General features: G+C 73.3%; 56 protein-coding genes (2 of these 56 only partly in view). 17 read left to right on the top strand and 39 right to left on the bottom strand.

What is annotated here, in order from left to right; genetic code table 11:
* The 7 genes from CCO04_RS24650 to CCO04_RS24680 form a co-directional block, all read right to left on the bottom strand.
* Nucleotides 1-931 carry the 5' portion of a class I SAM-dependent methyltransferase gene (locus tag CCO04_RS24650; protein WP_215816833.1) on the bottom strand. It extends 365 nt beyond the left edge of the window, so the window shows 931 of its 1,296 coding nt (coding positions 1-931); its start codon is at nt 929-931; its stop codon lies beyond the left edge, outside the window.
* On the bottom strand, nt 928-2,307 hold the full coding sequence (locus tag CCO04_RS24655) for an FAD-binding oxidoreductase (protein WP_215816834.1): 1,380 nt from the start codon (nt 2,305-2,307) through the stop codon (nt 928-930). Before CCO04_RS24655 ends, CCO04_RS24650 begins: the two co-directional genes overlap by 4 nt.
* Before the next feature lie 65 nt (nt 2,308-2,372).
* On the bottom strand, nt 2,373-2,990 hold the full coding sequence (locus CCO04_RS24660) for a response regulator transcription factor (RefSeq protein WP_215816835.1): 618 nt from the start codon (nt 2,988-2,990) through the stop codon (nt 2,373-2,375).
* Nucleotides 2,987-4,096, bottom strand: coding sequence for a sensor histidine kinase (locus CCO04_RS24665; protein ID WP_215816836.1), 1,110 nt, complete (start codon nt 4,094-4,096; stop codon nt 2,987-2,989). The genes CCO04_RS24660 and CCO04_RS24665 overlap by 4 nt, the downstream gene beginning before the upstream one ends.
* Before the next feature lie 17 nt (nt 4,097-4,113).
* Nucleotides 4,114-4,899 carry an ABC transporter permease gene (locus CCO04_RS24670; RefSeq protein ID WP_215816837.1) on the bottom strand — a complete coding sequence of 262 codons (786 nt, stop codon included), beginning with the start codon at nt 4,897-4,899 and terminating at the stop codon, nt 4,114-4,116.
* On the bottom strand, nt 4,896-5,798 hold the full coding sequence (locus CCO04_RS24675) for an ABC transporter ATP-binding protein (RefSeq protein ID WP_215816838.1): 903 nt from the start codon (nt 5,796-5,798) through the stop codon (nt 4,896-4,898). Before CCO04_RS24675 ends, CCO04_RS24670 begins: the two co-directional genes overlap by 4 nt.
* 68 nt (nt 5,799-5,866) lie before the next feature.
* Nucleotides 5,867-6,214, bottom strand: coding sequence for a cytidine deaminase (locus tag CCO04_RS24680; RefSeq protein ID WP_215816839.1), 348 nt, complete (start codon nt 6,212-6,214; stop codon nt 5,867-5,869).
* A 41-nt stretch (nt 6,215-6,255) separates the two neighbouring features.
* Between CCO04_RS24680 and CCO04_RS24685 the strand changes: the two genes are divergently transcribed.
* Nucleotides 6,256-6,543 (top strand): DUF1330 domain-containing protein, encoded by a 288-nt coding sequence (locus CCO04_RS24685; protein ID WP_215816840.1) that lies wholly within the window; start codon nt 6,256-6,258, stop codon nt 6,541-6,543.
* Here CCO04_RS24685 and CCO04_RS24690 read toward each other — a convergent pair.
* The 6 genes from CCO04_RS24690 to CCO04_RS24715 form a co-directional block, all read right to left on the bottom strand.
* Nucleotides 6,540-7,421, bottom strand: coding sequence for a hypothetical protein (locus tag CCO04_RS24690; RefSeq protein ID WP_215816841.1), 882 nt, complete (start codon nt 7,419-7,421; stop codon nt 6,540-6,542). The two genes, CCO04_RS24685 and CCO04_RS24690, sit on opposite strands and share 4 nt — an antisense overlap.
* Before the next feature lie 37 nt (nt 7,422-7,458).
* On the bottom strand, nt 7,459-8,763 hold the full coding sequence (locus tag CCO04_RS24695; protein WP_215816842.1) for a hemolysin family protein: 1,305 nt from the start codon (nt 8,761-8,763) through the stop codon (nt 7,459-7,461).
* On the bottom strand, nt 8,760-9,218 hold the full coding sequence (gene ybeY, locus CCO04_RS24700; protein WP_215816843.1) for an rRNA maturation RNase YbeY: 459 nt from the start codon (nt 9,216-9,218) through the stop codon (nt 8,760-8,762). The genes CCO04_RS24695 and ybeY overlap by 4 nt, the downstream gene beginning before the upstream one ends.
* Nucleotides 9,215-10,264, bottom strand: coding sequence for a PhoH family protein (locus tag CCO04_RS24705; protein WP_215816844.1), 1,050 nt, complete (start codon nt 10,262-10,264; stop codon nt 9,215-9,217). The genes ybeY and CCO04_RS24705 overlap by 4 nt, the downstream gene beginning before the upstream one ends.
* Nucleotides 10,265-10,364: 100 nt before the next feature.
* Nucleotides 10,365-10,712: an HIT domain-containing protein gene (locus CCO04_RS24710; RefSeq protein ID WP_215816845.1), complete on the bottom strand. Its 348-nt coding sequence runs from the start codon at nt 10,710-10,712 to the stop codon at nt 10,365-10,367.
* Nucleotides 10,713-10,737: 25 nt separating this feature from the next.
* Nucleotides 10,738-11,598: a hypothetical protein gene (locus tag CCO04_RS24715; RefSeq protein WP_215816846.1), complete on the bottom strand. Its 861-nt coding sequence runs from the start codon at nt 11,596-11,598 to the stop codon at nt 10,738-10,740.
* 120 nt (nt 11,599-11,718) lie between these two features.
* On the opposite strand from CCO04_RS24715, the gene CCO04_RS24720 reads away from it, so the two are divergent.
* The 5 genes from CCO04_RS24720 to CCO04_RS24740 are packed head-to-tail and all read left to right on the top strand — an operon-like array spanning nt 11,719 to nt 15,887.
* Nucleotides 11,719-12,300, top strand: coding sequence for an RNA polymerase sigma factor (locus CCO04_RS24720; RefSeq protein ID WP_215816847.1), 582 nt, complete (start codon nt 11,719-11,721; stop codon nt 12,298-12,300).
* A gap of 60 nt (nt 12,301-12,360) precedes the next feature.
* Nucleotides 12,361-12,939, top strand: a complete 579-nt coding sequence (locus tag CCO04_RS24725; protein ID WP_308281512.1) for a SigE family RNA polymerase sigma factor — start codon at nt 12,361-12,363, stop codon at nt 12,937-12,939.
* A complete protein-coding gene (locus CCO04_RS24730) occupies nt 12,936-13,898 on the top strand; it encodes a hypothetical protein (protein WP_215816848.1) in 963 nt (320 codons plus the stop codon). The genes CCO04_RS24725 and CCO04_RS24730 overlap by 4 nt, the downstream gene beginning before the upstream one ends.
* A 31-nt stretch (nt 13,899-13,929) precedes the next feature.
* Nucleotides 13,930-14,838, top strand: coding sequence for a Gmad2 immunoglobulin-like domain-containing protein (locus CCO04_RS24735; RefSeq protein WP_215816849.1), 909 nt, complete (start codon nt 13,930-13,932; stop codon nt 14,836-14,838).
* Nucleotides 14,835-15,887 carry a winged helix DNA-binding domain-containing protein gene (locus CCO04_RS24740; protein ID WP_215816850.1) on the top strand — a complete coding sequence of 351 codons (1,053 nt, stop codon included), beginning with the start codon at nt 14,835-14,837 and terminating at the stop codon, nt 15,885-15,887. The genes CCO04_RS24735 and CCO04_RS24740 overlap by 4 nt, the downstream gene beginning before the upstream one ends.
* A 5-nt stretch (nt 15,888-15,892) precedes the next feature.
* Here CCO04_RS24740 and CCO04_RS24745 read toward each other — a convergent pair whose 3' ends face one another.
* From CCO04_RS24745 to hrcA, 3 genes are read right to left on the bottom strand one after another with little or no spacing between them, the layout of a single operon-like run.
* Nucleotides 15,893-16,636 (bottom strand): 16S rRNA (uracil(1498)-N(3))-methyltransferase, encoded by a 744-nt coding sequence (locus tag CCO04_RS24745; RefSeq protein WP_215816851.1) that lies wholly within the window; start codon nt 16,634-16,636, stop codon nt 15,893-15,895.
* Nucleotides 16,637-16,638: 2 nt separating this feature from the next.
* Complete coding sequence (gene dnaJ / locus CCO04_RS24750) at nt 16,639-17,808, bottom strand: molecular chaperone DnaJ (protein WP_215816852.1); 1,170 nt, start codon at nt 17,806-17,808, stop codon at nt 16,639-16,641.
* Nucleotides 17,809-17,821: 13 nt separating this feature from the next.
* Nucleotides 17,822-18,853, bottom strand: coding sequence for a heat-inducible transcriptional repressor HrcA (gene hrcA, locus CCO04_RS24755; RefSeq protein ID WP_215816853.1), 1,032 nt, complete (start codon nt 18,851-18,853; stop codon nt 17,822-17,824).
* A 160-nt stretch (nt 18,854-19,013) separates the two neighbouring features.
* Between hrcA and CCO04_RS24760 the strand changes: the two genes are divergently transcribed.
* Genes CCO04_RS24760 through CCO04_RS24775 form a run of 4 tightly spaced genes read left to right on the top strand, consistent with a single transcriptional unit; the run spans nt 19,014 to nt 22,046 of the window.
* Complete coding sequence (locus tag CCO04_RS24760; RefSeq protein ID WP_215816854.1) at nt 19,014-19,778, top strand: hypothetical protein; 765 nt, start codon at nt 19,014-19,016, stop codon at nt 19,776-19,778.
* A gap of 55 nt (nt 19,779-19,833) precedes the next feature.
* On the top strand, nt 19,834-20,613 hold the full coding sequence (locus CCO04_RS24765; RefSeq protein ID WP_215816855.1) for an MBL fold metallo-hydrolase: 780 nt from the start codon (nt 19,834-19,836) through the stop codon (nt 20,611-20,613).
* 60 nt (nt 20,614-20,673) lie between these two features.
* Nucleotides 20,674-21,192, top strand: a complete 519-nt coding sequence (locus CCO04_RS24770; protein ID WP_215816856.1) for a hypothetical protein — start codon at nt 20,674-20,676, stop codon at nt 21,190-21,192.
* Between the two features lie 11 nt (nt 21,193-21,203).
* Entirely contained in the window at nt 21,204-22,046 is an 843-nt protein-coding gene (locus tag CCO04_RS24775; protein ID WP_308281514.1) for a DUF3097 domain-containing protein, read from the top strand.
* 88 nt (nt 22,047-22,134) lie between these two features.
* Here the strand turns inward: CCO04_RS24775 and CCO04_RS24780 are convergent, their stop codons facing one another.
* Genes CCO04_RS24780 through CCO04_RS24790 form a run of 3 tightly spaced genes read right to left on the bottom strand, consistent with a single transcriptional unit; the run spans nt 22,135 to nt 24,331 of the window.
* The gene (locus CCO04_RS24780) at nt 22,135-22,359 is read right to left on the bottom strand and encodes a DUF6752 domain-containing protein (RefSeq protein ID WP_252373854.1); all 225 of its coding nucleotides are present in this window, start codon (nt 22,357-22,359) and stop codon (nt 22,135-22,137) included.
* Nucleotides 22,356-23,900, bottom strand: a complete 1,545-nt coding sequence (locus CCO04_RS24785) for a methyltransferase domain-containing protein (protein WP_215816857.1) — start codon at nt 23,898-23,900, stop codon at nt 22,356-22,358. The genes CCO04_RS24780 and CCO04_RS24785 overlap by 4 nt, the downstream gene beginning before the upstream one ends.
* Nucleotides 23,897-24,331, bottom strand: a complete 435-nt coding sequence (locus CCO04_RS24790; RefSeq protein WP_215816858.1) for an adenylyltransferase/cytidyltransferase family protein — start codon at nt 24,329-24,331, stop codon at nt 23,897-23,899. The genes CCO04_RS24785 and CCO04_RS24790 overlap by 4 nt, the downstream gene beginning before the upstream one ends.
* 74 nt (nt 24,332-24,405) lie before the next feature.
* Here CCO04_RS24790 and CCO04_RS24795 point away from each other — a divergent pair, with 74 nt between their 5' ends.
* Nucleotides 24,406-24,993, top strand: coding sequence for an AAA family ATPase (locus CCO04_RS24795; protein ID WP_215816859.1), 588 nt, complete (start codon nt 24,406-24,408; stop codon nt 24,991-24,993).
* Here CCO04_RS24795 and hemW read toward each other — a convergent pair.
* From hemW to CCO04_RS24825, 6 genes are all read right to left on the bottom strand, one after another.
* Nucleotides 24,938-26,149 carry a radical SAM family heme chaperone HemW gene (gene hemW, locus CCO04_RS24800; protein WP_215816860.1) on the bottom strand — a complete coding sequence of 404 codons (1,212 nt, stop codon included), beginning with the start codon at nt 26,147-26,149 and terminating at the stop codon, nt 24,938-24,940. The two genes, CCO04_RS24795 and hemW, sit on opposite strands and share 56 nt — an antisense overlap.
* Nucleotides 26,150-26,181: 32 nt before the next feature.
* Nucleotides 26,182-27,060 carry a 3,4-dioxygenase subunit beta gene (locus tag CCO04_RS24805; protein WP_215816861.1) on the bottom strand — a complete coding sequence of 293 codons (879 nt, stop codon included), beginning with the start codon at nt 27,058-27,060 and terminating at the stop codon, nt 26,182-26,184.
* 20 nt (nt 27,061-27,080) lie between these two features.
* Entirely contained in the window at nt 27,081-27,980 is a 900-nt protein-coding gene (locus CCO04_RS24810) for a 3,4-dioxygenase subunit beta (RefSeq protein WP_215816862.1), read from the bottom strand.
* Between the two features lie 44 nt (nt 27,981-28,024).
* On the bottom strand, nt 28,025-29,821 hold the full coding sequence (locus CCO04_RS24815) for a long-chain fatty acid--CoA ligase (protein WP_252373856.1): 1,797 nt from the start codon (nt 29,819-29,821) through the stop codon (nt 28,025-28,027).
* A gap of 82 nt (nt 29,822-29,903) precedes the next feature.
* Nucleotides 29,904-30,593 carry an MOSC domain-containing protein gene (locus CCO04_RS24820; protein ID WP_215816864.1) on the bottom strand — a complete coding sequence of 230 codons (690 nt, stop codon included), beginning with the start codon at nt 30,591-30,593 and terminating at the stop codon, nt 29,904-29,906.
* A gap of 21 nt (nt 30,594-30,614) precedes the next feature.
* Entirely contained in the window at nt 30,615-31,550 is a 936-nt protein-coding gene (locus tag CCO04_RS24825) for an aminoglycoside phosphotransferase family protein (protein WP_308281516.1), read from the bottom strand.
* A gap of 44 nt (nt 31,551-31,594) precedes the next feature.
* On the opposite strand from CCO04_RS24825, the gene CCO04_RS24830 reads away from it, so the two are divergent.
* Complete coding sequence (locus CCO04_RS24830; protein WP_215816865.1) at nt 31,595-32,296, top strand: N-acyl homoserine lactonase family protein; 702 nt, start codon at nt 31,595-31,597, stop codon at nt 32,294-32,296.
* Here the strand turns inward: CCO04_RS24830 and CCO04_RS24835 are convergent.
* Nucleotides 32,293-32,799, bottom strand: coding sequence for a GNAT family N-acetyltransferase (locus tag CCO04_RS24835; RefSeq protein WP_215816866.1), 507 nt, complete (start codon nt 32,797-32,799; stop codon nt 32,293-32,295). The two genes, CCO04_RS24830 and CCO04_RS24835, sit on opposite strands and share 4 nt — an antisense overlap.
* Nucleotides 32,796-34,673, bottom strand: a complete 1,878-nt coding sequence (gene lepA / locus CCO04_RS24840; protein WP_215816867.1) for a translation elongation factor 4 — start codon at nt 34,671-34,673, stop codon at nt 32,796-32,798. The genes CCO04_RS24835 and lepA overlap by 4 nt, the downstream gene beginning before the upstream one ends.
* Nucleotides 34,674-34,787: 114 nt before the next feature.
* On the opposite strand from lepA, the gene CCO04_RS24845 reads away from it, so the two are divergent.
* The 3 genes from CCO04_RS24845 to rpsT all read left to right on the top strand — a co-directional run bounded on the left by CCO04_RS24845 (nt 34,788) and on the right by rpsT (nt 37,766).
* Nucleotides 34,788-36,380 (top strand): alkaline phosphatase, encoded by a 1,593-nt coding sequence (locus tag CCO04_RS24845; RefSeq protein ID WP_215816868.1) that lies wholly within the window; start codon nt 34,788-34,790, stop codon nt 36,378-36,380.
* A 34-nt stretch (nt 36,381-36,414) separates the two neighbouring features.
* A complete protein-coding gene (locus CCO04_RS24850; RefSeq protein WP_308281517.1) occupies nt 36,415-37,341 on the top strand; it encodes a hypothetical protein in 927 nt (308 codons plus the stop codon).
* 164 nt (nt 37,342-37,505) lie between these two features.
* Nucleotides 37,506-37,766 (top strand): 30S ribosomal protein S20, encoded by a 261-nt coding sequence (gene rpsT / locus CCO04_RS24855; RefSeq protein ID WP_215816870.1) that lies wholly within the window; start codon nt 37,506-37,508, stop codon nt 37,764-37,766.
* 164 nt (nt 37,767-37,930) lie between these two features.
* Here rpsT and holA read toward each other — a convergent pair whose 3' ends face one another.
* A complete protein-coding gene (holA, locus tag CCO04_RS24860; RefSeq protein WP_215816871.1) occupies nt 37,931-38,902 on the bottom strand; it encodes a DNA polymerase III subunit delta in 972 nt (323 codons plus the stop codon).
* A 28-nt stretch (nt 38,903-38,930) separates the two neighbouring features.
* Entirely contained in the window at nt 38,931-41,282 is a 2,352-nt protein-coding gene (locus CCO04_RS24865) for a ComEC/Rec2 family competence protein (protein ID WP_215816872.1), read from the bottom strand.
* A 27-nt stretch (nt 41,283-41,309) separates the two neighbouring features.
* Here CCO04_RS24865 and CCO04_RS24870 point away from each other — a divergent pair, with 27 nt between their 5' ends.
* A complete protein-coding gene (locus tag CCO04_RS24870; RefSeq protein ID WP_215816873.1) occupies nt 41,310-42,347 on the top strand; it encodes an HPP family protein in 1,038 nt (345 codons plus the stop codon).
* Between the two features lie 96 nt (nt 42,348-42,443).
* On the opposite strand, the gene CCO04_RS24875 is transcribed toward CCO04_RS24870, so the two are convergent.
* Both CCO04_RS24875 and CCO04_RS24880 read right to left on the bottom strand, forming a co-directional pair.
* Nucleotides 42,444-43,397, bottom strand: a complete 954-nt coding sequence (locus CCO04_RS24875; RefSeq protein ID WP_215816874.1) for a helix-hairpin-helix domain-containing protein — start codon at nt 43,395-43,397, stop codon at nt 42,444-42,446.
* A gap of 144 nt (nt 43,398-43,541) precedes the next feature.
* Nucleotides 43,542-44,438, bottom strand: coding sequence for a DegV family protein (locus CCO04_RS24880; protein WP_215816875.1), 897 nt, complete (start codon nt 44,436-44,438; stop codon nt 43,542-43,544).
* Between the two features lie 78 nt (nt 44,439-44,516).
* Between CCO04_RS24880 and CCO04_RS24885 the strand changes: the two genes are divergently transcribed.
* Complete coding sequence (locus tag CCO04_RS24885) at nt 44,517-44,777, top strand: hypothetical protein (RefSeq protein WP_215816876.1); 261 nt, start codon at nt 44,517-44,519, stop codon at nt 44,775-44,777.
* Nucleotides 44,778-44,791: 14 nt separating this feature from the next.
* On the opposite strand, the gene leuS is transcribed toward CCO04_RS24885, so the two are convergent.
* The 8 genes from leuS to CCO04_RS24925 form a co-directional block, all read right to left on the bottom strand.
* Nucleotides 44,792-47,290 carry a leucine--tRNA ligase gene (gene leuS / locus CCO04_RS24890; RefSeq protein ID WP_215816877.1) on the bottom strand — a complete coding sequence of 833 codons (2,499 nt, stop codon included), beginning with the start codon at nt 47,288-47,290 and terminating at the stop codon, nt 44,792-44,794.
* Between the two features lie 123 nt (nt 47,291-47,413).
* Nucleotides 47,414-49,192, bottom strand: a complete 1,779-nt coding sequence (locus tag CCO04_RS24895; RefSeq protein WP_215816878.1) for an ABC transporter ATP-binding protein — start codon at nt 49,190-49,192, stop codon at nt 47,414-47,416.
* On the bottom strand, nt 49,189-50,871 hold the full coding sequence (locus tag CCO04_RS24900) for an ABC transporter ATP-binding protein (RefSeq protein WP_215816879.1): 1,683 nt from the start codon (nt 50,869-50,871) through the stop codon (nt 49,189-49,191). The genes CCO04_RS24895 and CCO04_RS24900 overlap by 4 nt, the downstream gene beginning before the upstream one ends.
* Complete coding sequence (locus CCO04_RS24905; protein WP_215816880.1) at nt 50,864-51,646, bottom strand: ABC transporter ATP-binding protein; 783 nt, start codon at nt 51,644-51,646, stop codon at nt 50,864-50,866. The genes CCO04_RS24900 and CCO04_RS24905 overlap by 8 nt, the downstream gene beginning before the upstream one ends.
* Nucleotides 51,643-52,656: an iron chelate uptake ABC transporter family permease subunit gene (locus CCO04_RS24910; RefSeq protein WP_308281518.1), complete on the bottom strand. Its 1,014-nt coding sequence runs from the start codon at nt 52,654-52,656 to the stop codon at nt 51,643-51,645. Before CCO04_RS24910 ends, CCO04_RS24905 begins: the two co-directional genes overlap by 4 nt.
* 8 nt (nt 52,657-52,664) lie before the next feature.
* A complete protein-coding gene (locus CCO04_RS24915) occupies nt 52,665-53,654 on the bottom strand; it encodes an iron ABC transporter permease (RefSeq protein ID WP_308281519.1) in 990 nt (329 codons plus the stop codon).
* The gene (locus CCO04_RS24920) at nt 53,651-54,541 is read right to left on the bottom strand and encodes a siderophore-interacting protein (RefSeq protein WP_215816882.1); all 891 of its coding nucleotides are present in this window, start codon (nt 54,539-54,541) and stop codon (nt 53,651-53,653) included. The genes CCO04_RS24915 and CCO04_RS24920 overlap by 4 nt, the downstream gene beginning before the upstream one ends.
* Nucleotides 54,538-55,264 carry the 3' portion of an ABC transporter substrate-binding protein gene (locus CCO04_RS24925; RefSeq protein WP_215816883.1) on the bottom strand. Its footprint extends 347 nt past the window's final position, so 727 of the gene's 1,074 nt are visible here — the last part of the coding sequence; its start codon lies off the right edge, out of view; it ends in the stop codon at nt 54,538-54,540. Before CCO04_RS24925 ends, CCO04_RS24920 begins: the two co-directional genes overlap by 4 nt.

Consider the following 55,264-nt stretch of genomic DNA (forward strand, 5'->3'; position numbering starts at 1 on the left):
TGATGCAGTGGTTGAGCACCCGGCCGCCGGGCTTGAGCCGGTCGTGGATGAACGCGAAGTACGCCGGGTAGTTGTCGACGCCGATGTGCTCGGTCAGGCCGATCGAGCTCACCGCGTCGAAGTCGGTCTCGGGGACGTCGCGGTAGTCGGAGTGACGCACCTCGGCGAGGTGGTCGAGACCCTGCCGCTTGATCTCCTCCTGCGCCCACGTGGCCTGCTCGCGGGAGAGCGTGACGCCGAGCGCCTTGACGCCGTAGTGCTTGGCCGCGTGGCGGACCATGCCGCCCCAGCCGCAGCCGAGGTCGAGCAGCCGGTCGCCCTCCTTGAGGCCGAGCTTGCGGCAGATCAGGTCGTACTTGTGGTCCTGGGCCTCCTCGAGGGTGGCGTCCTCGGTCGGGAAGACCGCGCAGGTGTAGGTCATCGACGGCCCGAGGACGTGCTCGTAGAAGGTGTTCGAGACGTCGTAGTGGTGGTGGATCGCGTCGGCGTCGCGCTCCTGGGAGTGCCGGCTCCACTTGCTCAGCCCGCGCAGGCCCTCGAGCCGGTGCCGCCAGCCGGGGAGGTGCTCCTGGGGCGGCGGGGGCGGCGGGATCAGGTGGCTGATGCCGAGCTCGCGGATGATGCCGACCAGCTCGGTCGGCTTCGGGATGCCGAAGTCGGTGTTGTCCTTGAGCAGCGAGAAGGCGTCGTACGGGTCGCCCGGGTGGACACCGTGCAGCTTGAGGTCACCGGCGACGTAGGCCCGGCCGAGGCCCAGGTCGCCCGGCGCCGTCATGATGTAGGAGAGGCCACGCTCGTTGACGAGCTCGAGTCCGTAGGGCTGGTCCAGCGCGCCGGCCTCGCTGCCGTCGTAGGCCTTGAGCCAGACCTTGAGCCCGCCTGGGAACAGGGATTCGATCGTGGGGGCGATGCCCCGGCCCTTCACGGTCATCTGCTCTTCACCGCCTTGTCGTAGAGATTCGTCAGTCGTTCGTCAGGGTCGTAGCGGCGCTTGACCTCGTCGAGGTGCGCCGTGTTGTAGAGGGCGTCGAACGTCGGCTTGTCGTAGAACGCCTCGGAGTAGAGGGACTTGTGCCCACCGAGCTCGTGGACCTTGGCCTCGATCGCGCGGTTGCGCGGGGCGTTCACCCGGTCGGGACCGACGTGCACGGTGCCCCAGAAGCCGATGTTGACGTAGAGCCGGCCGGGCTCGAGCGGGTAGACCGGCCACTGGCCGCCGGTGCTCGCGCCGGTCGAGACCAGCGGGCACAGCCAGACCGGGCGCATGCCGATCTCGTCGTCGAACCAGGTGAGGAACTCCCCCAGCTTGTCGATCGGCACCTCGACGTCCTGGACCACGCGCTCGCGCAGGGGGCGCCCGGCGCGGCGGTCGAGCCGGTCGGCGATGTCGAAGCGGCGGTCGAGCTTGAGCAGCTTCATGTAGACGTCGGAGCGGCGCAGGCTGCGCGGCCAGACCTTGCGCAGGCGCGGGTTCTGGGCGCCGAAGGCACCCGAGCACCAGAACCAGTCGGTGTCCCAGCGCCACAGGTAGTCGTACGCCGTGAGCCGGTCGCGCTCGGTCGTCCGGAGCGAGCGGTAGTAGACGTCCTGCCCGGCGTAGTCGGAGGTCGGGCCGGGCTCGTCGGTCCAGCGGGCGAGCGTGAGGACGTGCTCTCCGGGCCCGAACGAGACGCCGTCGAGGCCGTGCACCGGCTCGCCGTCGTAGTCCTGGCTCGCGGTGATCTCGGCGATCGTCTTGGCCAGCAGCTCGGGGTCGTCGAAGCGCACGTGCCGCAGCGCGACGTACGACGGCACCCGCTCGAGCTTGATCCGCAGCCGCGTGGAGTAGCCCAGCGAGCCGTAGGAGTTGGGGAACGCGTCGAAGAGGTCGTCCCCGGGGCGGGTCGTGACGACCTCACCGGCGCCGGTGAAGACGTCCATCTCGAGCACCGACTCGTGGGGCAAGCCCAGCCGGAAGCTCGTGGACTCGATGCCGAGACCGGTCACCGCGCCGCCGAGCGTGATCGTGCGCAGCTGCGGGACGACGTACGGGACCAGGCCGTGGGGCAGCGTCGCGTCGATCAGGTCCTCGTAGGTGCACATGCCCTGCACCTCGGCGATCGGGCCGTCCGGGCTGTCGGGCACGACCTCGATGACCCCGGAGAGGCCACTGACGTCGAGCCCCGGGGCGTCGGTCGCCGCCCGGGCCCGGAAGAGGTTGGTGGTGCGCTTCGCGAGCCGCACGGGCTGACCAGCGGGGATGGCCGCATAGGAGGCGGCGAGCCGCTGAACGGCCCGCTCGTGCTCCGTCCAGGCACTGTTAGCCATGGGTTGCAATTTACTCCTGTCCACAGACAGTCGACGGGGGATGGTTGACCTGCTGCAACCAGCGACTAGAGCCAACCATTCCCGTCCGCGACGAGAACGGCCTCGGTCCGGTTGCTGGCACCGGTCTTGCCGATGGCCGAGGAGAGGTGGTTGCGCACCGTCCCCTCGGAGAGGAAGAGCGCCGCGGCGATGGCCGCCACGGAGCCGCCGTCGCGGGCCGCGCGCAGCACGTCGGACTCCCGTCCGGTCAGCGGCGACTCACCGCTGACCAGCGAGTCCGTGGCCAGGGCGGGGTCGACGACGCGCAGGCCCTGGTGCACCCGGCGTACGGCGTCCGCGAGCTGGGGCGCGGGCGTGTCCTTGACCACGAAGCCCGAGGCACCGGCCTGGAGCGCGCGCCGCAGGTAGCCCGGCCGCCCGAACGTGGTGACGATGAGCACGCGCGTCTCCGGCGCGACCCGGCGCAGCTCGGCGCAGGCGGCGATGCCGTCGATACCGGGCATCTCGACGTCGAGCAGCGCGACGTCGGGACGCAGCTCGGCGGCCACGGCGACCGCCTCCTCCCCCGTGCCGACCTCGGCGACGACCTCCAGGTCGCGCTCCAGGCCCAGCAGGGCCGACAGCGCGCCGCGCACCAGCGCCTGGTCGTCGGCGAGCAGCAGCCGGATGGTCGCGGTGCTCACTCGACCACCACCGCCACCGACCAGCCCGGGTCGAGCCGGGTGGTGACGAGCCGCGCACCGAGGGCGGCGGCCCGCTCCTGCAGGCCGGTCAGTCCGGAGCCGCGCGGGGACGGGACGCTCGGGCCGGCACCGTCGTCGCGGACCTCGGCGCGGCCGGGGCCGAGCAGCACCTCGCAGTGGCGGGCGCCCGAGTGGCGGATCACGTTGGTCACTCCTTCGCGCACGGTCCAGGCGAACAGCTCGCGCAGCTCGCTCGGCACGTCCTCGGCGCTGTTGGGCAGGGTCGCCTCGATCTCGGCCGCGCCGAGCGCGGTGCGCGCCCGGGCCAGCTCGCCGGGCAGGGTGAGATCGCGATAGCCCTCGACCGCCCGCCGTACGTCGGCCAGGGCGTCGCGGCTGAGCCGCTCGAGGTCGGCCAGCTCGGCGCGCGTGCGCTCGGGGTCGACGTCGATCAGCCGCCGCGCCAGCTCGGCCTTGATCGTGATCACGGTCAGCGAGTGGCCCAGGATGTCGTGCAGGTCGCGGGCGAAGCGGGAGCGCTCGTTGTCGACGGCCAGCTCGGCGTTGCGCGCGTGGGCGGCGACGAGCTGGGCGTTGCGGCTGATGATCGTGCGCATCCCGAAGACCGCGATCGCGGCGGCCATCACGCCGAACGCCACACCGAACTCGAACTCCCAGCCCGGCAGCAGGCCCAGCAGCACCGCGGTGACGGCGATCGCGACCACCGTCGGCGCCGCCCAGCGGAACGGCAGCACCATCACCGCGGCGACCGCGACGTAGACCAGGCACGCGACGCCCGGCTCCCCCAGCAGCACCATCATCAGCACGCCGAGAGCGGTCAGGGTCAGCAGCAGCGTGCCGCCGGCGCCCGGTGTCTCGCCGACCGGGTCGCCGAGGGCCTGCGCCCGGGCCCGCATCCGCCACCACAGCAGCATGTAGACCGCCGCGAAGACCGCGGTGGTCGCGACGCCCGCCAGGCCGCGGACCCGGTCGTCGGCCTGGAAGCCCGCCCGCACCGGGTCGATGAGGAAGAAGAGCCAGATCGCGGCGAACCACGGACCGCGCCTGCCGACCATTCCCGGTGCGGCAGGCGCGGTCTCGCTCATGGGATCCACGGTAGTGCTCACACGCGTGCGGTGTCCTTCGACATTCTCCAGGCCGCGCCGGCCACGAACAGCGTGCACCAGCCGACGGCGTTGACCACCGCGTACCAGGGCAGCTCGTGGGTGAGCGGGGCGCGGACCACCTCGGCGACGCCGTACATGGGGGTCCAGTAGGCGACCATGCGGACCGCCTCGGCGTACTGGCTGAGGGGGATGAACAGGCCACCCAGGAACGACAGCAGCGCCAGGCCGGGGCCGAGGATCTGCATGGCGTTCTCGCCCGGGACGACGTACCCGACGAAGACACCGAGCGCGGCGAAGGTCAGCGTGCAGACGAGCGCGAGCACGCCGCACTGGATCCACGTGCTGGTGGGCATCTCGGCCTTGCCCTGGAGGATGCCGACCACGTTGACCGCGGCGATCGCGAGCGCCCCCATGACGAGGGCGACGAACGCCTTCATCAGGATGTACGCCACCGGGTGCAGCGGCGTCAGCCGGAGCTGGCGCGACCAGCCCAGCGAGCGCTCCAGCGCGACCATCGAGCCGCCGGCCGCGGCGGTGAGGGCGGCGCCGTACATGGCCATGGAGGCGAGGATGTAGGCGCCGACGTTGCCGACGCCGGCCTTCTCGTCCCAGCCGGACTGGCCGCCGAAGCTGAGCATCAGCGCGGCGGGGAGGAGGAGCGTGAAGATCACCGTGCGGCGGTTGCGCAGCATCCGGCGCAGCTCGATGCCGAGCACGGTGCGGTTGAGGCCCCCGAGGGGCGGGACCCGGCGGGTGGCGGGGTCGAGGGTGCTCGTGCTCATGCGTGGTCTCCTTGTCCGGTCAGGCTGAGGAACGCCTCTTCGATGCCCTTGGCCGTGATCTCCAGGTCCCGGGCGGACGTCTCGGTGAGCAGGTAGCGCGCGACGGTGTCGCTGTCCTTGGCGTGGATCGTCACCGACTCCCCGCGCACCTCGACGTGGTCGACGCCGCCGAGCGCGGTGATCGCCTCGACGTCGGCTCCGGGCAGCCAGGCCCGGATCGTGCGGCCCGAGGCGAGGGCGCGGATCTGGGGGCCGGTGCCGTCGGCGACGACCTGGCCCTGGCTGATCAGGACGATCCGGTCGGCGTACTGGTCGGCCTCCTCGAGGTAGTGCGTCGCGAAGAGCACCGTGCGGCCGCTGCCCGCGTCGTCGCGGATCGCGCTCCAGAAGGCGCGCCGGCCCTCGACGTCCATGCCGGTGGTCGGCTCGTCGAGCAGCAGCAGCGCGGGATCGGACAGCAGCGCCATCGCGAACCGCAGCCGCTGCTGCTCACCGCCCGAGCACTTGGCCACCTTGCGGTCGGCCAGCCCGGTGATGCCCGCGCGCTCCAGCACCTCGTCGACCGGCCGGGTGTCGGCGAACAGGCTCGCCGTGTAGGCCACCGTCTCGCGGACCGTGAGGTCCTTGAGCAGCCCGCCGGTCTGCATCACCGCCGAGACCAGGCCGCGCGCGATCGCCTTGCGCGGCTCCATCCCGAGGACCTCGACCGTGCCGCCGGTCGGCTTCGTGAGCCCCAGCACCATGTCGATGGTCGTGGTCTTGCCCGCTCCGTTGGGACCGAGGAAGGCCACGATCTCGCCGGGCCGCAGCGCGAGGTCGATCCCCCGCACGGCCCGGACGTCGCCGAACTCCTTGGTCACTCCCGCCAGCCGGACGGCCGGCGCAGTCGTGTTCGTCATGCCCCCAGCCTCACGGCGCGGGCGCCGCGGGACCTCGGGCAGGCGTCACGACCCGGCCATGACATCTGTCATGGGCGGGTGAGGGTGTCTCCGATCGTGCCGCGCGGGTCGCCCACGTGGACGACGACGCCCGCCGCGCCCGCGAACTCCCCGAGCACCGCGCCGTCGGCCTCGGCGAGGCTCGCGCCGTCACCCAGCACCACGCACGCGTCGACCCCCGAGGCCCCGGACGCCACCGCCATCGCCACGACGGCCTGGACCGCCGTGAGGCGCAGCGACGGCAGGTCGACCGTCGCGGCGGCGTACGTGCGGCCGTCGGTGTCGCGCACCGCCGCACCCTCCGCGGCCTGGATGCGCGCACGGGTGGCGCGGGCGAGGGTGACGAGCTTCTGGTCCTCGGTGGACAGATCAGGCATGGGCTGATTATCGCCGACCGGGTCTCCGGCAGGATGACCCCATGCCTGCCTACTGGATCAGCAACTACCGCGCCGTGCACGACGCCGACAAGCTGGCGGCCTACGCCGCGCTCGCCCTGCCCGCCCTGGTCGAGGCCGGCGGCACCTTCCTGGCCCGCGGCCTGCCCGAGCAGGTCTACGAGGCCGGGCTCCAGGAGCGCGTGGTCATCATCGAGTTCGCGAGCGTCGAGGCGGCCGTCGCGGCCCACGACACCCCTGCCTACCAGGAGGCGCTGGCCGCGCTCGGCGACGGCGCGGAGCGCGACCTGCGGATCGTCCCGGGGGCCTAGCCCGGATGCGCCTGCGCCTGGGTCGCCCCGACATCCGCCGGTACGCCGACCGGTTCGGCCTGCCCCAGAGCGACGACGGGCTCGGGGTGACCTTCCTCGGCGTGGCGACGCTGCTGCTCGACGACGGGACGACGTCGGTGCTCACCGACGGCTTCTTCTCCCGTCCCTCGCTGCCGCGCGTCCTGCTCGGCCGGATCGGCCCCGACGCGGCCCGGATCGACGCGGCGCTGCGCCGTGCCCGGATCGACCGGCTCGACGCGGTGGCGCCGGTGCACACCCACTACGACCACGCGATGGACTCCGCGGCCGTCGCCGCGCGGACCGGCGCCACCCTCTACGGAGGGACGTCGACCGCGCACGTCGGTCACGGCGGCGGCCTGCCCGCCGACCGGGTCACGGTCGTGGTCCCCGGCGAGCCGGTGGCGGTCGGCGGCTTCCGGCTGACCTGGCTGGAGTCGGAGCACTGCCCGCCCGACCGCTTCCCGGGCACGATCACCGCGCCCGTCGTACCGCCGGTCAAGGTGGACGCCTACCGCTGCGGCGAGGCCTGGTCGATCCTGGTCGAGCACGACAGCGGCCGGACCGCGCTGGTCCAGGGCAGCGCCGGGTTCCGGCCCGGCTCGCTGGCCGGGCGCAGCGCCGAGGTGGCCTACCTCGGGGTCGGCCAGCTGGGCGTGCAGAGCCCCGACTACATCCGGCAGTACTGGGCCGAGACGGTCGAGACGGTGGGGGCGCGCGAGGTCGTGCTCATCCACTGGGACGACTTCTTCCGGCCGCTGGACCGGCCGCTGCGCTGCGTGCCCTACCTGGGCGACGACCTCGACGTGACGATGGAGATCTTCGCCGGGCTCGCCCGCGACCAGGGGGTCGGCCTGCACTTCCCGTCGGTCGGGCGGCGCGAGGACCCCTGGCGGCTCAGTCGTCGGCGAGCTCGGCCGCGGCCGGGGCCACCCGCGAGATCAGCACGGTGCCGATCTTGTTGCGCCGTCCCGCCGCGCGCTCGGCCTCGAAGCGCAGCCCGTAGGCCTCGACCACCGAGCCCGGGATCGGGACCCGGCCGAGGTGCTTGGCGAGCAGGCCGCCGACGGAGTCGACGTCCTCCTCCTCGATGGGGAAGCCGAAGATCTCGTCCAGGTCGTCGACCGGGTAGCGCGAGGAGACCCGGACGCACTCGTCGGCGGGATCGCCGACCTGCTCGACCTCGACCTCGGCCTCGTCGTGCTCGTCGGTGATCTCGCCGACGATCTCCTCGAGCAGGTCCTCGATGGTGATCAGGCCGGCGGTGCCGCCGTACTCGTCGACGACGATGGCGACGTGCCGGCGCCGGGCCTGCATCTCGCGCAGCAGGTCGTCGACCGGCTTGGACTCGGGCACCCAGTGGACCGGGCGCATGACCTCCTCGACGCGCTGGGTCAGCTCGACGTCGGGAGCCTCGAAGTCACGGCGGGCGACGTCCTTGAGGTAGGCGATGCCGCGCACGTCGTCGAGGTTCTCGCCGACCACCGGCACCCGGGAGTAGCCCGAGCGCAGGAAGAGCGACATCGTCTGGCGCAGGTTCTTGTGGGCCTCGATGTAGACGACGTCGCCGCGCGGCACCATCACCTCGCGCACGGTCGTGTCGCCGAGCTCGAAGACCGAGTGGATCATCTTGCGCTCGTCGGCCTCGATCAGCTCGGTGGCCTCGGCCATGTCGACGAGCTCGCGCAGCTCGGTCTCGGTCTGGAACGGGCCCTCGCGGAAGCCGCGGCCGGGCGTGATCGCATTGCCGACCAGGATGAGCAGGCGCGGGATCGGGCCGAGCACGGTGGTCAGCATCGACAGCGGCCAGGCGCTCCAGAGCGCGACCGTCTCGGCGTGCTGCTTGCCGACGGTGCGGGGGGCGACGCCGATGACGACGAACGAGACGACGAGCATGACGCCGAGGGCGACGCCCGCACGGGCCCACCAGGAGGCGTCGAGGCGCTCGTCGACGTAGAGGGTGACCACGACGATGGCCGCGATCTCGCTCAGCAGCTGGAGCAGCAGCGCGGTGTTGAGGTGCCGGGGCGCGTCGTCGAGGACGGCGAGCAGCCGCTGGGCGCCACCGCGTCCCTCGCTGAGCATCTCGTGGGCCCGGGCGCGCGAGAACCCGGCGAGGGCGGCGTCCGCCGCGGCGAACAGGCCCGCGAGGACGACGAGGACGGCGGCCGCTCCCAGCGGCCAGAGACTGTCGGCGATCATGCGTCCGGCTGGGCCCGCCACTGCGCCAGCAGCTGGTCCTGGAGACCGAACATCACCTTGTGCTCCTCGGGCTCGGCGTGGTCGTAGCCGAGCAGGTGCAGGATGCCGTGGGTGGTGAGCAGCTCCAGCTCGGCGAGCGTGCCGTGCCCGGCCGTCTCCCCCTGGCGCTCGGCCACGGAGACGCAGAGGACCAGGTCGCCCAGGACGCCCTCCTCGGGCTCCTCGTTGACCAGGCCGGGACGCAGCTCGTCCATGGGGAAGGCGAGGACGTCGGTCGGGCCCTCCTTGTCCATCCACTTCTCGTTGAGCTCGGCGATGGTGTCCTCGTCGACCGCCTTGATGCACAGCTCGGCGAGCGGGTGGACGCGCATCTGGTCCATCACGAACCGCGAGAGCCGCGCGAAGTGCTGGACGTCGAGTCCGCTGCCGGACTCGTCGAGGATCTCGATGCTCACGCGGGGTCGTCCTTCTTGCTGTCGAGCCGGCGGTCCTGGCGGAGCTCGCGCTTGGCTTCCTTCTGGGCGTCGAACTCGTCGTAGGCCGCGACGATGCGCGCGACCAGCTTGTGCCGGACGACGTCGTGGCTGGTGAGCCGCACGAACGCGAGGTCCTCGACGCCGTCGAGGATGCCCTCGACGATGCGCAGGCCCGAGCTCGTGCCCGAGGGCAGGTCGACCTGGGTGACGTCGCCGGTGACCACGATCTTGGAGCCGAACCCGAGCCGGGTCAGGAACATCTTCATCTGCTCGGGCGTGGTGTTCTGGGCCTCGTCGAGGATGATGAACGAGTCGTTGAGCGAGCGGCCGCGCATGTAGGCCAGCGGCGCCACCTCGATCGTCCCGGCGGCCAGCAGCTTGGGCACCGACTCGGGGTCGAGCATGTCGTGCAGCGCGTCGTAGAGCGGGCGCAGGTAGGGGTCGATCTTCTCGCTGAGCGTGCCGGGCAGGTAGCCCAGGCGCTCGCCGGCCTCGACCGCCGGACGGGTCAGGATGATCCGGTTGACCTGCTTGGCCTGCAGCGCCTGGACCGCCTTGGCCATGGCCAGGTAGGTCTTGCCGGTGCCGGCCGGGCCGATGCCGAAGGTGATCGTGTGCTGGTCGATGGTCTCGACGTAGCGCTTCTGGTTGAGCGTCTTGGGCCGGATCGAGCGCCCGCGGTTGCTCAGGATGTTGAGCGAGAGGACGTCGGCCGGGCGCTCCGAGGTGGCCGTCTCGGCGCGCAGCATCGCCTCGACGCGCTCGACGACCTCGGGGGTGATCCCCTGGCCGGTGCGCAGGATGGCGACGAGCTCCTCGACGAGGCGCTCGGCGAGCTGGAGCTCGTGGGGGTCACCGCTGAGGGTGACGCGGTTGCCGCGGACGTGCACCTCGACGCCGAAGCGCTTCTCGATGATGCCGAGGTGCTCGTCGCCAGGACCGAAGAGCGTGACCATGTCGATGCTGTTCGGCACCACGACGGTGTGCCGGGTGGAGGTGATCGGGGTGGGCGTGGAGTCGGTCATGGATGCCCGGTGACGGGCGGCCTTTCAGTACGGCGAGCTGGCCCCTCCATGCTACGGGAGGGATCCGCCGACGCCCACTCGTTTGCGACGAGGGCCGGGCTCAGCCCGGCGGCCAGGTCATCGCCCGGCCGGCCAGGACGTGGCAGTGCGTGTGGAAGACGGTCTGCCCGACGCCGGCTCCGGTGTTGAAGACCAGGCGGTAGTCGTCGTACCCCTCGGCGGTGGCGACGGCGCGCGCGGTGGTCGCGATCTCGGCGAACATGGCCGGGTCCGCGTGCGCCGAGGAGGCCGCGTCGGGCTCGTGGTCGCGCGGGACGACGAGCACGTGCAGCGGCGCCTGCGGGTTGATGTCGCGGAAGGCGACGGTGCGCTCCCCCGTGTGGACGATGTCGCCGGGGATGTCACCGGCGACGATCTTGCAGAACAGGCAGTCCGGATCGGCACTCACCGGGCCAGCCTAGGACCTGCGGGACTCACCACTCCCAGCGAACCCCGAGGTAGCCCGGGCCGAACGCCGTCTGCCGGTAGTGCACGCTGCTGCTGCCGGCGAGGTCGACCGGCCAGTCGTGGCGCAGCCCGCCCTCGAGGAAGAACACCCAGCACCGCGCCGGCACCTTGTCCGGGTGGAAGCGGACCCAGACCAGCGCCTCCTCGAGCCGCTGCTCGGCGGCGAGTGCGTACTCGGTGTCGAAGTCGGGCCCCAGGTGCGGCGCCCGGCGGGCCTCGATCTCGGTGATGGTGGACTCGCCCAGCGCGAGCGGCCGCTCGAAGACCAGCCGGCTGCCGCGGATGCCGTGCTCGAGGTCGACCACCTCGCCGATCGTGCAGCCGGCGACGGCGGACATCTCGGTCTCGTTGACCTCGGTCCCGGTGTCAGGTCCGACGAAGAGGGTGATCCCGTCGACCCCCTCGCGGTCCGCGACGACCACCTGGCGCACCCGGGCCCGCAGGATCTCCCCCTGCGCGCCCACGTCGACGACCAGGTGCGAGGAGACCCGGCAGACGTCCTCCTCACCGACCACGGCCTCGACCGCGGGGTCGCCCAGGAGCTCGTTGAAGGGCTCGACCGCTCCCACCCGCCGGCGCAGCCGGCCCGAGAGCCGCCGGCTCAGCGCACCGGCCTCGAGGCCCAGCAGCGCCTCGAGCTCGGGGATCGCCTCCAGCGACGCCGTGCGCTCGGGCTCGCGCTGCCCCGAGCGCCAGTACGACAGCGCGGTCAGGGACACCGGGTGGCCCCGCTCCGAGAGCCGGTCGCGCACCGACGCGAGCGTCGCCCCGCGACGCTCCATCGCCGTGCTCAGCACCTCGGCGAAGGTCGTCGTGCTCCGGGCCATGCCCGCGAGCATGCCCCAGCCGCGTCGCCTTCACACCACGACGTCCGGTAAGTGAAAAAGCGCTTCCTAGCCTCACAGTCCGCCCCTCGACGCGAGGGGCCGTCACCAAGGGGGACAGACATGGGGATCACGGAAGTCGACGAGGTCGGAGCGCAGGTCACGGACGAGGAGATCGCGGACCGCGTGCGCGCGGGCGACGAGAGCGTCTTCGACGAGCTGTTCCGCCGGCACCGGGCGGCGGCGCTGCGCGTCGCGCGCTCGATCATCCCCGGCGAGGAGGACGACGCCGTGGCCGAGGCCTTCCTCGGCCTGCTCTGCGTGCTGCGCGACGGCGGCGGCCCGACCCGCGGGGTGCGGGCGTACATCCTCGCCAGCGCCCGCAACCGGGCCCTGCGCCGCACGCACCTGCGCGGGCGGGTGCGGGTGACCGACGTCCCCCAGCTCATCGCCGAGGCCGGCGCCGTCCAGCCCGACCACCTGTGGGTGCACGAGGGCGACCTTCTCGTCCAGGCGTTCCGGGCGCTCACCCGGCGCCAGCAGCTCGTGCTGTGGGCGATCGAGGTCGAGGGCCGCCCGCCGCGCGACCTCACCACGCTCCTGGGCTGCGACGCGGCGGCCGTCTCGGCCGTCGCCTACCGGGCCCGCCGCCGGCTCCGGGACCTCTACTTCGAGCAGCTGGTGGAGACGCCCCAGGCCGGGTGACCTGCGTCGCAGCCGGAAAAGGCGTGTCAACCGGCACGCGGTGTGGTGCGTGGAACTACCGTGACGATCCATGCGGTGCTCGGCGCTCCCTACCTCCCTGCCGAGGCGGAGCGACCCGTCGTGACGGACGTCGACCTCGCGATCGAGCGCCTCTACCTGGACCACTGGCACCAGCTGGTCCGGCTCTCGGTGCTGCTCGTGCGCGACACCGGCCAGGCCGAGGAGATCACCCAGGACGCCTTCGTCGAGCTGCACCGGCGCTGGGGGCGCCTCGACGACCCTGACCGGGCGCTGGCCTACCTGCGCCAGACCGTGGTCAACCGGTCCCGCTCGGCGCTGCGCCACCGCGGCGTCGTCCAGCGGCACCTCGCCCGCCAGCACGTCGTCGACCTGGCGCCGGCGGCCGACGAGCCCGTGCTCGCCGACAGCCGGCGCCAGCTCGTGCTCGACGCGCTCCAGCGGCTCCCCCGGCGCCAGCGCGAGGTGCTCGCGCTGCGCTACTACCTCGAGCTCTCCGAGGCCGAGATCGCCGAGACCCTCGGCATCAGCCGCGGCGCGGTCAAGAGCCACGCCTCCCGCGGCTCGGCGGCGCTGCGCCCCTTGCTCGAAGCCCGCGACCTGAAGGGAGGCGACCGATGAGCCCCGACGAGGACGCCCAGCTCCGCGCCCTGTTCTCCGACGCCGTCGCCGACGTCGACCCGCACGACCGGCTCGGCGAGATCCGGCGCCGTACGTCCCAGCGGCCCCGGCGCAGCCGGCGCCGTCCGCTCCTCGTGGTCCTCGGCGCCGGTACGGCGACCGCGGCCGTCGTCGCCATCACGGCCCTGGCCGCCGACTTCCGCGACGACCGCGACGCCCCGGCCGCGTCCGGTCCCACGGAGTACCCCGGCGCCGTCTACTTCGTCTCCGAGACCTCCGTGGGCGCGCGGCTCTTCCGCGAGTTCCAGCCACTGCCCGCCACCGACGACATCGCGGTGCGCACGCTCGACGCCCTCCAGCAGATGGAGGTCGACGCGGGCCCGGTCGACAACGACTACGACACCGGGTGGCCCGACGGCTCCTTCACCGCGGTCAGCGTCGACCAGACCAGCATCACCGTCCAGGTCGGCGCGGTCGCGCTGAGCGCGCCCGCCGACGTCCCCGCCGACACCGCGGCGCTCGGCGTCCAGCAGGCGGTGCACACCGCCGATGCCGCGGTCGGCCAGCCGCTGCCGGTCACCTTCGAGCACGCCGGCGCCCCGGTCACCGAGCTGCTCGGGACCAAGGTGGAGCAGCCCGCCCTCCGCAACACCCGGGTCGAGGCGCCGGTCAACATCAACGACCCCGTCGAGGGCCTCGAGGTCGGCGACGTCCTCGCCGTCCGGGGTCAGGTCACGCCGGTCTCCGCCGAGCGCGCCGACACCGTCGCCTGGGAGGTGCACGACGCGACCGGCGCCACCCAGGTGGCCGGCACCACGCCGGTCACCGAGTTCGCCTGGCAGATGACGCTCGAGGTCGGCAACCTGGCACGGGGGCGCTACACCCTCGTCGTGTGGCCCGACGTCGACGACGAGGCCGTGGCGGGCGCGATCGACACGCGGAGCTTCGTCCTCCGCTGACCTGGCCACGGCACACGAAAGGATCGGGACCATGACCTCCGCCCTTCCCCGCACCCTCGCCACCCTCGGCGGCGCCGTGCTCGCGCTCGGCCTGCTCGCCGGCTGCGGCGACGACGAGCCCGCGGCCGAGTCGCCGGCCACGCCGTCGTCCAGCGCGCCGACGTCGCCCTCGGCCACCGACGGGACCGACGCGCCGAGCGAGGTGCCCACGAGCGGCGACCCCAGCGCGATCCCGGTCTACTACGTCGCCAAGACGCCCCAGGGCGACCGGCTCTACCGCGAGTTCACCCAGATCTCCGGCGCGGACCGCCTGGTCGCCGCCGCCTCCGCCGTGACCAGCGGCAAGCCGGTCGACCCCGACTACCGCACCACCTGGCCCGGCGGCCGGTTCACCTCGGTGACCAAGACCGCCGACGCGATCGTGGTCGAGGTCCCCGACGCCTCCTGGCTCCAGGCGGGCTCGCTCAGCCCGGCGCAGGCCCGGCTCGCGGTCCAGCAGCTCGTCTACACCCTCCAGGGCACCGCCGGCGCCCGCCTGCCGATCCAGGTCCAGCAGGACGGCAAGCCGGCCCCCACGCTGCTCGGCGTCGACGCCGCCCAGGGCCTCACCGCCGCCCCCGAGCTCGACGTGCTCGCCCTGGTCAACATCACCGAGCCCGCCGAGGGCACCGCCGTCGACGGGAAGTTCACCGCCGAGGGCCGGGCCAGCTCGTTCGAGGCGACGGTGCCGTGGGAGATCCAGGACGCCGCCGGCAAGGTCGTCCAGCAGGGCTTCACCACCGCCGAGGGCTGGGCCGACAAGCTCTACCCGTGGTCGACCGAGGTCGACGTCAGCAAGCTCGCCCCGGGCCGATACACGTTCATCGCCCGCACCGACGACCCGTCGGGCGGCGAGGGCGGCGGCCCGACCGAGGACACCAAGCGGATCACGGTGAAGTGAGGTTCACCCGCGCCCGGCTCAACCGGACGCTCCTCCTGCGCCAGCACCTGCTGGAGCGCACCACGCTGACGCCCGCGGAGATGATCGGGCACCTGGTCGGGCTCCAGGCCCAGGAGACGCTGCCGCCGTACCTGTCGCTGGCGGCGCGGATCGCCGACGTCGACCCGCACGCGGTGAGCGCGGCCATCGAGGACCGCTCCCTCGTCCGGGTGCTCAGCCTGCGCGACACCGTCCACCTGCACCTGCCGGACGACGCGGTGACCCTGCCGGTCTGGGCCGCGCCGGTTCGCGAGCGCGAGATCAAGGCCAGCCAGACGATCGGGTCCGCGCGCGAGGTCGACCGCGCCGCGTTCTCGGCGGCGGTCCACGAGGTCCTCGCCGACGGGCCGCTCCCCCAGCGCCTCCTCGGCGCCGCCCTCGCGGAGCGCTTCCCGGACCACACCGCCACCCAGCTGGGCCAGGTCGCCCGGGTCGCGGAGGTCCTCGCCCAGCTCCCGCCGCGCGGCTGCTGGAAGCCGACCGGCTCGACCGCGGTCGCCTACGACCTCGCCGACCGCTGGACCGGCCTGCCCCTGGCCGAGCCGGACGTGCCGGCGATCGTGCGCCGGTTCCTGCGCGCCTACGGCCCCGGCACCGCGGCCGACGTCACGGCCTGGTCCGGGATCACCCGGCTGGGGCCGGTCGTCAAGGCGATGGACGACCTCGAGGTGCACGAGGACGAGGACGGCAAGGTGCTCTACGACGTCGCCGGCGCGCCGGTCGCCGACGAGGACGCCCCGGCGCCGGTCCGCCTGTTCGGCACCTACGACAACCTGTGGCTCTCCCACGCCTCCCGCGACCGGGTGATGGAGCCCGAGCACCGGCGGCTGTGGATGGGCGTCAACGGCGCGCAGGCCATGTCAGTCCACGTCGACGGCTGGTTCACCGGGCTGTGGCGGGCCGAGGAGGGCCGGGTCGTCCTGGTCGAGATGGTCCGCGAGCTGACCCGCGCCGAGCGGGCCGGGCTGGACGAGGAGATCGCCCGGGTCGAGGCGCTGCTCGCCCGCTGAGCGGCTCAGCCGCCCCAGCGGGGCGTGCGGACCAGGAGGGCGGCGACGGCGGCGACGCCGGCGGTCGACGTACGGAGGACCTCGGTGCCCATCCGCACCGACACCGCGCCGGCCTCGACGAACCGGGCCACCTCGTCCTCGCTCAGCCCGCCCTCGGGGCCGACCACGACGAGCAGCTCGCCGTCGTCGGGCAGGGCGAGCGCGCCGAGCGGCTCGGTGGCGTCCTCGTGGAGCACGATCGCCACGTCGGCGTCGACCACCAGGGCGGCGACCTCGTCGGTGCTCGCCAGCGGGACCACCTCGGGGTGCCACGCGCGCCGGGACTGCTTGGCCGCCTCGCGCGCCGTGGCCTGCCACTTGGCCAGCGACTTCGCGGCGCGCTCGCCCTTCCAGACCGCGACGCTGCGCGCCGCCGCCCAGGGGACGATCCGGGCCACGCCGATCTCGGTGAGCACCTCGACCGCCAGCTCGCCGCGCTCGCCCTTGGGCAGCGCCTGGACCACGGTGACCCGTGGCCGCGGCTCGGCGTGGTCGGTGACCTCGGTGACGACGGCGGTGAAGGTGCGCTTGGTCGTCGCGCTCACCTCGGCGGTCGCCACCCGGCCCCAGCCGTCGGCGAGCTGGAGCGCCTCGCCCACCCGCAGCCGCCGTACGACGACCGCGTGGTGGGCCTCGTCGCCCTCGACGAGGACCTCGTCACCGGCGCGGACCGCCTCGAGCGAGGGCACCAGGTGCTGCGGGAGGGTCATGCTCAGTGTGCGGTGAACGCGTCGCGGAGCCGGCCGAAGACGGACTTGTGCGGCGGCCGGACGTCGCCGGTCGGCTGCTCCTCGCCGCGGATGGCGGCCAGCTCGCGCAGCAGCTCCTCCTGGCGCGGGTCGAGGCGCGAGGGGGTCTCGACGGCGATGGTGACGCCGAGGTCGCCGCGCCCGCCGCGCAGGCCGGGGACGCCGCGGCCGCGCAGCACGACCTGGTGACCCGACTGGGTGCCGGCCGGGACGCCGAGCTCGAAGGAGGTCTCGACCCCGGAATCCGCGCCGCTCTCGAGGTCGGCCTCGAGCGTGGGCAGGGTGAGCGTCGTCCCGAGGGCGGCGGCGGTCATCGGCACCGAGACCGTGCAGTGCAGGTCGTTGCCGTGGCGCTCGAACACCTCGTGGGCGGCGACGTGGATCTCGACGTAGAGGTCACCCGCGGGGCCGCCGCCGGGGCCGACCTCGCCCTGCTCGCTGAGCTGGACCCGGGTGCCGTTGTCGACGCCGGCCGGGATCTTGACGGTGAGGGTACGACGCGAGCGGACCCGCCCGTCGCCCGCGCACTCGCGGCACGGGTCGGGGATGATCGTGCCGAAGCCGCGGCAGGCCGCGCAGGGCCGCAGCGTGCGGATCTCGCCGAGGAACGAGCGCTGCACGTGGGCGACCTCGCCCATGCCGTGGCAGGTCTCGCAGGGCACCGGGTGGGTGCCGGCCGCGGTGCCCTCGCCGCTGCAGGTCGAGCAGCGCACGGCGGTGTCGACCTTGAGCTCGCGGGAGACGCCGAACGCGGCCTCGGCCAGCTCGACCTCGAGCCGGATCAGGGCGTCCTGGCCCCGGCGTACCCGCGGACGGGGGCCCCGGCCGGCCGCCTGGGCGCCGCCGGCCCCGCCGAAGAAGGCGTCCATGATGTCGGTGAACGAGAAGCCCGCGCCCTGGCCGCCGAAGCCGCCGCCGCCGAACATGTCGCCGCCGCGGTCGTACGCCGCCCGCTTCTGCGGGTCGGAGAGCACCTCGTAGGCAGCGGTGACCTGCTTGAAGCGCTCCTGGCTCTCCGGGTCGGGGTTGACGTCCGGGTGCAGCTGCCGGGCCAGCTTGCGGTAGGCCTTCTTGATGGTGTCGGCGTCCGCCTCGCGGTCGACGCCCAGCAGCTCGTAGGGGTCCTGGCTCACGTGTGTTGCTCTCTCAGCTCTCGTCGAGGATGCGCGAGACGTAGCGCGCCACCGCGCGCACCGCCGCCATCGTTCCTGGGTAGTCCATGCGGGTGGGGCCGACGATGCCGAGCGCCGCCAGCGCGTCGTCGGGGCCGTAGCCGGTCGCGACGACGCTGGTCGAGGCCAGCTCCTCGAAGGGGCCCTCGGCGCCGATGCGCACCGTGACCGCGCCGCCGCTCGTCGCCTCGCCGAGCAGCTTGAGCAGCACGACGTGCTCTTCGATCGCCTCGAGCAGCGGGCGCACCGAGGTCTCGAAGCTGTCGCCGAAGCGGGCGAGGTTGGCGGTGCCACCCACGATCACGCGCTCGTCGGAGCGGTGGTCGCTCATCGCCTCGACCAGCGCCTCGACCACCACGGTCGCCGCGGCCGACGGGGCCGGCGCGCGGCCGTCGTCGGTGGGCTTGACGAGCGCGTCGAGCGCGGTCGCGGCCTCGGCGATCACCTCGCCGGTGGCGGCGAGGTTGACCCGCGAGCGGAGCGCGGCCAGCTCGTCGTCGGCCAGCGCCGCCTCGAGCTCGACCACGCGCTGCTCGACCCGGCCCGAGCTGAGGATGAGCACCAGCAGCAGGCGGGTCGGGGTGAGCGCGACGATCTCGACGTGGCGCACCGTCGAGCGCGACAGCGTCGGGTACTGCACGACCGCGACCTGGCGGGTCAGCTGGGCCAGCAGCCGCACGGAGCGGTGCACGACGTCGTCGAGGTCGACGGCGCCGTCGAGGAAGCTCGCGATCGCGCGGCGCTCGGCGGAGGTGGTCGGCTTGACCGTGGAGAGCCGGTCGACGAAGAGCCGGTAGCCCTTGTCGGTCGGCACCCGGCCCGCGCTCGTGTGCGGCTGGTGGAGGTAGCCCTCCTCCTCCAGCGCGGCCATGTCGTTGCGGATCGTCGCCGGCGAGACGTTGAGGTGGTGCCGCTCGACGAGCGTCTTGGAGCCCACGGGCTCCTCGGTCGCCACGTAGTCCTCGACGATCGCACGCAGCACGGCGAGCCTGCGCTCCTCCTGCATGCCACCTCCTGGATCCGTCGCCCGGAGCACCACTTGGCACTCCACCGCAGTGAGTGCCAATGCTACCGCCGCGGTCCACGAAAGGACGGACCCTGGCCACCGGAGGTTGCGTAGGTTAGGCTCACCTAAGCAAGCACGAACGACGGCGAAGGAGCGGCACGTGACCCTCGACCCCGGGACCCACACCGAGACCACCCGGCTCGACGCCCAGCGGCTCGCGGCCGCGGCGCGCAGCATCCTCGCCTGCCCGCGCGACGTGCAGCTCGTCGTCGACGGGATCGACGACGTCACCGACGGTCTCGACCAGGACCGCCTGGAGATGCAGGACCACAGCGGCCGCCCGGTCTTCAGCTGCCCGGCCGGCTCCGCGCTCGCCCTGGCCGCCACCGACCGCCGCGGCGCCCTGCTCACCCTCGGCAGCGGCCTGGGCCCCGAGGGCTCCGCCGACCGCGACGCCACCCTGACCCTCTCCGGGCGCCTGGACGCGGTCGGGCTCGAGCAGTGCGAGTGCTGCGACGAGGTCCGGATGCGGATCGCGCTGCACCTCGACTTCGTCCTCCTCACCCGCACCGGCCTCCCGGCCGTGGCGCCCGGCGCACCGGAGGCCGTTCGGATCCGGGTGCCGCTCGGGGCCTTCACCTCCCCCGACCACGACCTCAACCGCGGCTTCCTCCAGCGCTCGACCGAGCACGCCAACCTGTGCCACCAGGACGAGCTGCGCCGCGCCATCGCCACCCTCACCCAGACCCGCCTCGGCGAGGTCCTCGGCGTCCACCTGGCCGGCCTGCGCCCCGACGGCGTCACCCTCCAGTGGGTCGACCCCACCGGCGCCCACACCACCGACCTCCACTTCCCCCGCCCCGCCGCCTCCACCCAGGAGCTCGGCGAGATGCTCCGCTCCGAGCTCCACGCCGGACTCTGCTGACCGCCGAGGGCGCAGGGTTCCGGCCCCGAAGGCGCAGGGTCGATACGGTGGGGACGTGCCGGCATTCACCGAGGTAGCGGACCGGGTCTGGGTCCGCCGCGTCCCCTCGTACGACGTCAACCTGGTCGTCGTCGGAGGTGAGCGCGGCCTCGTCGTGGTCGACACCCTCGCCAGCGCCGCGGAGGCGCGGGCCGCGATCGCCGCGATCGGCGACCTCGGCGCAGGTCAGGTCGTCGCGGTGGTCAACACCCACGACCACTTCGACCACGTGCTCGGCAACGGCACCTTCCGCGACCGGTACGACGGCATCCCGGTCCACGCGACCGAGGAGGCTGCCGCCCGGACCGACCCCGTGGCCCCGCCCGCCGACACCACCTTCGCCAGCGCCGCCGTGATCGACCTCGGCGACCGCCAGCTCGAGCTCGCCCACCTGGGCCGCGGGCACACCGCGGGCGACCTCGTCGTCCGGGTGCCGGACGCCGACGTGCTGCTCGCCGGCGACCTGGTCGAGGAGTCGGCGCCGCCGGCCATGGGCGGCGACTGCTACCCGCTGGACTGGCCGGCCACGCTCGACCTCGTGCTGGGGCTGACCACGCCGGGCACGGTCGTCGTACCGGGGCACGGGAAGGTGGTCGACCGCCGCTTCGTCGAGGACCAGTGCGACGACCTGCGTGCGGTCGCCGAGACGATCCGCGACCTGGCCACACGGGGGGTGCCGGAGGCCGAGGCCGTCGCGGCGGCGGAGTGGCCCTATCCGGCCGAGGCGCTGCACCACGCGATCCCGCGCGGCTACGCGCAGCTGCCCCCGGTCCGCCGGCAGCTCCCGCTGGCCTGAGCGCGTGCCGGTCCCGGGAACAGCACCCCGGAGACCGCCGGAACCGCCTAGGGTGCGTCCATGGCAGCGGTCGTGATCGGTCACGTGGGCGGTGAGATCGCCGTGCCGGGCGAGGTGTGCGTCAAGACCGGCATCCGCACCCGCGAGTTCGTCGTCCTCCGCGGCAGCACGACGCCGCCCTGGGTGAACGTGCTGATCGTCTTCACCGTCATCGGCTGGCTGTGGGCCAGCAGCATGGCCGCCCGGCGCTACCGGGTCGAGGTGCCGTTCCTGCACCGCCACTGGGACCGCTGGCGGCGGATCCGCCGGACCGCCGTGCTGGTCGCGCTGATCGGTGTGATCCTGGCCTGCTGGGCGTCCGTGGCCGGCATCCCCCACTCGGCCGCCTTCCTCAGCCTCACCGTCGGGGGCATCGCCCTCGGCATCGGCAACAGCCTGCTCAACACCGTCGGCCTCACCCAGCGGGGCGACCTCCTGCTGCTGACCCGCGTCCACCCCGACGCGGTCGTCGCGATCCGGGCGGGACTGAGCGCCGCACGCCGCGTGTCCCAGCCCGGCACGGGGGCCCGCTCGACCTAGGGTGGTTCGTCGTGGATCGCTATGGGACCGACGTGCTGTCAGGCGACTGGAAGGTCCCCAAGCGGGGCCGGGCCGTGGAGACACCCGCCGACCTCGGCCTCGTGGTCGAGGAGGTCACCACCGACTGGTGCGGCGAGATCGTCGCCGTCGACCGCGACCTCGACACGGTGACCCTCGAGGACCGCCGGATGAAGCGGCGTACGTTCCCGCTGGGCACCGGATTCCTGCTGGAGGGCAAGCCGGTCATCCTGGTCCCGCCCGTCACCAACGCCGGCCCGGTCAAGCCGACCCGTACCGCCAGCGGCTCGATCGCCGTCCACGACGCCAAGGCCCGCGTGGCCCGGGCGAGCCGGATCTTCGTCGAGGGCCGGCACGACGCCGAGCTGGTCGAGAAGGTCTGGGGCGACGACCTGCGCATCGAGGGCGTGGTCGTGGAGTACCTCGGCGGTGTCGACGACCTCGCCGACCACCTGCGCGACTTCAAGCCCGCGCCCAACCGGCGCGTCGGCGTCCTCGTCGACCACCTGGTGCCGGGCTCGAAGGAGAGCCGGATCGCGCAGAACATCATGAAGTCGCCGGTCGGCAAGGACGTGCTGATCGTCGGCCACCCGTTCATCGACATCTGGGAGGCGGTCAAGCCGTCGCGGCTCGGGTTCGAGACGTGGCCGAAGGTGCCCAAGGGCATCGACTGGAAGAAGGGCACCTGCCAGCAGCTCGGCTGGCCGCACCGCGACCAGGCCGACATCGCGCGGGCATGGAAGCACATCCTCGGCGGCGTCCGGGGGTTCCAGGACCTCGACCCGGCCCTGCTCGGGCGGGTCGAGGAGCTGATCGACTTCGTGACCCAGGCCTGACCATCCGATTGTCAGACCACCTTGCGGTTTGGGACCAAACCTGGCCGAAACGGGCCGCGGGGCTGCGGTTTCTGCCCCATCACCAGCCCTAGAGGCCGGTCCGGAACCGCCCCAGCACCTCGTCGACCCGCGCCTGGTCCCGCGCCTCGATCGGGATCAACAGCTCGGTCACCACGTCAGTCAGCTCGGCGATGCGCCGGTTGAGCTGACGGTTCTCCTGCACCTCGGCCTCCAGCACGCGCACCCGCTCGCGCAGGGTCCCGCGCTCGCGGATCTTCGCCCGGACGCGGTGGGCCAGCTCGGTCGTCGTCATCGCTTCTCCTGGTGATCGGGCGCCGGCCAGGCGGCGCGGATCCGGCACACGGCCGGGTCGGGCAGGTCGAACATGTCCTCGCCGGGACCCACGGTCAGGTGCTCGACGACGCCGCCGGAGGACTCGATCCCGCGGCGCACCACCTCGACCGGGGTACGGCGGACCAGCCCGTCGCCCGGGCTCGGCTCTCCGACAGCGAGCTCGAGGAACAGCCGCCCGCCGCCGGGGCGCAGAGCCATCCGGGCGAGCAGCCAGAGCTGGTCGAGCGCGGCCGCGTCGAGGCAGCCGACGAGGTGGCGGGCGTAGAGGTCGTGCGGGTCCCGGGCGAGCCGGGTGCCGTGGGCGAGGGTGGAGCGCAGCTCGCCGAGGATCAGCTGGTCGACGTCGATGTCGAGGCCCTGGCGCCCCGCCCGACGCCGTACGACGCCGAGGCTGCCGCGGGAGAAGTCCACCGCCCCCGTACGACGTCCCGACCGTGCGAACCACAGCGCGTCCCGCCCGGTGCCGGCCCCCACGTCGAGCACCGCACGCCCGTCGCCGAGCTGCGGCGCGACCCACTCGGCGAAGGCCGACGGCCCCGCAGGCACCGCGGAGCGCCGTGGTCCGTTGTAGAGCTCGGTCCAGCGCCCCATCTCGGTGCGGAAGCCGCGCAGCCAGCCGTCGAGGCGGCGCACGCCCGCGGGCGGGTCGGCGTAGCGGAAGGACGGGTCCGGGGTGCGCCACTGCGGGCCGTAGAGGAACGCGAGCATCGCCTCCGGATCGCGCGGGACCGGGAACTCGTGACCGTGCAGCTCGATCGTCGAGAACGGCTCGATCGCCGAGCGCGGCAGGTCCCCGCTGCGGTTGCCGAGCTGGAAGAACGTCTCGCCGACGTGGAACGCGGCGAAGACGTCGATGTGGCAGACCCGTCCGTCGGACAGCGGCAGCAGCAGCTTGACGTCGCCGCCGGACATCCGCAGCAGCCGCCAGCCCTGGGCCCGCATCGCCCGGGTGATCCGGTAGGACTCGGCGACGATGTCGGCCGGGCTCGTGTGCGCGGACAGGTAGCACAGGTCGGTGTCGGAGTCGTGCGCGAGCATCCGGCCCTCGCGGACCGCGCCGAGCAGCGCCCCGTAGTTGAGGTACGCCGCCACGCCGGCGTGCTCGCGCAGGTCGTCGATCGCACGCCGGGTGCCGGCGAGGATCTCCTCGCGGACCTGCTCGTCGGTGTCGGCGAACGAGCGGGCCAGGTGGCCCACCTTGTCGACGCTGAGCCGGTGCCCGGCGCGATCGACCACGGCGAGCGAGCCGTCCCCGCCGCCGAGACCGACCTCGTCGTCGTACAGGACGGCGGAACCGGTCGGGTCGGTCACCCGGACCCGGCCGCGCCCGCTGAGGTACGGCCGGAGCACACCGGGCCAGGGCACGAGCACTCCCCCGGCCGCCGGCGCCCCGTCGCGCGCGGGCGTCAGCGACCACACGTAGTGGCCGTCGATCTCGACCACGAGAGGGCTTCCGCCCGGGGGTACCAGCAGGCCGTCGTCGGAAACGGCGACGGTCATGACGCCCCGCGGCTCGCGAGCGCCTTGCGCAGCGCGGTCGAGGAGGTCTGGAGCGTGTAGGGGAAGTAGGTCACCTCGACCCCCAGGGCAGCCATCCGCTCCTCGAGCCGGCGGCCCTTGGCGGTGCCCTCCCAGTCGTCACCCTTGAAGATCCGGTGGAAGCCGACGTCGCGCCACGAGTCGGTCTTGTCGGCGGTGCGCTCGGCGTAGACGGCGTCGACGATGCCGATCGCCTCGACGATCTCGAGCCGCTCCTCGAGCGGGACGGTCGGGACGACGCCCTTGGTCTCCAGGCACACCTCGTCGGCCACCACACCCGCCACCAGCACGTCGCACCACGGCCGTGCCTGGCGCAGCGCGTTGAGGTGTCCGATGTGGAACAGGTCGAAGGCGCCCGGCACGTAGCCGATCAGGGGTCCCGACTTCTTCATAAAGTCGAGTGTAACACTACAGTTAGTTGATATTCAGATTCCGGCCGCCTCCTGCGGGTTGTAGCGTGACGCGGGTGAGCGCCGACATCATCCTGCTCACCGGTCCTCCCGGGGCGGGGAAGTCGACGACGGCGCGGGCCCTGGCGACGACCTACGACCGGGCGGTGCACCTGCACACCGACGACTTCTGGCACTTCATCGCCGCGGGCGCGATCGCGCCCTACCTCCCCGAGTCGGACGCACAGAACCACACCGTGCTGCGGGTCATCCAGCGCGCGGCCGCGGCCTATGCGGCGGGCGGCTTCACGACCGTCGTCGACGGGATCATCGGCCCGTGGATGCTCGACCACTTCCGGCGGGCCGAGGACGCCGCGGACGCCCGGCACCACTACGTCGTGCTGCGCCCCTCCCGCGCCGAGACGCTGCGCCGGGCCCAGCGCCGGACCAGCCCGGACGCGCTGGTGGACGAGGGCCCGGTCCTCGCGCTGTGGGACCAGCTCGCCGACCTCGGGCCGCTGGAGCGCCACGTCCTCGACACCACGGAGCACACCCCCGCCGAGACGCTCGCGGCGGTCCGCGCCGCCCTGGCGAGCGGAGCGCTGGAGCTCAGGCCAGCAGCCGGTGCACCACCCCGTCGGCGAGCAGCCGACCCCGCTGGGTGAGCACGACCCGCTCGGCGCGGCCCTCGACGAGCCCGTCGGCGACCAGGGCGTCCAGCTCGGCGAGCCCCGACGCGTCGAGGGCCGCGACCGGCAGCCCGTCGCGCAGCCGGACCTCCAGCAGCACCCGCTCCACGCGGCGGGTCTCGGCGTCGAGGACCTCGCGGGCCTGGGCCGGGCTGACGCCGTCGGCCAGCCGGCCGGCGTAGGCCTTGGGGTGCTTGACGTTCCACCAGCGCACGCCGCCGACGTGGGAGTGGGCGCCGGGGCCGATCCCCCACCAGTCCGCGCCGGTCCAGTAACCGATGTTGTGCCGGCAGCGGGCCGCGTCGTCGCGTGCCCAGTTGGAGACCTCGTACCAGCCCAGGCCGGCGGCGGCGAAGCGCTCGTCGGCCTGGAGGTACTTGTCGGCCAGGTCGTCGTCGTCGGGCATCGGCAGCTCGCCGCGGCGGACCCGGCGGGCCAGGGCGGTGCCGTCCTCCACGATCAGCGAGTACGCCGACACGTGGTCCGGCGCGCACGCCAGCGCCGCGTCGAGCGTCGTGCTCCAGTCGGCCGCGCTCTCCCCCGGCGTGCCGTAGATGAGGTCGAGGCTGATCTGGCCGAAGCCCGCCGCGCGCGCCGCGTCGACGACTCCGGGCACCCGGAGCGGGTCGTGGGTGCGGTCGAGGACCGCGAGCACGTGGGGCACCGCCGACTGCATGCCGAACGAGACGCGGGTGAAGCCGGCCTCGCGCAGCCGCTCCAGGTAGGCCGCGTCGACCGAGTCCGGGTTGGCCTCGGTGGTCACCTCGGCGCCGGGGGCGAGCCCGAGCTCGTCGTCGATGGCCCGGATGATCCGGCCGAGGTCCTCGGGCGGGAGCAGCGTCGGCGTCCCGCCGCCGAGGAAGACGGTCTCGACCGGGCGGTCCACGTCGCCGAGCACGCGCCGGGCCAGCCGCACCTCCGCCACCGCCTGCTCGGCGTACGACGCCCGGCTGACGCCGGGCCCGAGCTCCTCGGCCGTGTAGGTGTTGAAGTCGCAGTAGCCGCACCGCACCCGGCAGAAGGGCACGTGCACGTAGACCTCGAACGGGCGCCGGCCGAGCTCGGCGAGCGCGGCGGGCGGGAGCGACCCGTCGGCGGGGGCGGGATCGCCTTCGGGCAGGGCGGACGGCATCCGACCAGTCTCCCAGGCGGGCGGCCGGAGGGTCAGACCGGCACGTTGAGGGTGGCGACGTAGCCGTCGGCGACCGAGCCGGTCATGGTCACCATCTGCAGCGAGTAGCCGTCGCGGAAGATGCTGTCGGAGTCGAGCGTGATCGCCTCGAAGTTGGCCACGCTCGCGCCGTAGCCGGCCGAGGCGTAGACGTCGGCGGACACGCCCGCCGGGAACGCAAGCTGGCTGGTGCGCAGCTTGGGGGCGGCGCCGCGGGTAGCGTGGGCGAGGCTCTCGTAGACCTCGAAGTGGATGTGCGGCCAGCGCTGCGGGTAGCAGCCCGGGAAGACGGTGACGAACTCCAGGTTGCCGTCGGCGTCGGCCTCCTGGACCCCACGCAGGTAGTTCTCGTCGCGCGCGCCGTCGTTGTAGAGCGAGTAGCGCCCCTCGCGGTCGCACTGCCAGACGTAGACCGCGGCGCCCGCCAGCGGCGTGACGTCGGTGCCGGCCAGGTCGAAGATCCGCATCCGCAGCGTCACCGGGACGCCGCCGGCCACCCCCGACGCACGGCCGAAGCTGCCGCGGATGTCGCGGCGTACGACGCCCGCCTCGGTGAGCACGTCGGGGCCGTTGGTGCCGTTGCCGGGGAAGGGCCCCTGGGTCTCCTCGGGGATCTCGCCGGCCTTCGGGTCGATCGGGTGCGCGGTCGCGGTGGCCGTCGCCGTCCCGGCCGGACTGGACGGCGGGGAGGTCGGCGGCGAGGTCGGGGGCGTGGACGTCGGCTTGGACGCCGCGGGCTTGTCGTCGGTGGCGCAGCCCGCGACAGCGAGGGCGCCCACCCCGCCGACGACGCCGAGGAGTCCGCGGCGCCCGGTGCGGAGGATCCGCGGCAGGTCGTGGCGGAGTCCGAGATCGTGGTCGTGCTGCGTCATGCCCCCATCGAACCAGCCGCTCAAACCGGCACGTTCATGCTGACCGTGTATCCCTCCTCGACAGAACCCGTCACCTTGGCCAGCTGCAACGAGTAGCCGTCGCTGAATATCCCGTCGCTGTCGAGGCTCAGCTGGGCCAGGTTGGTCACGCTCTGCTCGTAGCCCTCGGTCGCGTAGACGGTGTCGCACACGTCCTGGGGCAGCGCGAGCTGCGAGGTGCGCAGCTTGTTCTCGGCGCTGGTCGCCGCCTTCAGGCTCTCGTAGACCTCGAAGTGCATGTGCGGCCAGCGCCCGGCGTAGCAGGCCGGGAAGATCGTGGTGAAGGTCAGGTTGCCGTCGGCATCGGCCTCCTGGACGCCGCGCAGGTAGTTCTCGTCGGCGATCGCGTCGTCGTACATCGAGTAGCGGCCCTCGCGGTCGCAGTGCCACAGGTAGATCGCGGCACCCGCGAGCGGGGTGACGGTGTCGCCGTTGAGGTCGTAGACCTTGAGCCTGACCGTCGTCGGGACGCCTGCGGCGACACCGGACGCCGTACCGAAGCTGGAGGTGAGGTCGCTGCGCACGACGCCCGACTCGGTCAGCACGTTGGGCCCGTTGCTCCCGTCGCCCGGGTAGGGACCGGCGGTCTCCTCGGGGATCTCCCCCTCGGCGACCTCGACGCTGGTGTCCCCGCCCGGGGCACCACCGGCGGGCGGCGCGCCACCCGGACCGGACGGCCCCGAGGAGGACGTCGTGTTGATGCTGGTGGCGGTGTCGTCGGAGCCGCAGGCGGTCAGCGCGACCGCGGCCCCCACCCCGCCCAGAAGACCGAGCAGCCCACGACGCGCCATGATCTTCGGCAGGTCGTGGGCCAGCCCGAGGTCGTGCTCCTCGGTCTCGTCAGCGCCGGGGACGTGGGTTCGGTGGCTGTGGTGGCTCATGCCGCCAGTGAAGCCACGCCCCCTGTGCGCCTGCTGTGACGAGGTCAGGAACCCGCGTAGAAGCTCGCGATCAGGTCGGAGTTGTTGGCCTCGACCACGCCACGCTTCACCTTGAGCGACGGGGTGAGCTCGCCGGACTCGATGGAGAGGTCGTGGTCGAGCAGCCGCCACTTCTTCACCGTCTCCCAGCGGTTGAGCTGGGTGTTGAGCTCGTCGACGTACTCGCCGACCATCGCCTTGACCGCCTCGTCGTTGACGAGCTCGGTGTAGCTCACGCCGGACTTGCCGTTCTCGGCCGCCCAGCCCGCGATGGCGTCGGGGTCGAGGGTGATCAGCGCCGAGACGAAGTTGCGCTCGGCGCCGAAGACCATGAACTGGCTGACGTAGGGGCAGATCGCCTTGAACTTCGCCTCGATGGCGGGCGGGGCGATGTACTTGCCGCCGGAGGTCTTGAAGAGCTCCTTGATCCGGCCGGTGATGGTCAGGAAGCCCTCGGCGTCGAGCTCGCCCTTGTCACCGGTGCGCAGCCAGCCGTCGGCGGTGAGGGCGTCGCGGGTCGCGTCGTCGCGGTTGTGGTAGCCCGCCATGACGTGCGGGCCCTTGAGCTGGACCTCGCCGCCCTCGCCGATGCGGACCTCGGTGCCCGGGAAGGCCTGACCGACGCTGCCGATCTTGTAGGCGTCGGGGTGGTTGACCGTCGCGCCCGCGGCGTTCTCGGTCATGCCGTAGCCCTCGAGGATGAGGACGCCGGCCGCGTGGAACCACGCGGCGATGTCGGCGTTGAGCGCGGCCGAGCCGGAGATGAAGAACTTCACCCGGCCGCCGAAGCGGTCCCGGACCTTGCTGAAGACCAGCTTGTCGAACAGGCCGTGCTGGAGCTTGAGCAGCAGCGGGACGGACTTGCCCTGGCGCTGGAGCTCGTCGACCTTGATGCCGACGGCGAAGGCCTTCTTGAAGATCTTCTCCTTGGCGCCGCCCTCGGCGGCCTGCATGGTGACGATCCGGGCGTGCGCCTTCTCGAAGATGCGCGGCGCGGCGCCCATGAACGTCGGCTTCACGATGCCGAGGTTGTCGACGATCTTGTCGACGCGGCCGTCGATGGCGGTCGCGAAGCCGCACGCGAGCTGGGTCGAGAGCAGCACCTTGCCGAACGAGTGGGCCATCGGCAGCCACAGGAACTGCAGGTCGTCCTCGTGCAGGATGTCCTGGACCTTGATCGCCTCGCCCTCGAACACCCAGGCGCGGTGGAGCGTGCGCACGCCCTTGGGCTTGCCCGTGGTGCCGGAGGTGTAGATCAGGGTGGCGAGCTGGTCGGGGGCGATGCCCTTGGCGACCTGCTCGACCGCGCCGGGGTTCTCGGCGAGGTAGCCGTCGCCGAGCTCGGCCAGCTGGTCGAGCGAGATGATCCAGTCGCCGTCGGCGAGGCTCGCGTCGAAGACCACGACCTTGTCCACGGCCGGCAGCTCGGCGCGGTGGTCGCGCAGCTTGGCCAGCTGGGACTCGTCCTCGGCGAAGACGATCCGGCTCTCCGAGTCACCCAGGATGTACGCCGTGTCCTCGCCGCCCGTCGACGGGTAGACGGTGGTCGTCGCACCACCGGCGCACATGATGGCGAGGTCGGCGAGGATCCACTCGTAGCGCGTCGAGGACGCGATGCCCACCCGCTGCTCGGGCTCGAGGCCCAGCGCGAGGAGGCCGGCGGCGAGCCGGCGTACCCGGTCCCCGGCCTGGCGCCAGGTCACCGACTCCCAGGCGTCGTCCCCCCGCGGAAAGCGGAATGCCTCGCGTTCACCGCTCTTCTCGACTCTGTCGAGGAACTGCACCGCGCAGTTCGGGGGCATGTGATCGAGGAAACTCGTGTCGTGGTTGATGGGCATGACGCTCCTGCATGCTCGTCCGAGACCGGCGTGACTGACCAGTAACCTAGATCACTGGTTCAACTGGCGGTAGCGGCGACGCCGTCCTCTGGACGAATTCCTCCGCTTTCTCACGCGCTTTGGCGCTCAGACCGTCGATCACGAGCAGCTCGGGCAGCCGGCTACGGTCGGTGTTGAGCGCGACGAACATGTCGCGGACGGTGATCCCGTGCCCCGGCACGTGCACCACCTCGACCGCGTCGCCGGCCGCGATGGTGCCGGGCCGGAGGACCCGCAGGTACGGCCCCGGGCGACCGGCCGCGGTGAAGCGCTTGACCCAGGCACGCGGGTCGTAGCCGCTCTCCCCCATCCAGCCCTTGAAGTCGTTGCAGGGCGTGCGGACGTAGGCGACCTCGAACAGCGCGCCCGCGGCCGGGTCGCCGACCTGGAGCCGGGTGCCGACCTCGAGCGCGTTGAGGTCGAGGCCGGACGTGGTGAGGTTCTCGCCGAACTGGCCGTCGCGGATCGGCAGGCCGAGCTCGGCCTCCCAGAAGTCGAGGTCCTCGCGGGCATAGGCGTAGACGGCCTGGTCCGGGCCGCCGTGGTGCTTCGTGTCGCAGACGGAGTCGCCGGCGAGGCCGAGCGGCTCGACGGCGACCGGGCCGGTCACGGCGCGCTTGTCGATGGAGGTGCGGCCGAGTCCGGCCCACTCCTTCTGCTGCGGGCTGCCGACGCTGATCGAGATGACGTGGGGCACCCCTCGATTGTCCCCCACCGCTCAGTCATGGACGGCTTTGGCGACGGTGATGCAGGCGGTGACGTGCTCGCGCTCGTCGTCGTCGAGCGGGCGATGGGCCCGGACGGCGTCCTCGTGCGCCCAGTGCGCGTTGAGCACCGAGCGCACGATCGCCCAGTCCCGGGCGCGGTCCTCGTCGAGACCCGCGGCATCGACGATCGTGTGGAACCGGCGGCGGATGCCGTCGCGCACCGAGCCGAACGCGCCGGGGGCGGCGTACTCGTCGAAGCGGTCGCGCAGCATCGGCTCCAGCTCGTAGTGCGGGTCGCCGTTGGCCGGCTTGGGGTCGATCACCAGCCAGGTGTCCGTGTCGTCGCGGCGCCCGCGCAGCACGTTGCCGTAGTGGAGGTCGGCGTGGATGACCGCCGTGGCCGGCTCCTGGGTGAGCTCGCGGGCGAGGCCGAGCGCCTGGTCGACGAGCCGGCGCGGGATCGGCACGTCCTTGGCGTCACGGCGCAGCGCGTCCGCCCACTGCTCGACGTACGACGCCTGGGCGCGCAGCTGCGGCATCGGCGGCACGTGCAGGCCGGCGTACAGACCGGCGACGACCTCGCACGCCTCGACGTCCCAGCTCTCGGTGAGGTCCTCGCGGTCGAGCCGCTCCAGCAGCATCGCCCGGCGACCGGGGTCGGCGCGCAGCAGCCGCACCGCGCCGCGGCCCCGCCAGCGCTGGAGCGCGAGGTGCTCGTGCTCGGACTCGTCGTCGGGAAGGCCGACCTTGAGCGCCGCCGGCGTCCCGTCGGCGGTCGTCACCGGCAGCACCAGCGAGCAGAACCCGTGCCAGCTCTCCCCCTCGGGCGTGAGCTCCCACGCGTCGAGCACGGCCTGCGTCGTCGCGGGCAGCCCGTCGAGCCACGCGGCCCACTCGGGACCGAGGTGGCGCTGCTCGTCGAGCTCGGTCGGGACGGTCACGGGCACCCGACCATCCCAGCACAGCGCCCAACTGGCCTACCGTGCAGGTCATGCGCTCCGACGACGTACGCCGCCTCGACCTCGGCACCTTCGTCCGGCCCGGCTCCGAGACCGAGACCGGCGAGCCGCGGGTCGAGGCCGTCCACGGCTATGTCGTCCGGACGCCGGCCGGCGTCCTGCTGCTCGACACCGGCCTCGGCGACGCCGGCCCGGAGACCGAGGCGCACTACCGCCCGCGCCGGGTGCCGGTCGCGGCGGCGCTCGCGACGGCCGGGCTGAGCCCCGATGACATCGCGATCGTCGTCAACTGCCACCTGCACTTCGACCACATCGGCGAGAACCCGCGCTTCGCCGGGCGCCCGATCGTCGTCCAGCGCCGCGAGCTGGCCACCGCGCGCGACGCGACCCAGCCCGACTACACGGTCCCCGCGCTCGTCGACTTCGCCGGCGCGCGCTACGAGACCCTCGATGGGGAGGCGGAGATCGCGGCGGGCGTCCACGTCGTACCGACGCCGGGGCACGTGGCCGGGCACCAGTCGCTGGTCGTCGCGTGCGACGACGGCACCGTCGTCCTGGCAGGACAGGCCCACGACACCGCCTCGCAGTGGTCCGCCGACGTCCTCGCGGCCCGGGCCGCCGCCCTCGGCCACGAGCCGCCGCTCCCGCTCCCGAGCCCGTGGATGGAGCGGATCCTCGCCTTCGACCCCCGCCGGGTGCTGTTCGCGCACGACGCGGCGGTGTGGACGCCCTAGGGCGCGAGGGGCGTCGTCCGGATCCAGTGGTCGGGCGGGACGCCGGGCTTGCCCGGCACGGGCTCCTCGGTCTCGGTCCACGCCGTGCCCCAGGCGGTGGTCGCGACCTTGCGCCAGAACCGGACGGCCCGCTCGTTGTCGTGCTGGAACGGGATCTCCCAGGGCCCCGGGTGCCGGCCGATGACCTCGAGGGCGAGGTCCCGCGCGAACCCGTCGCGGCGCGCGGCCGGGACGACGAAGAACGCCTGCATGATCCGGCTCGGCGCATCGAGCCCGCGCACCAGCGCGAACGCGACGGGCGCGTCCTCACCGGTCGCGGGGTGCGCTCGCCAGCTCAGGTAGCCGCAGCGGTCGGGCGCGGGGTACTCGTCGAGCCACTCGTGCCGGTAGCGCCCGTCGGCGTACGGGAAGCCGTCGACGACGACGCCGAGGTCGTGCCGGAAGTCCTGCCACAGCCACGCGACGACGTCCCACTGGTCGTCGCGGACCGGGCGCAGGCTCACTTCTTCGGCTTGTCGCCGGCCGGTCCGGTGGTCGACAGCGCGGCGACGAAGGCCTCCTGGGGCACCTCGACCCGGCCGACCATCTTCATCCGCTTCTTGCCTTCCTTCTGCTTCTCGAGCAGCTTGCGCTTGCGGCTGATGTCACCGCCGTAGCACTTGGCGAGCACGTCCTTGCGGATCGCGCGGATGTTCTCGCGGGCGATCACCCGGGCGCCGATGGCGGCCTGGATGGGCACCTCGAACTGCTGCCGGGGGATGAGCTCCTTGAGCTTGCCCGCCATCATCACGCCGTAGGAGTACGCCGCGTCCTTGTGGACGATCGCGGAGAAGGCGTCGACCGGCTCGCCCTGGAGCAGGATGTCGACCTTGACCAGGTCGGAGGCCTGGTCACCGGAGCGCTCGTAGTTGAGCGAGGCGTAGCCCTTGGTCTTGGACTTGAGCTGGTCGAAGAAGTCGAAGGCGATCTCGCCCATCGGCAGCGTGTAGCGCATCTCGACGCGGTCCTCGGAGAGGTAGTCCATGCCGAGGAGGTTGCCGCGCTTCTGCTGGCAGAGCTCCATGATCGTGCCGATGTAGTCGGCGGGCGCGAGGATCGTGGCGTTGACGACCGGCTCGCGGACCTCGGCGATCTTGCCCTCGGGGTACTCGCTGGGGTTGGTGACGATGTGGACGGTGCCGTCCTCCATGTGCACCTCGTAGACCACGTTGGGCGCGGTCGAGATGAGGTCGAGGTTGAACTCCCGCTCGAGCCGCTCGCGGGTGATCTCCATGTGGAGCAGGCCGAGGAAGCCGCAGCGGAAGCCGAAGCCGAGGGCGCCGGAGGTCTCGGGCTCGAAGGTCAGGGCCGCGTCGTTGAGCTGGAGCTTCTCGAGCGCGTCGCGCAGCGTCGGGTAGTCGTCGCCGTCGATCGGGTAGAGGCCCGCGAACACCATCGGGTTCGGGTGCTCGTAGCCGCCGAGCGGCTCGGCGGCCTGGCGTCCGTTGACCGTGACGGTGTCACCGACGCGGGACTGGCGCACGTCCTTGACGCCGGTGATCAGGTAGCCGGTCTCGCCGACGCCGAGCTTGGCCGCCTTCATCGGCTCGGGGCTGATCACGCCGACCTCGAGCATCTCGTGGAGCGCGCCGGTCGACATCATCTTGATCTTGTCGCGGTGGGAGAGCTCGCCGTCGACCACCCGGACGTAGGTCACCACGCCGCGGTAGGTGTCGTAGACCGAGTCGAAGATCAGGGCGCGGGCCGGGGCGGCGGCGTCGCCGACGGGGGCCGGGACCGACTTCACGATCTCGTTGAGCAGGGCCTCGACGCCGACACCGGTCTTGGCGGAGGTGAGCAGCACGTCCTCGGGCTCGCAGCCGACGAGGTTGGCCAGCTCGAGGGCGTACTTCTCGACGTTGGCGCTGGGCAGGTCGATCTTGTTGAGCACCGGGATGATGTGCAGGTCGGCGCCCATGGCGAGGTAGAGGTTCGCCAGCGTCTGGGCCTCGATGCCCTGGGCGGCGTCGACCAGCAGGACGGCGGCCTCGCACGCCTGGAGCGAGCGGGAGACCTCGTAGGTGAAGTCGACGTGCCCCGGGGTGTCGATCATGTTGAGGACGTAGGTGCCCGGGTCGGCACCCGCCTCGTTGTCGGCCTGGACGGTCCAAGGCATCCGGACGGCCTGGCTCTTGATCGTGATGCCGCGCTCGCGCTCGATGTCCATCCGGTCGAGGTACTGCGCCTTCGCCTCGCGCTCACCCACGACACCGGTCAGCTGGAGCATCCGGTCGGCGAGGGTCGACTTGCCGTGGTCGATGTGCGCGATGATGCAGAAGTTGCGGATGATCGCGGGGTCGGTGTGACCCGGCTGCGGGGCGGCGGCTGCGACGGACATGGTCCGGCCATTCTTCCAGGGTCGGGCGGGTTCAAGAATTCGCCGTCCGCGGTTCACCGCCGGATCGCCCGCCCGGCACCCCCGCGTTCGCCCGGAACCGATGGGCTGGGCGTCATGACCTCGGACCTCTCGGACCCCTCGGCTCCCTCCGCCTCCTCGGCTCTCCCCTCCCGCCGGCACCTGCTGCTCGGCGCCGGCGCGGCCGGCGCCGCCGCCCTGTACGGCGGCCGCGCCGCCGCCGCTCCCCTGCTCGTGCGCCGGGACCGCCCGGCGCTCACCCTCGGCGTCCAGTCGGGCGACGTCCGGCCGGGCTCGGCCATGCTCTGGGCGCGCGCCGACCGGCCCGCGCGCCTGGTCGCCGAGATCAGCCGCGACCCGTCGTTCCGCAAGGTCCGCACCGTCCGCGGCCCGGTGGTCACGCCGGGGACCGACCTCACCGGCGCCTTCCCCCTGCACGGGCTCCCGCCGAGCACCGACCTGCACTACCGGATCCGCGCCGTCGACCTCCACGACCACCGAGCGGTCTCGGCGCCCTCGACCGGGCGGCTGCGCACGGCACCGCGCCGCGGGGACGACGTACGGTTCCTGTGGTCCGGGGACATCGCCGGTCAGGGGTGGGGCGTGAACCCGGACCTCGGCGGCTTCCGGATCGCCGACGCGATGCGCGCCCGCCGGGCCGACTTCTTCCTGTGCAGCGGCGACAACGTCTACGCCGACGGCCCGGTGCAGCCGAGCGTCGCGCTCCCCGACGGCTCCACCTGGCGCAACCTGGTGATCCCGGAGAAGACCAAGTTCGCCGAGACGCTCGCCGAGTACCGCGGCCAGTACCGGTACAACCTGATGGCCGACAACTGGCGCGCCTTCCTCGGCGAGACCGCGCAGGTCACCCAGTGGGACGACCACGAGGTCACCAACAACTGGTACCCCGGCGAGATCCTCGACGACGCCCGCTACACCGAGAAGCGGGTCGACGTCCTGGCCGCGCGGGCTCGCCGCGCCTTCCACGAGTACGTGCCGGTCGCGCCGATCTCGCCCGACCCCGACGGCCGGGTCTACCGGGTGATCCCGTACGGCGAGCACGTCGACCTCTTCGTCCTCGACATGCGCACCCACAAGGACCCCAACACCGGCGACCGCGAGACGACCGGCGACGGCGGCGTGCTCGGCGAGCGGCAGACCCGCTGGCTGATCCGCGAGCTGCAGCGCTCCCGGGCGACCTGGAAGGTGATCGCCAACGACCTGCCCCTCGGGCTCGTCGTCCCCGACGGCCCGACCGCGCAGGAGGGACTCGCCCAGGGCGACCCGGGCGCGCCGCTGGGCCGCGAGATCGACATCGCCCGGGTGCTGACCGCGCTCCGGCGCGCCGGGATCCGCAACCACGTGTGGCTCACCGCGGACGTGCACTACACCGCGGCCCACCACTACTCCCCCGACCGCGCCGCCTACCAGGACTTCGACCCGTTCTGGGAGTTCGTCTCCGGCCCACTCAACGCCGGAGCCTTCGGCCCGAACGCGCTCGACGCCACGTTCGGCCCCCGCGCCGAGTTCGTCGCCGCACCCCCGGCGCCCAACGCCTCGCCGGCCCAGGGCTTCCAGTTCTTCGGCGAGGTCGAGGTCGACGGCCGGACCGGCCAGCTCACGGTCACGCTGCGCGACGTGGCCGGCGCCGCGCTCTACACCCGGACGCTCGACCCCGCGCGCCGCTGACCCGGTCGGGAGCCGCGCCCGCGATGATGTGGGCGTGTTCCCGACGACCATCCCCCACGGCCGGACGGCACGCCGCCTGGCGTGGGTCCACCTGCCGCCGCTCGTACGGCGCGCCGTCGAGCAGCGGCTCGGCGCGCCCGTGGTCGAGGCGGTCTCGCAGGGCGGCGGGTTCACCCCGGGGTTCGCATCGGTGCTCACCTGCGCCGACGGCACCCGGGCGTTCGTGAAGGCCGCGTCGGTCAAGGCCCAGCGCCCCTTCGCCGAGTCCTACCGCGAGGAGTCGGTCGCGCTCGCCGGCCTGCCGGCCGCCGTACCGGCGCCGGGGCTGCTGTGGGCCGAGGAGGTCGAGGAGTGGTTCGTCCTCGCCACCGAGCACGTCGAGGCCCGCGCCCCCCACCGCCCCTGGACCGACGCCGACCTCGCCGCCGCCTCCGCCCTGCTCGTCACCACCGCCGAGCTGCTCACCCCCGCCCCGGCCTGCTTCACGACCACCGCCGAGGAGGAGTTCGGCAGCTGGCCGGCCCTCTGGACCAGGCTCGAGCACCCGCACGCAGCCGAGCTCGCCGCCCTCACCGCCCGCTACGGCGACGTCGTCGCCGGCGAGACCCTCGTCCACACCGACGTCCGCGACGACAACATCCTGGTCCGCCCCGACGGCACCGCGCTCCTCTGCGACTGGAACTGGCCCGTCCGCGGCGCCGCCTGGCTCGACTCGCTGCTCCTGCTCATCGGCCCCCGCGGCGACGGCCTCGACGTCGACGCCCACCTCGCCGCGCACCCCCTGCTCGTGGACGTGCCGCCCGAGCACCTCGACGTCTTCCTGGCCCTCGTCCTCGGGTACTTCACGCTGTCGGCCTCCCAGCCCACGCCGCGCACGTCGCCGTACGTGCGGACGGCGCAGGCGTGGCAGCGCGACGTCCTCGACGACTGGCTCGCCGAACGACGAGGCTGGGACCGCTGAGCGCTCCGCGCCCGGATTTGGGCGGCCGTTCACCGCGCTGTTAGCCTTGCTCGTCGCGACTCTGCGTTCCCGCCTGCCCGTCTTCCGACGGTCAGGACCACGGCGACCGAGACGCGCACCGGACCAGAACCAGCATCCACTTTGAACAACAGAGGCGAGTAAACGTGGCGAACATCAAGAGCCAGATCAAGCGCAACAAGCAGAACGAGAAGCGGCACGAGCGCAACAAGGCCGTCAAGACCGGCCTGAAGACCGCCATCCGCAAGTTCCGCGAGGCCGCCGCTGCCGGCGACAAGGAGAACGCTGCTCTCCTCGCCCGCGAGGCCACCAAGAAGCTCGACAAGGCCGCCTCCAAGGGCGTCATCCACAAGAACCAGGCGGCGAACCGCAAGTCGTCGATCACCAAGCAGGCCGCCTCTCTCTGAGAGCACCCTGCTGGCTCTGGTCCTGAGCCATCACGTCAAGGGAGTCCCCGTCGCCGGGGGCTCCCTTCGTGATTTTCGGGTGCGGTGGGCGGCGCGCCCCGGGGCCCGGTGCGGTCTCAGGCGCGGCGGGTCTCAGGCGTGGCGGGTCTCAGGCGTGGCGGGTCTCAGGCGCGGCGCAGCGAGGTGATCGTCAGGACCAGCCGCTCGAGCGCGTAGGAGGCGTCGCTCGCGGCGCCCTTGATGTCGGCATCGGCCTGGGCCACGGCCCGGATCGCGCGGGCCAGCCCCGCCTCGGACCAGCCGCGTGCCTGGTCGCGCAGGGAGCGCAGCTTCCACGGCGGGACCCCGACCTCGCGGGCCAGGTCCGCGTCGCGCATCCCGCGGGGCGCGCTGACCAGCCGGGCCAGGCCGCGAGCGCTGCCGGCGAAGGCAGAGGTAATGAGGACGGCCGCGGTCCCCGAGTCGAGCGCCCAACGCAGCTCCTCGAGCGCGACCCGGTCGCGGCCCGCGAAGGCGGCGTCGGCCACGGCGAAGGACTTCGCCTCGGCCCGGCCGCCGAAGTAGCGGCGGACCTCGGCCTCGCCGATCCGGCCGCCAGGGAAGTCGTTGGTCAGCTGGTGGGCCGCCCCGGCCAGGGAACGCAGGTCCTTGCCGATCGCCTCGATCAGGACGTCGGCGGCCTCGCGGTCGATGGTGGCGCCGTAGCGGCGTACCTCGTGGGCGACGAAGCCGGCGAACTCCGACGGCTTGAGCTCCTCGGACTTGTGCTCGGTCACGGCCCCGAGCTTGCGCAGCTTGGTCAGCACGCCGCTGCCCTTCTGCCCGCCGCCGTGCACGAGGACCAGCGCGACGTCGTCGACCGGCTGCGCGGCGTAGCCCAGCAGCCCCTCGACCGACTCGTCGGGGAGGTTCTCCAGCCCGCGGACCACGACGCAGCGCACCGCCGAGAACAGCGACGGCGCCGACATCTCGCCCAACGTGGCCAGGGTCAGCTCAGAGGCAGCGCTCTCGGCGAACTCCGCCTCCGCGTCGTACCCGCGCACCGTCGCCTTGACCTCGTCAACCGTGCGCGCACCGAGAAACTCCTCCTTGCCGGTGACCAGCGTGACTCGTCCCAGCACGTCCTCGGCCCGCATGCGCTCACCTTCCCACACCCCGGCGACATCACCTCCGGGTGGCCACCGTGACCCGGCCGCCCGGGGAGCCGGAACTTGGAGCGAGGACCGCCAGGTCGCCCTCGCGATCGGTACGGCGGACCTCCGCGCCGGCCTGCTGCAGCGCCTGGACCACGGCGGGCGCCGGGTGTCCGTAGCCGTTGTCGGCGCCGACCGAGATGAGCGCCACCTCGGGGTGCAGGGAGGTGAGCCAGTCGCGGTCCTGGTGGGAGCTGCCGTGGTGCGGCACCTTGAGCACGTCGATGTCGAGGTCGACGCCGCCCCGGAGCCGTCGTGCCAGCTCGGCCTGACCGGTTGGTTCCAGGTCGCCGGTGAGCAGGATCCGGACGCCCGCCACCTCGACCAGGAGCACCACGCTCGCGTCGTTGGCGGCGCCGCCGTCGGTGTCGTCGCTGGCGGGGCCGGCGGGGCCGGCGGGGCTGCTCCGTCGGGTGGGTGCGGCGGCGGGCGCGGCGGGGTGGAGGACCTGGAGGGTCGCGGTGCCGATCCGGCGGGTGCTGCCGAAGGGTGCCGTCGTGACGGGGACGCCCGCCTCCTGGGCGGTCCGGTCGACGAGCTCGGCGCCGGCGGGTGGGTCGCGGACCGAGGTGGTCTCGATGGCGCCGACCCGACGGTCGTGGAGCACCCCGGGCAGGCCGTCGATGTGGTCGGCGTGGAAGTGGGTGAGGAGGACGAGTGGCACCTGTTCCACGTCGAGCCGGTCGAGGCAGTCGTCGACGGCATCGGGTTCGGGGCCGGCGTCGACCACGATCGCGGCCCGGGGGCCGGCGTTGAGCACGAGGGCGTCGCCCTGGCCCACGTCGCACGCGACGAGGACCCAGTCCGGGGGCGGCCAGGGGCCCGTCCGCGACCAGAACCGTCCGGGTACGCCGAGGACGACGAGGAGCAGCAGCACCGCGAGTCCGACGCCGAGGACCGGCCGGCGGACCAGCACCGGCAGCGCGACGGCGAGCAGGAGGCACAGGACCACCAGGAGTCCGATCGCGACCGGCCCGCTCCCCCACCCGATCGCGGCGCCCGGCAGGGCGGCCCCGCGCTCCGCGATCTCGACGAGTCCGGCGACGCACCAGGCGGCCGCCGTACCGGCGAGGCGGCCTCCGGCCGGCCAGACCAGGCCGACGAGCCCGCCGACCAGCCCGAGCACCGTGGCCGGGGCGACGAGGGGGCCGGCGAGGAGGTTCGCGACGACGGCGACGAGGCTGACCTGGCCCGAGAGCACGGCGATGACCGGGGTGCAGGCCAGCTGTGCCGCCGTCGGCACCGCGACCGCCTCGGCCAGGCCGCGCGGCAGCCAGCGCCCCAGGGCGGCGGCCAGCGGGAGGCCAAGGAGCACGATCCCGCCCGTGGCGAGCACCGACAGCGCGAACCCGGGGGCCAGCGCCAGCCCCGGCTGGACCAGCACCAGCGCCGCCACCGCGACGCCGAGCGCGCGCAGTCCGCGCCGGCGACCGTCCGGCCCGAAGGCGAACAGGGCGACCCCGCCCATCACGGCTGCGCGGAGGACGCTCGGCTCGGTCCGGGCCAGGAGGACGAAGCCCGCGATCCCGAGCAGCCCGACGACGACCAGCCCGCGGCTGCGCACGCGAGCGGCGCGCGCCACCAGTAGGAGGGCGCCTACGACGAGGGTCAGGTTCGTCCCGCTGACGGCGGTCAGGTGGGTGAGCCCGGTCGTGCGGAAGTCCTCCTGGAGGTCGGCCGGCAGACCAGCGTCGTCACCGTCGACCAGCGCGGGGACCAGTCCGGCCTGCTCCGGCGGCCGGTGGGCGACGGCGTCGCGGATCGACGCTCGCAGCGCTCCCGACGCGCGCCACCACGGGCTGGCCCGGGCGAGGCGGTACGGCGTACCGACGTCGGTCAGGAGGGCCGCCGTGTCCGGGTCGTCGGCCGGGGCGAGCCGGCCGACCGTGCGGACCCGCTCGCCGAGGGCGACGTCGGTCCAGACCGGGTCGCCGATCAGGACGAGCGTGCCGCCGACCTCGAGCCGGTGGCGCCGGGAGGACACCTCCCCCACCCGAAGCCGTACGACGGCCCGGGGCCCCGCGCGCGTCGCGACCACCCGCGGGTCGGAGATCACGGTGGCCACGACCTCGGCCGTCGCGCGCTGCTCCGCCAGTGCGTGGACGGGCGAACCCCGCACCGCGTCGTGGCGCAGGAGCGTCACCGTCACGGCCGTCGTAGCGAGGAGGACCACGACCGCGAAGAGCCGGCGCTGCCCTGCCGAGGCCGCTCGGGCACGACGGCCGAGGAGCACCGCGACGGCGAGGACCAGCAGGTAGGCGACGCCGCCGAGCCGGGTCGCCGCGATCGCCCCGAGCCAGACTGCCGCACTCAGCAGCGGCATCCGGAGGTCGTGGCTAAGGTTCCGCGGGTGACCCGCTACCACGCTCCCGAGCTCGCCCGCGGCGCGCTCGGCGCCCTGATCGGCATCGCCGTCGCGGGGGCGAGTGCCCGGGCCGTCCCGGGCGGACCCGAGCTGCTGCCGTTCATCGTGGCCCCGATGGGTGCCTGCGCCGTGCTGCTGTTCGCCGTCCCGGCGAGCCCTCTCGCCCAGCCGTGGCCGGTGCTCGGGGGCAACCTGATCTCGACCGCGGTGGGCCTGAGCGCGCACTGGCTGTTCGACGACGTGCTCCTCGCTGCGGCGGTCGGGGTGGGTGCGGCGATCGGCGTGATGATGCTGCTCGGCTGCCTGCACCCGCCCGGCGGCGCCTGTGCGCTGCTGGCCGCGACCGCGACGCCGGCCATCCACGACCAGGGGCCGCTGTTCGTGCTGTCGCCGGTCGCCGTGAACACGGTCGTGCTGCTGCTCGTCGCGATCGCGGTGAACAACCTGAGCGGCAAGCGGTACCCGCACCGGCCGGCTCCGCCTGCGCCGGCCGGACCGGCCGCGGAGGCCCTGGGCATCACGACCCCGGACGTCGAGGAGGCGATGAAGCGGCTCGCCGACCGGCTCGACGTACTGCCGGCGGACATCGTGGCGATCGTGCGTGACGCCGAGACCCACGCGTTGGACCGGCGGCTGGGGTCGATCCCGGTCGCCCGGATCATGAACACCGACGTCGCCGTGGTGCACCCGTTCGAGTCGATCTACCGGGCGCGGACCCTGATCGTGCAGCGGCAGGTGAAGACGCTGCCGGTGATCGACGAGGAGCGGCGGGTGATCGGGGTGGTGTCGATCATCGACCTCTTCACCCGCGACATCGTCGAGCTGGAGACCGTCGACTCGATCATGCGCACCGAGGTCACGACGATCCCGCAGGAGACGCCGGTCGCGGACCTGGTGCCGATGATGACGAGCGAGGGCTACAAGAACGTGCCGGTCGTGGACTGCGAAGGCCGGTTGGCCGGGATGATCACGCGCGGTGAGCTGATCGCGGTGTTGCACCGGGCCCTGCTCGGGGCGGGCTGAGGCGGACCGCGCGGGGCCGGCGGGGCCGGCTCGGCTAGCTCTCCCGGCGCGGGCGGCGCGGGCGGCGGGACCAGCGGGGCGGCTCATGGCAGCGCCTCACACCGTCACGTGCGGGAGCAGCTGCTCGAGCGTTTTTGGTCCGATGCCGTCGACTTCGAGGAGCTCGCCGACGCGGGTGAAGCCGCCGTGCTCGGTACGCCAGGTGAGGATGGACTGGGCGGTGACGGGGCCGACCTGCGGGAGGGCTTCGAGCTCGGTCTGACCGGCGGTGTTGAGGTTGACCAGCGGCGTGGGGCCCGGGCCGGCGGGACCACCGGGGGCGCCGGAAGCGGCACCGGGAGCGGGGGCAGCGGCGGCGGGGGCGGGAGCAGCCCGCGTACCGACGACGACCTGCTCGCCGTCGACGAGCACCCGGGCGAGGTTGAGCGGAGACAGGTCGACGCCCTTGCGGGGGCCTCCGGCGGCGGCGAGGGCGTCGGTGACCCGCGCCCCCTGGTCCAGTACGACGATCCCGGGGCGGCGCACCTTGCCTGTCACGTCGATCGTGACGGTGCCCGTGCCCGTGGTCGCGGACCCCGGCGCGGCTGAGGGCGAGGGTGAGGTCAGCGGGACGAGGGGATCCGAGGCGGTGTCGGCCGCGGCAGCGACCGGGGTGAGCGGGGCGGCCGGGTCGAGGGGATGGCCTTGGTCGCGCACGATCCACCAGGTGGTGAGGGCGAGTCCGAGGGCGATGGTGAGGGCGACGACCGCGAGGTGGGCGACGCCGAGCACGGGCAGCGCGGGGAGGGAAGGGAGCGGCGGGCGCCAGGAGCCGCGTCGCGCCGCGTGGCGTCCGGGCAGCGGGAGCTCGGGGGCGACCGGCGCGGCGGGGGTGAGCGGTGGGACCGGTGGGAGGGCGGCGATCCGGGTGTGATCGGCCCACCAGGCGTCCTCGGCGGGCTCGGACGGCTCGACGGGAGCGGCAGTGGGAGCGGCAGGCGCGAGCTGGGCGAGACGACGGAGCGCGGTGGGGTCGGAGCGGTCGGCGGGAGTGCGGCGGACGAGGGGCATGGGGGAACGCTAGGCAGGGGTGGCCGGAGGGCGAGGGGGCCGGAGGGGCGCTGTGGAAGGGGGAGGGCCGGGGCGCCGGGGGTGGAGGAAGAGTGGCTGTGGGTGGTGCGGGAGGGGCGGGAGTGACGCCCGGGCGACGGCGGCTCAGGCCTCGGAGGTGGCGGGGGGTGCGAGGGGCTCGACGGGCGCGACGCAGATCGCGAGCATGCCCGGTCCGACGTGGGCGCCGAGGACGCCGCCGAGCTCGACGCAGCGCACGGCTTCGCCGGTGCAGGCGGGGATGAGCCGCTCCCCCAGCTGCTCGCCGAGGCGCTCGGCCAGGGCGAGGGCGCGCTCCTCGGCGGCGAGGTGGGCGACGCAGACCTCGACGGTGGCCTCGCCGGCGGCTTCGAGGGCGAGGGCCTCGAGGCGGGCGATCGCCTTGGCGGCGGTGCGGACCTTGGCCTGGGGGGCGATGACGCCGTCGACGATGCCGAGGAGGGGCTTGACGGCCAGGGCGCCGCCGAAGACGGCGGCGGCGGCGCCGACCCGGCCGCCGCGGCGGAGGTACTCGAGGGTGTTGACGTAGAAGAGCGAGGTGGCGGCCGCGGCGCGGGCGCGGGCCGCGGCGGCGGCCTCGGCCGCCGTACCGCCGCCGGCGATGACGGCGAGGGCGGACTCGACGGCGTAGCCGGTCGCGACGCCGACCTGGCGGGTGTCGACGCAGGTGACCGGTACCGGGGCGGTGCGGGAGGCGACGAGGGCGGACTCGAAGGTCCCGCTGACCTCGGCGGACAGGTGCACCGAGACGATCTCGGTCGCGCCGCCGGCGGCGAGCTCGGCGTAGAGGTCGGCGAAGACCGTCGGGGCGGGGCGGGAGGTGCTGACCGCATGCTTCTCGCGCAGGGCGACGGCGAGCCGCTCGGGGGTGACCTCGTCGGCGCCCTCGTCGTAGACGTCGTCGTCGATGACCACCTGCAGCGGTACGACGCGAACCCCCCGCGCCGCGGCGACCTCGGCCGGGACGGTCGAGGTGGAGTCGGTGACCACGACGATCGACATGGGCCGAGGTTATCGGTAGCAGCCTCAGAGCGCCCGCCGCGCGAGGCCGCCCGGACGCCGGTGGCCTACAGTCGCGCCATGGCGACGATCAAGGCCCAGCCCGACGACAGGACGCTGCTGGTCTTCGACGGGCAGGTGCTGGAGATGTTCGGCCGCACCGACACCCACCGCCTGCACGTCTGGCAGCGCCCGCGCCTGACCCTCACCGACGGCAAGCGCCCGCGGGCCAAGATCACGTGCGCGATCGGCCCCAGCCACGACTTCCCGTACGACGCCCACCGCCGCGCCGAGCTCGAGGCCCTCGCCGCGGCGCTCGAGGACACCGACAGCGAGGGCTGAGCAGCCCCGTCGTCTCAGACGACGATGTTGACGAGCTTGGGCGCGCGGACGATGACCTTGCGCACCGGACGCCCGTCGATCGCCTTGGCCACGCCGGGGTCGGCGAGGGCGGCGGCCTCCAGGTCGGCCTCGGAGATGTCCGGGGAGACCTCCAGGCGGGCGCGCACCTTGCCCTGGATCTGGACGACGGCCGTGACCGCGTCGTCGACCAGCAGCGCGGGATCGACGTCCGGCCAGGGCGCGTTCGCGACGGTCGGCTGGTGGCCCAGGCGCTCCCACATCTCCTCGGCCGTGTAGGGCGCGACCATCGACAGCAGGATCGCGACGGTCTCGGCCGCCTCGCGCACGGCGGGGTCCGCAGGGCCGCAGCCGCTGTCGATCGCCTTGCGGGTGGCGTTGACCAGCTCCATGGTGCGGGCGATGACGACGTTGAAGCGGTAGGACTCCAGCAGCTGGGCCGCCTCGTGCACGGTCTTGTGGGTGACCTTGCGCAGCGCGACGTCGCCGTCGGCCGGCGCGACGCCGGGGGCCGAGGTCACGTCACCGGACAGGCGCCAGGCGCGCTGCAGGAACTTCGCCGACCCGGCCGGCGAGACGTCGGCCCAGTCGACGTTGTCCTCGGGCGGGCTCGCGAAGACCAGGGTCAGCCGGACGGCGTCGACCCCGAACTCCTCGAGTTGTCCCCCCAGACTGACGCCGTTGCCCAGCGACTTGCTCATCTTGCGGCCGTTGTTGATGACCTTGCCCTGCGACAGGTACGCCGAGAACGGCTCGTCCCAGTCGATCAGCCCCATGTCGCGCAGCACCTTGGTGAAGAAGCGCGCGTACAGCAGGTGCAGGACGGCGTGCTCGTCGCCGCCGATGTAGAGGTCGATCGGCCCCCACGCCTTGGCCAGCGCGGGATCGAAGGCCTGGGTGCTGTCGTGGGCCGACAGGTAGCGGAAGAAGTACCACGACGAGTCGACGAAGGTGTCCATCGTGTCGGTGTCGCGGGTCGCCGGTCCACCGCACTGGGGGCAGGTGACCTCGACCCATTCACGCGCGGCGCCCAGCGGCGAGGTCCCCTTGGGCTTCAGGTCGGCGCCGCGCAGCTCGGGCAGCTCGACGGGCAGCTGGTCCTCGGGAACGGGCACCTCGCCGTCGACCGGGCAGTGGATGATCGGGATGGGCGCGCCCCAGTAGCGCTGCCGCGACAGCAGCCAGTCGCGCAGCCGGAAGTTGACGGTGCCGTCGCCGGACCCGATCTCGGTCAGGTGCGCGATGGTGGCGCTCTTGGCCTCGGCGACCGACAGGCCGTTGAGGTCGAGCGCCGACGTCACGCCGGGCGCGGGCGAGTTGATCGCCGGCCCCTCGCCGTTGAACGCCTCACCCTCCCAGTCGGCGGGCGGCTCGGTGGTGCGCAGGATCGGCAGGCCGAACTTCGTGGCGAACTCCCAGTCGCGCTGGTCGCCGCCGGGCACGCCCATGACCGCGCCGGTGCCGTAGTCGGCCAGCACGTAGTCGGTCGCCCAGACCGGCAGCTTCTCGCCGGTCAGGGGGTTGGTCGCGTGGACGCCCAGGAAGACGCCGGTCTTGGGCCGGTCGGTGGCCAGGCGGTCGATGTCGCTGGCCTTGCGGATCTCGTCGCGGTAGGCCTCGAAGTCGGCGCGGTGCTCGTCGGTGACCAGCTCCTCGGCCAGCTTGGCGTCGACCGCGACGACCATGAACGTCGTACCGAACAGGGTGTCGGGACGCGTGGTGAACACGGTGACCGGCTCGTGACCCTCGACCTCGAAGGTGACGTGAGCACCCTCGGAGCGGCCGATCCAGTTGCGCTGGGCGTTGACGACCTTGCCGATCCACGACCCCTGCAGGTCGTCGAGGCAGTCGTACAGCTCCTGGGCGTACTCGGTGGTCTTGAAGTACCACTGGGTCAGCTCGCGCTTGGTGACGACGGCGCCGCAGCGCTCACAGGTGCCGTCGGCCAGCACCTGCTCGTTGGCCAGCACGGTCTGGTCGTTGGGGCACCAGTTGACCGGCGAGTTCTTGCGGTAGGCCAGGCCCTTCTCGCGGAACTTCAGGAACAGCCACTGGGTCCACTTGTAGTACTCGGGGTCCGAGGTGTGCAGCCGGCGCGACCAGTCGAAACTGACGCCGTAGCGCTTCATCGAGGCGAACTGCGTCTCGATGTTGGCGTAGGTGTAGGTCGCGGGGTGCTCGTCGTTCTTGATCGCGGCGTTCTCGGCGGGCAGGCCGAAGGAGTCCCAGCCCATCGGGTTGAGCACCTCGTAGCCGCGCAGCCGCCAGTAGCGCGAGATCACGTCGTGGATCGCGAAGACCTCGGCGTGACCCATGTGCAGGTCGCCGCTCGGGTAGGGGAACATCGTCAGCGCGTAGCGCTTCTCGCGCTCGCCCGAGGTCACCGCCGCGTCGTCGGCACGGAAGGGATCGAGCGACTCCCAGACCGGCAGCCACTTCTCCTCGACCGCGTGCACGTCGTAGTGGACCTCGTTGTGGCCGTCGTTCTCGCTCATCTCAGCTCTCTCGTCTCTGCCCTGGACATGCAAAAGCCCCTCGACAGGGAGGGGCCGCCGCGTCGACCGGTCTGGTCGTCGACGCGGCTAGGTAAGAAGCAGGATCATCCGCACGCGGTCATCCTACTCCTCCCCTGCCTCCGGTCCCTCGTCCGTACCGCGGGCCCACGCGGCCCACAGCCGGGCGAACGGTCCCCCGGCGGCGCGCAGCGCGTCCGGGGTGTCGAGCTCGACGAGCCGGCCGTGCTCCATGACGGCGACCCGGTCGCAGCGCGCGGCCTGGCTGAGCCGGTGGGCGACGATGATCGTCGTCCGGCCGGCGGTGGCGCGCTCGATGGCCCCCTCGAGCTGGCGGGCACCGGCGCTGCCGGCCTCCGCCGTCGCCTCGTCCAGTACGACGACCGGCGGGTCCGCGAGCACCAGCCGGGCCAGCGCGACCTCCTGGGCCTGCAGCGCGGTGAGCGCATGACCGCCGGCACCGACCGTGGTGTCGAGCCCCTCCGGCAGCGCCCTCGCCCAGCCGAGCGCACCGACCAGGTCGAGCGCGGCGGTGAGCTCGTCGTCGCTCGCCTGGGGCGCGGCCAGGCGCAGGTCGTCGCTCAGGGAGCCGCGGAACAGGTGCACGTCCTGGGTGATGAGCGCCGCGGAGTGGCGCAGCACCTCGGGCGGCAGCTCGGCGGTGGTGGCACCGCCGAGCCAGACCGCGCCCGTGGTGGGCAGGCGCAGGCCGGTGACGAGCGCACCGAGCGTGGACTTGCCGGCGCCGCTGGCGCCGACGACGGCGAGCCGCTCCCCCGGGGCGACCTCGAAGGCGACCTCGTGCAGGACCGGGTGGTCGGGGTGGTAGCCGAAGCCGACGCCCGCGAACCGCACCGAGCGATCCTGCACCGGGACGTCGCTGCCCGCGGGCACCACGCGGCGCGGCGCGTCCAGCACGCCGACCAGACGGCCGAGGCCGGCCGCCGCGGACTGCACGTCCTCGAGCAGGGCGAGCACGATGTTGATCGGGTTGAAGAGCCGGATGAACATCAGCGCGGCCGCGGTCGCGTCACCCGCGGTGACCGCGTCGCGGGTGACCAGCCAGCCACCGACGACGAGGATCGCGCTCGTGCCGACGTACTCGGCGAGGTTGAGGCGCTGGAAGAACGTGGTCCGCATGACCACGGCGTCGAGGCGCAGCGACCGGGTGGCGAGGGCGCGCTCGCGGATGATCTCGCGGTGGCGCTCCCCGAGGCCGAAGGCGCGGACGGTGCCGCTGGCCTGGACGGACTCGAGGATCTGCTGCACCTCGGCGCCCTCGGCGGTGGCCAGCCGGCGGTACGTCGGCCCGGCCAGGCGGAGGTAGGCACGGGTCGCCCAGAGCTGGATCGGTACGGCGACCAGCGCGGCCAGCGCGAAGCGGTAGTCGACGAACGCCAGGCCCACCACGCTGAGCACGAGCGTGACGGCGGCGCCGCCGAACCGGCTCAGCACGGCACGGACGACCTCGGCGAGCGCCCGGACGTCCTGGCTGACCCGGGCGAGGAGGTCGCCGGTGCCGGAGTCCTCGACGATGCCGTAGTCGAGGTGGAGGGCGTGGTCGAGCACGTCCTCGCGCAGCTCGGCGACCGCCGGCTCGCCGACCTGGGCGATGAGCAGCTCGGCGACGAGGCCGGCCACGCCGGCCAGGGCCGCGAGCGCGACGAGCGCGAGGACCGGACCGGTCAGCGTGCCGCCGTCGGCGCCGGGCGCGAGGACCCGGTCGACGACGCGGCCGATGACGACCGGGACGGCGATGCCGGCGACCGCCGCGACGACCATCATCACGACGGCGGCGGCCGCGAGAGCGGCACGGGGACGCAGGATCCGGCGCAGCTCGCGCAGGATCGCGCGACCGGAGCCGATCCCGATCAGGGCGCTCATCGGAGCACCGCCGCGGCGTACTCGGTGTGGTCGAGCAGCGTGTGGTGGGTGCCGACGACGACCTCGCCGTCGAGCCACACCACCTCGTCGCAGGCGTCGAGGAGCACGGGGCTGGTGGTGAGCACGACCGTGGTCCGGTCGGCGCGGACGGCGACCAGGCGCTCGGCGATGAGCGCCTCGGTCACGGAGTCGACGGCGCTGGTCGGCTCGTGGAGCACCAGGACCGGGGCGTCCACGGCCAGCGCCCGGGCCAGGCCGACCCGCTGCCGCTGGCCGCCGGAGAGCAGGTGTCCGCCCTCGCCGACCTGGGCGTCGAGCCCGCCGGGGATGACGTCGAGGACGTCGGTGACGGCGGCGGCGTCGATGGCCGCGGCGACGGCGCCGGGGTCGCGGTCGGCACCGTCGACGTTGTCGGCGAGGGTGCCGGTGAAGAGGCGCGCGTCGTGCGGCGCCACGACGACGGTACGACGCAGCGCGGCCGGCTCGGCGGTGCTGAGGACGACGTCGTCCAGGCGGACCAGGTCGCCGTGCGGACGCGGCTCGCCGGTGAGCGCGGCGGCGAGGCGCTCGAGCTGCTCGGGGCTGCCGACCACACCGGTGGCGGCGCCGGGCCGGAACCGCAGCGCGCTGCCGGGCAGGTCGACGACCCGGCCGTCGACGTCGAGGGGGCCGGGCGGGTCGGCCAGCGACGCGTCGCCGTACGGCGGCGGCGGGGTCACCAGCACCCCGGAGACCCGCGCCGCGGCCGCGCGGACCGTGGCGAGCTCGGCGAAGGTGTAGGCGACCATCTGGAGCGGTCCGGACAGGAACTGGGCGAGACCGAGCGCGGCGACGAGGGCGCCGAGGCTGAGCCGGCCGTCGAGCGCGAGCCCGCCGGCGACCGCGACGGTCGCGGCGACCAGCAGGGCCGGCGCGAGCGCGGCCAGGGCCTCGAAGCCGGCGCCCGCACGAGCGCTGCGGAGCGCGGCGCCCAGGGCGTGCCCGCTGACCAGGCGGAAGCGGCGGCTGGCCGCGTCCTCGGCGGAGAGGCCCTTGAGCACGCGCAGCCCGGTGAGCAGGTCGGCTGCCGCGTCGGCCGCCTCGGCGCTGGCCTGGCGGTCGGCGATGACCCGGCGCTCCAGGAGGACCGAGGCGCGGTGCAGGAGCAGGGTCACGACGATGACGCCGACCACGACGACCAGGCCGACGACCGGGTGGATCCGCAGCAGCGCGACGACGGCGACGAGCATGCCGGCCAGGCCGGCGGCGAACATCTGGAGCACGCCCGAGCTCTCCGCGACGGTGCGGACGTCGGAGGAGGCGACCTCGGCCAGACCGCCGGAGCCGTTGTCGTGCGGCCCGACGCCGCGGACGTCGAGCAGGTGGGCCGCGACCCGGCGGCGCAGGGCGACCTCGGCGTCGGCGGCGACCCGGGTCGCCGTGCGGTCGAAGCAGCGGTAGGAGAACGAGAGCACGGCGAAGGTCACGGCCAGCACGAGCACCCAGCGCAGCAGGGCCTGGTCGTCGCGGGCGCTGACTCCGCGGTCGAGCGCGAGGCCGACGACGACCGGCACCATCGCCTCACCGGCCTGGTGGCCGATCGCGCAGACCGTCGCGAGCGTGACCCGCCACGGCTGCGCGGTGATCGCGTCGCGCAGCAGCCCGCCGGGGCTGGGCGCGCGGGTGGCCGGCTCAGCCATGGAGACCGCCGAGCGGCAGCACCAGGGGGGCGCCGGAGACCGGGTCGTCGATCACCTTGCAGGGCAGGTCGAAGACCTGCTCGATGGTCGCGGCCGTGACCACCTCGGCCGGACGGCCCTCGGCCACGATGGCGCCGTCGCGCAGGGCGACGATGCGGGTGCCGTAGCGCGCGGCCTGGTTGAGGTCGTGGAGCACCGCGACGATCGTGCGGCCCTCGCGGTTGAGCCGGGTGAGCAGCTCCATCAGCTCGATCTGGTGGGCGATGTCGAGGAACGTGGTGGGCTCGTCGAGCAGGAGCAGGCCGGTCTGCTGGGCGAGCACCATGGCGATCCAGACCCGCTGCCGCTGGCCGCCGGAGAGCTCCTCGACGAGGCGGTCGGCGAGGTCCGTCGTACCGGTGGCGTCGAGGGCCTCGCGGCACGCCGCCTCGTCCTCGCGCGACCACTGCCGCAGCGCCGACTGGTAGGGGTGCCGGCCGCGGCCGACCAGGTCGGCGACGGTGATCCCCTCGGGCGCGAGCGCGGTCTGGGGCAGCAGCCCGAGCCGGCGCGCGACCTCCTTGGAGCCGAGGCTGCTGATCGCCTTGCCGTCGAGCAGGACCTGGCCGCCGGTCGGCTTGAGCAGCCGGGACAGGGCACGCAGCAGGGTCGACTTGCCGCACGCGTTGGGCCCGACGATGACGGTGAACGAGCCGTCCTCGATGGTGAGGTCGACGTGCTCGCCGATCGGGCGTCCGGCGTAGCCGAACGTCAGGTCCTGTGCTTCGAGGGTCATCGGATCTCCTTGCGTGCCTGGACGAGAAGCACCCAGACGAGGTAGGCGCCACCGGCCACGATCGTCACGAGACCGACCGGGACCAGTGCGGGGAAGGCGTGCTGCGCGACGAAGTCGGCAACGACGACGAGGCAGGCGCCCATGGCCGCGGAGGGCACCCTACGGACACCCGCCGAGCGGGTCAGGCGCCGGGCCAGCTGGGGCGCCGCGAGGGCGACGAACGTGATCGGTCCGGCGACGGCGGTGACGCTCGCGGTGAGCGCGGTCGCACCGACCAGGAGGCCCAGCCGCGCCCGCTCCACCGGTACGCCGAGCGCCGCGGCCGCGTCGTCCCCCAGGTCGAGCGCGGCGAGGTGCCGGCCGAACCAGCACACGACCACCAGTCCGAGGGCGATGCCGATCGCCCCGGTGCGCAGGTCGGACCAGGTCAGCCCGTTGACGCTGCCGGCGCCCCAGACCGCGGCCATCTGGGCGATCGCGAGCGGCGCCTTGAGCAGCAGCCAGGTGGTCAGGGAGCCGAGCATCGCGGTGACGCCGATGCCGACGATGATGAGCCGGAAGCCGTGCACACCCTGGCGGTAGGCCAGCAGGTAGACCAGGAGCGCGGTGGCGATGCCGCCGACCAGCGCACCGGGCAGGACCAGCCGCGTCGAGTGGACCGCGACGATGGTGATCACCGCTCCGGCGTAGGCACCCGCGTCGAAGCCGATGATGTCCGGGCTGCCCAGCGGGTTGCGGGTCAGCGACTGGAAGACCGCGCCGGCGACACCCAGCGCTGCGCCGAAGACCAGGCAGAGGAGCACCCGCGGCAGGCGCCACTCGGTGACGACGGTCTCCAGCGCCGGGCTCGTGTGGCCCACGAGCGTGCGCACGACGTCGACCGCGGAGATCTGGACCTTGCCGATGGCCAGGCCGGCGATCGCGGCGGCGACCGCGACGAGGCAGAGCAGGATGGTGACGACGAGGGTCCGTGCCGGGACCCGCCACGAGAACGCGCTTCCGAGGCGCACCTGGACGTTCACACCGGGCTCGCCGTCCGGCGCCGGACCAGTGCGATGAGCACCGGGGCGCCGAGCATCGCGGTGACCACGCCCGCGGGGACCTCGTCGGGGATCACGACCACCCGGCCGACCACGTCGGCGCCGACCATGAGCAGCGCGCCGAGCGCCGCGGACCAGGCCAGGATGCGGCGCTGGTCGGGGCCGGTGATCCAGCGCGCGACGTGCGGGACCATGAGGCCCACGAACCACACGGCGCCGACCGCCGCGGTGGCGGCACCGCAGAGCACGGTGACGCCGACGACGGAGAGGACGCGCACCGCCCACGGCCGTACGCCGAGCGCGGCCGCGACGTCGTCCCCCAGTGCGACGGCGTTGAGACCGCGGGCGGCGAAGGCCGCGACCGCCGTACCGACGACGAGGAAGGGGGCGACCTGTCCGATCAGCGCCCAGTCGGTGCCCTGGAGCGAGCCGGCGTAGAACGCCCGGGCGGCGATGAACGCCCGCTCGTTGAAGAGCACCAGCAGCTGGGTCAGCCCGGCGAGGACCGCGCCGATCGCCATCCCGGTCAGCACGAGCGTGGCCGGCGAGCGGCCCCGGCCGCCGAGGCTGCCGATGACGTAGACCGCCGCCGTGGTCAGGCCCGCGCCCACGAACGAGAACCACACCATCGCGGCTCCGCTCGCACCCGGCGCCAGGATCGTGCCGAGCACCACGGCGAACGCGGCGCCCGCGCTGACCCCGAGCAGGCCCGGATCGGCCAGCGGGTTGCGGGTCATCCCCTGCATCAGTGCGCCGGACAGGCCGAGCGCCAGCCCGACCAGGAGCCCGAGGACCGTGCGCGGGATGCGCTGCTCGACCACGATCGTGTGCGCGTCGCCGTTGTCACGGAACAGCGCGGCGACCACGTCGGTGGGCGCCAGCGGCCGCGAGCCGAAGAGCAGGCTCGCGACCACGAGGACCGCCAGCACCAGCAGGGCCCACCGGATGCCCCGGAGGTCGCTGCTCACAACCCGAGCTCGGCGAGCCGTGCCTCGTAGCGGTCCTCGAGCTCCTCGTCGCTGCCCTCCTGCTCCCAGATCGCGTCGAGCGCGGCACGGATGTCGTCGCCGAGCGCGTCGTAGCGCTCGCGCCACCGCTCGGCGTCCTCGATCCAGTAGCCCACCGTCTTGTACGCCGCCGCGGGCAGCCGCAGCTCCTGGCGCAGGTACTTGCGCACCCCGCGCAGGACCTTGGACTCCCCCGCCACCCACACGTAGCCGACCCCCTCGGGGCGCGGCAGCGAGCGGACGACTTCTTCGAGCCGGCTCGGCGCATGGCCGTTGCCGCCGTGGATCCAGACCACCTCGAGGTCGGGACGCTCCGGCACCGCCAGCTCGTACGACGCGTCCGGCACCTCCAGCACGAGCCGGGTCCGGACGCCGGGCGTGGTCTCCACCAGCCGCACCGCGGCCGGCAGGCCGGCGTAGTCGGCGACCAGGACCTGCCACTCGAGGCCGGCCGGCGGCGAGTAGAGCGCGGTGGGGCTGTTGAGCCCGATCACCTGTCCCGGCGCGGCCTGCCGCGCCCAGGTCGCCGCGACGCCGCCCTCGTGGACGACGAAGTCCACGGTGAGTAGGCGCGCGTCGTCGTCCCAGTCGCGCACCGTGTAGGTGCGCAGCTGGTCGGTGTCGATGGAGCCGTAGTCGAGGTTGCCGTCGACCACGCCCGGCAGGTCGGGCCGCCCGGCCGGGTCGACCGGGAAGAGCAGCCGGATGTACTCGTCGCCGACCCCGGTGCTCCGGTAGCCGTCGAGCCCGCTGCCACCGAACACCACCCGGCGCATGCCCGCGCTCAGGTCGGTCGCGGCCACGACCTCGGCGTGGTGCACGGTCATCTCCAGCTCGGCGGCGCTCACTTGCCGACTCCCTTCGCGGCGAGCTGCTCGCGGACGACCTCGAGGAAGGCGAGCTGACCGCTGGGCGAGCCGTAGGTCATCTCCATCTCGTAGGTGACGATGTGGTCGTCCTGGACGAACGGGAGCCCGGCCCACAGGGCGTTCTTGTCGAGCTCGGTGATCGTCTTGTCGTACTCGTCCTGCCCCGCGGTGCCGAGGGCCTTGATCATGAAGCCGTAGTCGACGTCCTGGAGCTTGCCGAGCTGCTCGCCGCTGAGCGCCTCGCCCTCGCGGTCGTTGGCCAGCGAGGAGTCGTTGATCTTGAGGCCGAGGTCGTCGAAGACCTGGCACTCGACGCCGGAGTAGCAGCCGGTCTGGATCTTGCCCTCCCAGTAGCCGACCGGGGACACGACGACGCCGGAGAGGTCGCCGAGCTCCTTCTTCACCTCGGCGACGCGCTCGTCGTAGATCTTCTTCCAGGCGTCGTAGTACTCGGTCCGGCCCAGGAGCCGGGCGGTGTCCTCGAAGTGGGTCATCCAGCTCTCACCGTCGAAGGCGTCGACGCTGAACGTCGGCGCGATCGAGGGCAGCCGCTTGACGACCTTCTTGTCGTAGCCGAGGCCGTTGAGGATGAAGTCCGGCTCGGCCAGGAGGATCGACTCGAAGTCGTAGTCCGGGTAGTTGCCGAACGTGCTGACCCCGTCGAGCGGGTCGTAGGGGAAGAAGCACGGGAAGGTCTTGTAG

It is taken from the genome of Pimelobacter sp. 30-1 (assembly GCF_018831735.1).
Classification (GTDB): Bacteria; Actinomycetota; Actinomycetes; order Propionibacteriales; family Nocardioidaceae; genus Nocardioides.

Bases quoted from the DNA above. Each gene is read 5' to 3' on its own strand.
- CCO04_RS24655 (WP_215816834.1), bottom strand. From the start codon at position 2,307: ATGGCTAACAGTGCCTGGACGGAGCACGAGCGGGCCGTTCAGCGGCTC.
- CCO04_RS24665 (WP_215816836.1), bottom strand. From the start codon at position 4,096: ATGAGCGAGACCGCGCCTGCCGCACCGGGAATGGTCGGCAGGCGCGGT.
- CCO04_RS24670 (WP_215816837.1), bottom strand. From the start codon at position 4,899: ATGAGCACGAGCACCCTCGACCCCGCCACCCGCCGGGTCCCGCCCCTC.
- CCO04_RS24675 (WP_215816838.1), bottom strand. From the start codon at position 5,798: ATGACGAACACGACTGCGCCGGCCGTCCGGCTGGCGGGAGTGACCAAG.
- CCO04_RS24680 (WP_215816839.1), bottom strand. From the start codon at position 6,214: ATGCCTGATCTGTCCACCGAGGACCAGAAGCTCGTCACCCTCGCCCGC.
- CCO04_RS24685 (WP_215816840.1), top strand. From the start codon at position 6,256: ATGCCTGCCTACTGGATCAGCAACTACCGCGCCGTGCACGACGCCGAC.
- CCO04_RS24695 (WP_215816842.1), bottom strand. From the start codon at position 8,763: ATGATCGCCGACAGTCTCTGGCCGCTGGGAGCGGCCGCCGTCCTCGTC.
- CCO04_RS24705 (WP_215816844.1), bottom strand. From the start codon at position 10,264: ATGACCGACTCCACGCCCACCCCGATCACCTCCACCCGGCACACCGTC.
- CCO04_RS24715 (WP_215816846.1), bottom strand. From the start codon at position 11,598: ATGGCCCGGAGCACGACGACCTTCGCCGAGGTGCTGAGCACGGCGATG.
- CCO04_RS24720 (WP_215816847.1), top strand. From the start codon at position 11,719: ATGGGGATCACGGAAGTCGACGAGGTCGGAGCGCAGGTCACGGACGAG.
- CCO04_RS24730 (WP_215816848.1), top strand. From the start codon at position 12,936: ATGAGCCCCGACGAGGACGCCCAGCTCCGCGCCCTGTTCTCCGACGCC.
- CCO04_RS24735 (WP_215816849.1), top strand. From the start codon at position 13,930: ATGACCTCCGCCCTTCCCCGCACCCTCGCCACCCTCGGCGGCGCCGTG.
- CCO04_RS24745 (WP_215816851.1), bottom strand. From the start codon at position 16,636: ATGACCCTCCCGCAGCACCTGGTGCCCTCGCTCGAGGCGGTCCGCGCC.
- hrcA (WP_215816853.1), bottom strand. From the start codon at position 18,853: ATGCAGGAGGAGCGCAGGCTCGCCGTGCTGCGTGCGATCGTCGAGGAC.
- CCO04_RS24770 (WP_215816856.1), top strand. From the start codon at position 20,674: ATGGCAGCGGTCGTGATCGGTCACGTGGGCGGTGAGATCGCCGTGCCG.
- CCO04_RS24780 (WP_252373854.1), bottom strand. From the start codon at position 22,359: ATGACGACGACCGAGCTGGCCCACCGCGTCCGGGCGAAGATCCGCGAG.
- CCO04_RS24785 (WP_215816857.1), bottom strand. From the start codon at position 23,900: ATGACCGTCGCCGTTTCCGACGACGGCCTGCTGGTACCCCCGGGCGGA.
- CCO04_RS24790 (WP_215816858.1), bottom strand. From the start codon at position 24,331: ATGAAGAAGTCGGGACCCCTGATCGGCTACGTGCCGGGCGCCTTCGAC.
- hemW (WP_215816860.1), bottom strand. From the start codon at position 26,149: ATGCCGTCCGCCCTGCCCGAAGGCGATCCCGCCCCCGCCGACGGGTCG.
- CCO04_RS24805 (WP_215816861.1), bottom strand. From the start codon at position 27,060: ATGACGCAGCACGACCACGATCTCGGACTCCGCCACGACCTGCCGCGG.
- CCO04_RS24810 (WP_215816862.1), bottom strand. From the start codon at position 27,980: ATGAGCCACCACAGCCACCGAACCCACGTCCCCGGCGCTGACGAGACC.
- CCO04_RS24815 (WP_252373856.1), bottom strand. From the start codon at position 29,821: ATGCCCCCGAACTGCGCGGTGCAGTTCCTCGACAGAGTCGAGAAGAGC.
- CCO04_RS24830 (WP_215816865.1), top strand. From the start codon at position 31,595: ATGCGCTCCGACGACGTACGCCGCCTCGACCTCGGCACCTTCGTCCGG.
- lepA (WP_215816867.1), bottom strand. From the start codon at position 34,673: ATGTCCGTCGCAGCCGCCGCCCCGCAGCCGGGTCACACCGACCCCGCG.
- CCO04_RS24845 (WP_215816868.1), top strand. From the start codon at position 34,788: ATGACCTCGGACCTCTCGGACCCCTCGGCTCCCTCCGCCTCCTCGGCT.
- holA (WP_215816871.1), bottom strand. From the start codon at position 38,902: ATGCGGGCCGAGGACGTGCTGGGACGAGTCACGCTGGTCACCGGCAAG.
- CCO04_RS24865 (WP_215816872.1), bottom strand. From the start codon at position 41,282: ATGCCGCTGCTGAGTGCGGCAGTCTGGCTCGGGGCGATCGCGGCGACC.
- CCO04_RS24875 (WP_215816874.1), bottom strand. From the start codon at position 43,397: ATGCCCCTCGTCCGCCGCACTCCCGCCGACCGCTCCGACCCCACCGCG.
- CCO04_RS24880 (WP_215816875.1), bottom strand. From the start codon at position 44,438: ATGTCGATCGTCGTGGTCACCGACTCCACCTCGACCGTCCCGGCCGAG.
- CCO04_RS24885 (WP_215816876.1), top strand. From the start codon at position 44,517: ATGGCGACGATCAAGGCCCAGCCCGACGACAGGACGCTGCTGGTCTTC.
- leuS (WP_215816877.1), bottom strand. From the start codon at position 47,290: ATGAGCGAGAACGACGGCCACAACGAGGTCCACTACGACGTGCACGCG.
- CCO04_RS24895 (WP_215816878.1), bottom strand. From the start codon at position 49,192: ATGAGCGCCCTGATCGGGATCGGCTCCGGTCGCGCGATCCTGCGCGAG.
- CCO04_RS24900 (WP_215816879.1), bottom strand. From the start codon at position 50,871: ATGGCTGAGCCGGCCACCCGCGCGCCCAGCCCCGGCGGGCTGCTGCGC.
- CCO04_RS24905 (WP_215816880.1), bottom strand. From the start codon at position 51,646: ATGACCCTCGAAGCACAGGACCTGACGTTCGGCTACGCCGGACGCCCG.